This is a genomic window from Formosa agariphila KMM 3901 (assembly GCF_000723205.1).
GTDB lineage: Bacteria > Bacteroidota > Bacteroidia > Flavobacteriales > Flavobacteriaceae > Formosa > Formosa agariphila.
In genome coordinates this window covers 3,809,178-3,866,848 of sequence record NZ_HG315671.1, presented here as the reverse complement: position 1 = coordinate 3,866,848, position 57,671 = coordinate 3,809,178, and the positions used below count along the sequence as shown (strand labels likewise).

Below are 57,671 nucleotides of genomic sequence, written 5' to 3'. Positions count from 1 at the left end.
AGTAACTACTTCTTCAAAGTCTGCAGGTTTTTCAGAAAGAAATTCAATAGACATGTTTTCATAATCTCCTTCATAACCAAACGCGACTTTTCCTTTAGAAATTAATCGCGGTTTAAAAGATTTAAAATCTAAATCTTCCTTAAATAATTTTAAGCGATAAATGGTGTCTTTTGGTACAGTAATGTATTCCTTAATAAAAGCAATCTTATCTGATTTTTGTTGAAATTTAAAATCCTGATTTTCATCCTTCATGGCTGCCAAAAGATAAGTTCCTGCCTTAATATTTTCTAAAACAAAAGTGGTAATACTATCTAATGTACTAGTAACATATTTAGGTTTTTCTTTATAAATTATAGAATCTGAGAAGGTAGAATCAATTTCATATAAACCTATCGATACAAAATTTTCAGGATCTTTTAAAGTGGCATCTTGAATAATTCCTGCTACAGATAAAGAATCGATATAATCGCCTGTAGATAACACATATTTAAAATACGGAAACGGATTTCCCTCGTTGTTATCCTCAATGCTATTCCCGAAATTAAAAGCATACGTGGTGTTAGGAGCAAGCGTGTCGAAAATTTTAATAGTAATGTACTTGCTCGCGCTTCCTAAAGGGGTAATCTCTGGTTGTGTTTCCATAGGAGGCGAAATAATAAGCTGCTTACTTAGATTTTTAATCTTAACGTATTCGTTAAAATAGATTCTAATTTCGTTCCCGCTAAAATTTGTTGTGTAGTTTTTAGGTACCGATTTTGTGATTTCCGGAGCTGTTACATCTTTTGGTCCTCCAGACGGATTTCCTCTATTGGCACAGTTGGCGATAAATAAACACAGTATACCTATAAACAAAAAATTTGAAAGCGTTTTACTCATTATTCAATTACAATTTACGCAAAGAAACAATTTATTTGGCAGTAACCGAAAACAGTTTAAGCAATTGCCATTGCAGCGATGCTTATTTTAACATTTTTAGCAGAAAGTAATAAGTTAGCACAGGCTTCCATGGTGGCTCCCGTGGTTATTATATCGTCTACTAGTAAAATGTGTTTGTTATCTATTTTTTCTAAATGCTGAACACTAAAAATGACTTCAGAATTTGTCCATCGACTTAATCTGTTTTTAGAAACTTGAGAGTTTACATTCGTTATTTTTATTAAAACATCGTCAATATACGCTGCATTTAAAGCTAAAGCCAATTGCTGACCAAATTTTGCCACCTGATTATAGCCACGTTTTTTAAGTTTGGTTTTATGTAGCGGAACGGGAATTACAACATCAATGGTTTTATAAGCATCTAAAGTTTGTAATTCGCCACCAAGCCAATCGCCTAAAAATGTGCCAATGGGTTCCTGACCTTTATATTTTAATTGATGTATGAGTTTTTGAGTTATTCCTTTTTTTTCGAATCGCAGTAGGGCAGTAGCATTTTCTACCTGAACTCTTCCGTAAAACACTTTAGAAACGCTGTCGTTATTGTTAAAATGAAATTGAGTAACAGGTAAATGGTGCCTACACGTTGTGCATAGCGTTGCCTCTCCATCGGCCAAAATAGTCATGCAGCTATAGCATACTTTTGGAAAGAAAATATTGAATAACGCTTTAAACATAGAACCTAAAAACATTAAATTACAAAATTTCGTAATACTTTAAAAAAAAGATACGTATAGTTTTCCGGCGTTTTATATTTTTGTAGCATGGCAAATCAAGATGATCAATTTAAGAAGGTAATTTCTCATGCAAAGGAATACGGTTATGTGTTTCAGAGCAGTGAAATTTACGACGGTTTAAGTGCAGTATACGATTATGCACAAAACGGTGTGGAGTTAAAGAAAAATATACGCGACTATTGGTGGAAAGCCATGGTACAAATGCATGAAAATATTGTGGGCTTAGACGCAGCAATCTTTATGCATCCAACCACTTGGAAAGCTTCTGGCCATGTCGATGCCTTTAACGATCCATTAATAGATAATAAAGACTCTAAAAAGCGCTATAGAGCCGATGTTTTAATTGAAGACTATTGCGCAAAAATAGAAGCTAAAATAGATAAAGAAGTAGCCAAAGCCGCAAAACGTTTTGGTGATGCATTTAATAAAGAAGAGTTTTTAAGTACTAACGGACGTGTTGTAGGATACCAGGAAAAAATTGACGGTATTTTAGCACGTATGGGGAAATCTCTAGGTGAAGAAAACTTAGCAGATGTAAAAGCTTTAATTGAAGAATTAGAAATAGCAGATCCTTTAACAGGTTCTAGAAACTGGACCGATGTTAAGCAATTTAACTTGATGTTTGGTACTAAATTAGGTGCATCTGCAGATTCTGCAATGGATTTATATTTACGTCCAGAAACAGCTCAAGGGATTTTTGTTAATTTCTTAAACGTTCAGAAAACGGGACGTATGAAGATTCCTTTTGGAATTGCACAAACAGGAAAAGCGTTTAGAAATGAAATTGTTGCAAGACAGTTTATTTTCCGTATGCGTGAGTTTGAACAAATGGAAATGCAATTCTTTGTAAAACCAGGAACTCAGAAAGAGTGGTACGAAGAGTGGAAGCAAACACGTTTAAAATGGCATTTATCGTTAGGGATGGGTGCAGATAATTATCGTTTCCACGATCACGATAAATTAGCACATTACGCAGATGCAGCAGCAGATATAGAATTTAAATTCCCGTTCGGATTTAAAGAATTAGAAGGAATTCATTCACGTACAGATTTCGATTTAAGTCAGCACGAAAAACATTCAGGAAAGAAATTACAATATTTCGATCACGAAGAAAACAAGAGCTATGTGCCTTACGTTGTAGAAACGTCTATTGGTTTAGATCGTATGTTCTTAGCTGTATTCTCAAACTCGTTAGTAGAAGAAGAATTAGAGAATAATACAACACGTACTGTTTTAAAATTACCAGCGGTTTTAGCTCCTGTTAAAGCAGCCATTTTACCACTGGTTAAAAAGGACGGTTTACCAGAAGTAGCTCGTAAAATTGTAGAAGAATTAAAATGGGACTTCAATGTGGTTTACGATGAAAAAGATGCTGTTGGAAGACGTTACCGTAGACAAGATGCAAACGGAACTCCGTTTTGTATTACTGTAGATCATGATACGTTAGAAGACAATATGGTTACAATTCGTCATAGAGATACGATGGAACAAACACGAGTAAAAATTGAAGATTTACACGATATTATTAAGCAAGAAGTAGATGTACGTACTTGGTTAATGAAAATGTAAGTTCATGTTGCTCTATTTTTTTTTAGCACTTTAGTGTTAAAAATCAATGATATAAAATAAAATCCTCAAGTTCTGCTTGGGGATTTTTTGTTGTTAAGAAGTAAAATCTTCAAGAAGTACGGTTTTCCCGTAATAGTTTATCAATTAAAAAGGATAAATTTGTATGAGATAACCAGTCCTTTTACATTATTTGAATTATGTTGTGGTTATTACAAGATTTCTCAAAATCTACAACACGCTTACATGAGCCTAAATAATTTATTATTTAGGCTCTTTTTTGTTGTTTTAGAGCATAGTAAAACTTAATTAAAAATAAGCTTTAAGTTGAACACTTCCTGTATGAATGCTTTTACTAGTTTCAGATTTTCTTCCAAAATAGGAGAGGTTTAAATCTAAAAATTTGGTTATTTTTTTCTGAACAAGCATGGTCCAAGTAAAGTTTTTTCCGGGCTGTAAACCTTCTAACATCTGGTAAGCTACTGGTGTATTTGCATTTCCTGAATAGGCGTTAGAAAAATAATTGAATTCTCCGCTAATAGCCGATTTCTGAACATTGGAAATAGAGAGCGAGGCACCATACTTTTGTTGTTCTAAAGTTTCAAAACTTCCTATGGTGTTTTCTTTATTAGTGAATTGGTAGAACACATCAAATCGTGTGTTTTCATTAAGTAAATAGGTGAGTTTAGGATTGAATTGTGTTTCATCGATATTAAAATTCTTACTCACATAATTTTCACTAATACTCTCGGCTTCACTTAAACTACTTAATAAAGTTATCAGCCAGCTTTCTCCAAATTTATGATTAAAATTAAGTTGGTGACTTTGTACGTTGTTTTCTATAAAACCTATGGTTAAAATACTTCTTGCTCGGTTTTTTAAAAACGTATAAGAGGTTGTGTAATGTTGTTTGCCGCGATTAAAAAATAGTACATTTCTAACATTTAAAACTAAACCAAGCTGATTTTCTTCATCAGCTTTAAACGGATTGATCTGAAAATTATTTCCATCGCGATACGTTTTTCTATCTATTAAATAGGCTGTCTGATTATAAAACTGAGATAGGAACGATTTAAATTTAATACCTGAATTAACCCATTGCTGCGGATTTAAAGTTAATGTTTGGCTAAATCTATTCTGATGTGTCTTTATATACACTTGATTTGGCAGTAGAACTCGAATGTATTTTCCTTCATCTTGAAATTGTGCCAATTCAAATTCTTCTAACTCCTGAATGCCGTTTTCGTTATAATCAATCCAAGTATACCCACCTTGGCCTGGTTCAACCTCTACATACGTGAAATCTTGTTGAGGTAAAGTTCCCGAATTGGTCTCGAAAATAGTATTCCATTGTACGATTTGTTTAAAGAAATTCTGATTGTAAATTAATCGTGAATTCAAAGATTGTTCATGGTCTTCAAAAACATTATCTAAGGTGCGGTAGTTTACATAAAGCGATAAATTTGTGTTGGTATTTTGTACCAGTCTCGAATCTAGATAATAGGTTTTAGAGGTGTTTACGTGTTGCAATTCGTTATTTCTAATACTATCGTTTATACGGTATTTAAATCCAACTTCGGCAAAGATTTTTGTGCTGTCTCCAATTCCTGTAAAGGCTTCATAACTTTTAAATTTCTGACTTGTCGGAAGATAACGTTCTGTTATTTTTTCTTGTTGCTGATTGTCTTCAATAGCAAATTTTGCTCCAACCCAAGGTTTACCAAAACTGTAGGTTGCTGTATTCGATGATCGTAAAAATGTTGAGGTATTGCTATCCGATTCAGAATTTAAAAAACTAGAAACCGTATAAAAATTAAAACGATTTAAATGAAGAACCCCATTGGCAACATGTCGGTTTCCATTAAAATTATTATGATAACTTAGATGTTCGAACTGATAATTAAAAAATACCTTTTCGGGTAACTGAAGCTGTAATCCGCCAACTAATAATTTCTGATTTCCAACCGTGTTCTCTATGTTCCAGTCGCGATTAAATTCGGTGTTGTAAAGCACTTCAATGGTCCTGAAATTTTCTTCAATATAATCGAAATCTGCAAATGCATTTAGTGTCCAAAGACTATCTTGATTAATGATATTCTGATTAATTTTTAATTTTCCTGCAAAGCCATCATTATTGGCATCGTCTAAATCTGAAAATAAATTAAGGTCGTTTTTACTTCCTGCACCTTCAAAGTAAATATTAGTTTTTTTCGAAGGTTTAAAAGTTCCGTTAACCACGGCAATTTGAAGTTTGGTTGGCGCGATAAGTTGCGTTACAGGTGCATAGTTTCCTTGTGGAATACCGTTTACAGGCGATATATATTCGTAAATATTATTAATAGCATTAATATCGCTTAAAATATAATGCCCTTGATTATCACCAACAGTACTAAATGTAACGCTGTAAAGTTCATCGTCAGGGTTATTCGAAAACACATAAATGGTTTCAGAATTAAACGTTTCTTTTTTATATAAAATACGATTTTCGTTAAAGGCTTCAGGAGTTTCCGATGCTGAAATCATTTTAGAAGAATCGTCACCTGCATTGGCTAATATGTCAACTTGCTCGGTCGATAAATTTTGCTGAAGCGGATTGTTTTTCGAATCGTTTTCAGAATAAACAGACGCTCCAATATTAAATTTTTTGCTTTCGTGTTGTCCGCCTCCGTAAGCAATTATTCTAGAGTAATTACGCTCGCTGTATTGAAAATCGACAGTGATACGCATTTCTGAAGTAACAGGAAAAGTGGAATTAAAAATAATTTCGCCGGCATTATAATCTATAATATAATCGTTGTTTTCGCCACGTTCTAAAGCAATACCATTAACGTAAACAGTTTCGCTACCAGACACGATAAGTACAAAAAGCTCGTCGTTAGGACCTTTTAATTTATACGGCCCTTGGTTTCCTTCTTGGGCTGTAAATTGGCTTCTTGTAAATTGTCCGCGTACAATAGCACCTGCGGCAAAAAGATTGGTGGTAGACTGTTCGTGATTTAAAGTTGCGTTTAACGATAACCCTTGTACACGTTTACTGAAATTGGCAAAAAAGGTATTCGTCTTTTGTAAATCGACATCTCCCGCACGGATATTCCAAGTGTCGCTAAAAATTTCGATAAACACTTGGTCAAATTCATCTAACCGTTGCGAATAGCCACTTTCTTGTAACGGGATGTTGGCATCCTGAATTGAGGCTCGTAACGAAATTTTATCGTTTAATTTTCCTGTAATCTGTAAATCGAGTTCGCTGTTTAAAACGGAATTCTGATTGTTTCCTACGGTTACCCCTCTAGAAATACTTCCAGAGGTAGATAAACCATCAAAAGGAATGTATTTTTTTGTACCCGTAGGTTGCGAGAGTTTATAAAGTTTTTGCTGATTATTTATATCCGATAAGATAATGCTCTCATCTAATTGACGATACGTTTTGGTTAAAAAATCAGGAAATTTTAAATACGAAATTAAAATAGAATCTGTTTCAATGGGTTGTTTAAACGTTAGTGTCGCTTTAGGAAAATCGATAGTATACAAACTGCTATCAATAGCTGTTCCGGTAGTGGTTTTTAGCGTAAACCAATTGGGGTTAATGCTTACACTATCGATTACAATAGTATCTTTAACCGCCACTTTTTTTGTTTTGTAATTCGTGTTTTGCTCTTGCGAAAACACGCAAAGGCTAAAAGAAAAACAAAGAAAGACGATTATAAATTTCATGTAATATTTAAAAAGCCTAAGGTTTAAAAAACAATTCGGTAATATATCCGAATAAGTTTAACCCAGTTTTATAAAAATACTTCATACGTTTAGTAAGAAGTGGTTGGTTGTAATTTGTGTTAAAAGGGCACTAAATTAATAGTGTAAAAGTAATGCATTATTTATTTTAGCTGAAATTCTATAAAAAATAAGCCTACCGAAATTAATAAACGCATATTGTGTGTAAATATTGATTCAATAGCGCGAAAAAACAGCAAAAATGAAGATAATTTCTTATAATGTTAACGGTATTCGTGCCGCCCTTAAAAAAGGATTCTTAGATTGGTTAATAAGTGCAAATCCAGATGTTATTTGTTTACAGGAAATTAAAGCCAATGAAGACCAGTTAGATTTAGACATTTTTGCAGAAGCAGGATATCCATATAACTATTGGTTTAGCGCACAAAAAAAAGGTTATAGTGGTGTTGCTATTTTAAGTAAAATTAAACCAAATCATGTAGAATTTGGCACAGGAATTGAATCAATGGATTTTGAAGGACGTAACATTCGTGCCGATTTCGACGACGTGTCTGTAATGAGTTTATACTTGCCTTCTGGGACAAACTTGGCGAGGTTAGAACATAAATTTGAGTATATGGCGATGTTTCAAGATTATGTTACCGAATTGAAAAAGGAAATTCCTAATTTAATTATTTGTGGTGATTATAATATTTGTCACGAAGCTATAGATATTCATGATCCTGTGAGAAATAAAAATGTCTCAGGATTTTTACCTGTAGAACGCGAATGGATTGGTACGTTTATGGATAGCGGATTTATAGATTCGTTTAGACATTTTAACAAAGAACCAGACCATTATAGCTGGTGGAGTTATCGTGCTAATGCTAGAAATAATAATAAAGGTTGGCGAATAGATTATTGTTTGGTAGCTAATCATTTAGAATCGCGATTAAAGCGTGCTGTTATTTTACCTGAAGCCAAGCATAGTGACCATTGTCCTATTTTAGTTGAAGTAGATTAATTATATTATAACCTTGAAGCTTTATCTTATGAATTACAAATTAATAGTATCGGTATTATCTATAATGGTTGCAACCACATCGTGTGTAGCGCCTAGAGTTTATAAAGATTTAGAAACGAGGCATGACGCTTTAAAGCAAGAAAATCAATCGTTGATGGATGAGAATGCTGAATTATCTGCTGCTAAAACGCAATTAGAAGGAGATTTGGCAGAACTTCAGACAAATTACGATAAAACATTGGCGCAACGCGACCGACTTCAAAATGATTTTGATGCGTTAAAATCTAACCATCAACATTTACAAGATTCTTATGAGGCTTTAGAAAAAAATAGCTCAGAATCTATTGCTAAAAACGTACAGCAAAACAGAGAGTTATTAGCGCAGTTAGAAGCAAAAGAGCAAGCTCTAGCTGCAGAAAATAACAGATTAGAAGAATTAAAAAAAGAACTACAATCCCGTTCAAATCGCGTGGCGGAATTAGAACGTGTTATTGCAGAAAAAGACGCGACTATGCTTGCGTTAAAAGATGCGATTTCTAGAGCCTTAACCGATTTTGAAGGCCAAGGGTTAACTGTAGAGCAACGTGATGGAAAAGTCTATATTTCTATGGAAAACAAACTCTTGTTTAGTTCGGGAAGTTGGGCTGTAGGTACAGAGGGGCGTAGAGCAGTAGAGCAATTAGGAAGTGTGTTATCTGTAAACCCAGATATTGCGGTACTTATAGAAGGCCATACAGACGATGTGCCTTATAAAGGTAACGGACAATTATCTGGAAACTGGGATTTATCGACCAAACGCGCCACGGCTATCGTGAATATTTTAAGAGAAAATAAAGGGATAAATCCAGAGAATTTAACGGCAGCAGGTCGCGGAGAATATGCGCCAATAGCCTCAAATTCAACTGCTGAAGGGCGTGCTAAAAACCGTAGAATAGAAGTGATTTTAACTCCTAAGTTAGATGAAATATCTAAACTTTTAAATGAGATTTAGACGATTTATTTTACGAGGTACTCGCTTGGAGGGGCCTAAAAGAACATAATGTGGATGCTTATAAAGATATTGACTCTAATAAAATAGCACAGTTGGAGGCTGTTGATATGGATATTGATTTTTTAACTAAAGACTGTAAAGATGCTCAATAGAAAGATTTTTTTACTTGTACTTTTTGTGTTTAGCTTTAGTTTTGCAGTTAGTTCACAAATAGATATACATAAGAAGGATACCCTAAACTTAAAATATGATAGAAAACTTTTAGTTAAAAAGAAACACAACTATGAAAACTATACTTATTATTATTTAAAAAATAGTGGGAATAATGGTTTTTTTTATTTTAAACAAAATAAAAAGAAACTCTTGAAAAATAAAATTAACCCAATTTGTGTTAAAGATATTTTGAAAAGCAGACAATTTTATAGTGGGAAAAATAATACTAGCGTTATTGACGATTGGGAGTTGTATATGTATTTTAAGGAAAAATCAATTTATCTAATTAAAGGAGATTCTATAATAGAATTGGAGCCAAGTTATTTAATAGAATAAATACTACTGAAATTGAGTAGGTAACCCGCTAGTGCGCGATTGCATCGTGTATCTACAATAAAATTATGTTTGTTATAGTATTAATGGAATTTTGGTTTTAATTGAGAATGTAGTTTGTATTTCAGGATTTAAATTAGAATAAACCACACGAAAGGATTAGCTACGCTGAATCTGCGATTTCGTGCGGTAGCGTGGTTTATGGGACAGTATGTTGATGCAATTGCTATGTCTTTGTTAACATGGGATATTGAATATGGAACAGGTGGTGATTTGGGGTGGGATTATTATAGAAGCATGGCTTTAGGAGGGTTATTTCAAGTGGATTCTAATGGTAATATTGTTACTGAAACGGATGCTTTTAAAGCTTTGGTTCCTGAATTAATCGATAGACAAAATATCTCAAAAACATTAACAAACGAGCAAAATGGAAATAGCAATGCGAAAGGAACGAAGTGTGATTAAGTCTGTTTTTATAATATTCATTTTATGTTCATTTAGTCAGTTTTATGGACAAAAAAGTATTGAAGGAAGATATAGTAATTTAATGCCTAATCAAGAGCATTATAATTTCTTTGATTTTAAGAAAAATGGAATTTTTGAGTACCATTCAGGAGCGAGTTTGGGTGATGATAAATATGGTAAAGGTCATTATCAAATAAAAAACGATTCATTAATTTTGAATTACGATTTAACAGAACCAATAAAAATAGGATATCATATCTCCAAAATTTGGAGAAATAATAAAGATTCAATTTGCATAAAATTTGTTTTGTTCGATTTAAATCATAAAGTGCTAGATCCTCCCGCAGCAAGTGTAATGTATAAGGATAGTTTGTCAAAATATGGTTATAGTGGTGTTGCTGCTAATAATAGCGGTGTAGCTGTTTTTAGGCTTAAAAAAGAAAAAAATAATCTACAATTTATGTTGTCCAATTTAGGGTATAAACCATATAACCTCATAGTTGATAGAAATTATAATTATGAGATTTCTGTTTTTATGCAAAATCAAGGTGAGGGATTACCAATATTGAATCAAACAGATACTTTAGAAATTGTAAAACAAGGGCGTAAATATCTAGAAGTAAAAAATAAAAATGGTACTACTGTACGGTTGCAACGTGTGGTGGATGAGTAGTTTTAGATTAGGGTTATGCAGGGGAATAAGGTTTAATTGACAATATGGTTGTATTTTAGGATTTAAATTAGAATAAACCACACGAAAGGGTTCGTGCGGTAGCGGGGGTTACCGATTTAATAATATATTTATGGCACGGACTATAAGACCGCGTTATCGGGCTCAAATTCAACTGCTGAAGGTCGCGCTAAAAATAGAAGAATTGAAGTGGTGTTAACACCTAAATTAGATGAGATTTCTAAACTTTTAAATGAGATTTAGGAGTAGATTTTGGTTTTGTTTATTTGAGTTCACTTTTTCTGGTTGTATCGGAATTAGTGAACTCAGTTTGTTTTTAGTCTATAAAAAGTAAAAAAAAGCTATGGTAAACGTATTCTTTATGGTTTTTTATCACAAGATGTAGATTAATTAAATCTAATATTTAATTTAATTTTTAATTAATTTATTGTTTTAATGGTTAATTTATTTTTGTTTCTCATTTTTTTTTTTTTTTGGAAAAGTGTTATTCCTATTCTACTAGTTGTATTTAGTTTGTTAACGAATAGAGCCATTTAGTGACCATCCAACTTATGGAAATAAAAAAGTAAATAGGTATTCTAAAAGTAGATGGATAAATTGACTAGGAAAAATGAATAACTAATTTATTTTTTAACCATCTAATTTTATTTAAAATGAAAAATGTAATTTTAACATTAGTATTTGTCTTAGGTGCTGCCATTAGTTTTGCAAATAATAGTACTGTAGATGCAGCAGAAGAAGATTATAATTGCGTGCCTACAACGCTTTCTTGTGGTATAGAGGGCTGGTCTTGTGGAGAGTCAACCACAGAAATTATTGAAAAGGCTTTGGCGGCAGATGAAGCGCTATGCCCTTAATTAATTATTCGGTTACCTGCTTGTTTTTATAGGCGGATAACTTTAAAACTAACAGTTTACATAATATGTTTTATAAATTCATGTTCTTTATTATTTTTTTGACCTCTCTAAGTATACAGACTCAAAATAAATATGTTATACAGCATACATTCACTTATAGGCTAACATATCAATCAGATTCTACAGATGTTTATGCCAAACAAAGTGAAGACATGTTGCTCTTAACTAATGATGAGGTTTCAATATTTCTAAGTGAAAACACTTATTTAAAAGATTCAATACTTCTTGATATAAAAAATAAGCCTGCCGCAGAAATTGGTATGCTAGATATTTCAAGATTTCCAAAAACTCAATTTCATTTTAAAATATTAAAAGAAAAGAAAGAAGATAGCATAACTGTTTATGATAAAATATATACAGATAATTTTGAGTATAAAGAACAGAAGAATGGAATGAAATGGAGTATAACCACCGATACGTTATCAATAAATGGTCTTAAATGTCAGAAGGCTACGACCTATTATGGGGGTAGAAATTATGAAGCTTGGTTTTCTAATGAAATCCCAATCTCTGATGGACCGTACAAGTTTAGTGGTTTACCTGGTCTCATTGTTAAGATTTCGGATTTAAAAAATCATTATGTATTTGAATTAATTGCTAAATCTGATATGAACTTAATTTATTCAAATTTAAAACCAGGAAAAGACCTTTTTATTACAACCAAACCCATCTATTTTGAAAAGTTAAAAGATTACAAGAAAAATATAATAGAAAGAATAGCACAATCGGGTTTTACAATAAAGGATGACTATAAAGAAGGGGTGAAACAGAAATTGAAAAAAAGGAATAACCCAATTGAATTATAAACTGGCTAGTAAAATAGGAGTTTATTAGTTTGATCTTTTTTTTTTTTTTTGATAAATGTATTATTCTTATTTACTGTTAGTTAATCATCAATTCCTTGAAAAATAAAGCAAGAACAAGTAATTACTGTTTATTAATGCATCAAGCTATTTTTTGTTTAACTATCGTTTTATTTAGTATTTGTGACATGTTTTCGCAATCTAATATTAATGGCTTGTTGTTAACTAAAAATGGTAAGCCTGTTTCTGGTGCAAGTATTACTATTACACCGTTACATTCAGACCAAATTTTAAATTATGCCATTTCTAACAGTAAAGGTTATTATTCAATTCCTGTAAACGGTTATGCTGAAAATATACAGCTAAACATTAAGTCTATGGGCTATAAATCGGTTGTTAAAACTATTTTAAACAAAAGCCAAACACTAGATTTTATTTTAGTAGAAGCACCTACGGAGTTAAATGAGATTGTTATAAAAAATAGTCCTATTACGAAGCATGGAGACACTATAAATTATGCGGTTAATGCCTTTACAAAACAAGAAGATAGAACCATAGCCGATGTTCTAAAAAATATGCCAGGAATTGAGGTTCTTAGTGACGGTAAAATACTCTACCAAGGTAAACCTATTAACAAATATTATATTGAGGGCTTAGATTTACTTGAAGGGAAATATAATCTTGCAAATGAAAACTTGCCGCATAAAGAAGTTAGCAAGGTACAAGTTTTAGAAAATCATCAGCCTATTAAAGTTCTGGATAGTTTGGTGTATTCGGATCAAGCAGCTTTAAATATTAAGCTTAAAAACAAGTATACCTTTACAGGGCAAGCCGAATTAGGTGCAGGCTCGGAGCCATTACTCTGGGATACGAATATTACCCCAATGCTATTTTCTAAAAAACGACAAATGCTTAGTTCTTATCAATCTAATAACATCGGTGATAATGTTGCATCACAATTAAAAACCTTAACTATTGAAGATTTATTAGATCAATTTGAACGCAATAACGAAAAGCAAGATTGGTTAGCAATTCAAAAAATTGGTGTTCCAAATTTTCCGGAGCAACGTTGGTTAGATAATAATATTAATTTACTAAGCGCTAATTATTTACAGAAGTTAAAAAAGGATTTAGAGCTACGTCTAAATGTGTCCTATCTTAATGATTATCAGCAACAAAACGGTTTTACAAATACGCAGTTTTTCACTGCAAACGATACCATTTCGTTGTTTGAAAATAAATATAATCAGTTTTATAAAAATTCATTAGAAACTAATTTAACCATCCAAAGAAATAGTAATAAAAACTACTTTAAAAATAGTTTAGTTGTTCAAGGGTTTTGGGATAGTGAGCGTGGTAGTATTCAACAGTACAATGAAAATATTAGTCAAAGTTTAAGTAATCGCTACTTCAAATTATCTAACAATTTAAAAACCTTATTTCCTTTAGGGAAACAAATTGCAACTTTAAAATCTTATATTGGTGTTAATAGAACGCCACAGACATTAACTGTAAACCCAGGACAGTTTGAAGATTTATTAAACGGTGGTTTACCGTATAATGAAGTAATTCAAAATTTGGAGCTTAATACATTCTATACAAATAACTCTATAGGCTTTACAAAAGGTTACAAAAAATTTAGTTTGTCGCCAAAACTAGGTGTGCTGTTTGAAAAGCAACGTTTGGAAAGTGGAATTTTTACTTCAAACATAGTTAATAACGAAATATTTAAAAATAATTTAGCTTGGATACGTTCAAAATTCTATGCGCTTTTACAAACACAATACAAATCGGAAAAGTGGCGCATAGAATTACATACACCTATTAATATCCACACTTATCAATTAGAAGATGAATCGTTGAGTAGAAATCAAAACCTAAGCCGTATAACTTTTGATCCACGAATTTCTTTAACTTTCGATTTAACCTCGAACTGGAGTTTGTCAACATCAGCACATTTAAATAATGATTTTGGCACAATTAATCAGGTTTACTACAATTATATATTACAGAATTACCGTAGTATTCAACGTATAGACGCTCCCTTGCCTGAAAATCGAAATTGGGGTTATTCTACCTCGTTTAGTTATAGAAATCCAATTAAATCCTTTTTCTTTAGTTCGGTTTACAGCCATACTAAAACAAATACTAATCTTTTGTTCAACAATAATATACTAGAGAATGGGGCAACAGAACTACAGGCTATAGAACAAGATAATACACGTTTAAATCATAATTTTATGACAAGGGCAAGCAAGTATTTTAGTAAATTAAACACTAACTTAACCTTAGGTGTTAATTTTAATTTACAGGATTTTCAACAAATATTGAATTCAGAAATAACAGATATCTCTAATGAAAATTGGCGATTAAACGGTAAAATAGATACAGATGTTACCGATTGGTTAAATACAGAATTAGTAAGTGTGTTTCAGTTTGCGAACAATCACATTCAGAATCAAGACAATCAAACTATAGTTCAACAATTTCATGAATTTAATGTCAATGTCTATCCAGAAGAACATCATTATTTTGGTATAAAAACCGAATATGTGAAAAGTAATTTAGGTAACAGGCGGGCAGAAAATATTTTTGCCGATGTGGTATATAGATACACTTGGAAAAAGAAAAAAATTGATTTTGAGTTTCAGATTAATAATCTATTTAATGATAAAAATTATCTAACCGCAATAGTAGATAGCTTTAGTTATATAGAATCTAATTTTGCTTTAAGACCAAGACAAGGGTTAGTGAAAGTTAGATTTTCGTTGTAAGAAACTTGGGTATTGCTTATCGATTCGGTTATAATTTATCTTATAAACGAAATTAAAAACAGAAGAATAGAAGTTATTTTAACGCCTAAATTAGATGAAATTTCTAAACTTCTAAATGAAATTTAGACGATTTATTTCTAAAAAAAATATTTAATTCTAAACGCTAAATGTGTCTTGTAATTTATAATAATTATAAGGGATATTTAGCGTTTGTTTTTTCTTCATAGTTGAAATAAGTTTTAACTTAGTAGCTTAAGTTAATTCTACATTTAAATTAAATATGAAGCATGTTTTTTGGGTTGTCTGTTTGGTCGTACTGTCGGCTTGTAATTCCAAAACGAAACAGTCAGATTATGTTGCCATAGAGGATCTAAAACTACAACATAAAGATGGTTTTATTGGAGATTCTCAATGTATGGAATGCCATAAAGGGGTGTATGATGATTGGAGAGGTTCAGATCACGATTTAGCCATGCAAGTTGCTAATGATTCTACAATTTTAGGCGATTTTAATAATGTAAAAACTATTATTGATGGCGTGTCTTATCATTTTACAAGATCGGAAGATGATAAATTTATGGTTCATGTTAAAGAAATAGACGGCAGTGAGGTTGATTATGAAATTAGTTATGCGTTTGGAGTAAGACCGCTTCAGCAATATTTAATAGATTTTGATCGCGGAAGAAAACAAGTGCTTCGTGTTACTTGGGATACCGAAAAAGGAGTATGGTTTCACCAATATAAAGGCGATGAAATAGATCCGCACGATTGGTTGCATTGGACAGAGACCGCTCAAAACTGGAATACCATGTGTGCCGAGTGTCACTCAACAAACTTAGAAAAGGATTATAATGTTGAAACCGATAGTTACGATACTAAATATTCTATAATTAATGTGAGTTGCGAAAGTTGCCATGGTCCTGCAGAGCGTCATGTGTATTGGGCAAATAATATTCAAGATAGTACACATACCGAAAACACGTATATCATTCCAGGAAACTCTCAGTTTAGCCAGATGAATATGTGTGCACCTTGTCATGCCAGACGTGCGCGTTTAACAGAAAAAATGATTCCTGGAACTCATTTTGAAGACCAATATCTACTTCAAAATATAACCAACGATTTATATCATGGCGATGGACAAATTGAAGATGAAGATTATGTATATGGGTCTTTTCTTCAAAGTAAAATGTATCATGAAGGCGTGACCTGTTCCGATTGTCACGATCCACACACTTTAAAAACAAAGTATACAGACAATAGATTATGTTTACAATGTCATACTCCTAACTATAACGAACCTTCTCATCATTTTCATGAAGCAGAAACAGATGGTGCACAATGTGTAAATTGCCACATGACGGGAGCTGTTTATATGGGGAACGATTTTAGACGTGATCATAGTTTTAGAGTGCCAAGACCAGACCAAAGTGTAGAATATGGAACACCAAATGCGTGTACGCAATGTCATCAAGATAAATCTGATGAATGGGCAGCAAAGCAGGTAGTAGAATGGTATGGTCCAGACCGATTAGATCATTATTCAGATCAATTGTTAATTAGTAATAAATCTAATATTAGTGTACAAGAACGCATGGGGTTAGATACATTTATTAATAATCTAGATTATCCAGCAATTGCAAGAGCTACAGTAATTGAGAATATAGATATTACAAATAACGAACAGTTTGAGGTTATTCTAAAAAGTCTGGAAGATCCTTCTCCAATGGTTCGCTTTAATGCGCTTCAGAAATTTAGAAATATAAGTCCACAGGACCGTGTATTTATCGCGTCTAAGCATTTAAGCGATACCACACGTTTGGTTAGAATAGGAGCCATGCAATTGTTAACAGGAATTGATGCTCAAACTTTAGCAACAATTAATCAGTCAGAACTTAGTAAAGCGAGACATGAGCTAGAAACCATGATGTTTACCAATGCAGATTTCTCTACAGGACGTTTACAATTGGGCGATTATTATCTTCAGAATAATGATCCTGATAATGCTATAAAAAATTACGAATTAGCGTTAAAGAAAGACAGTTTATTGCTACCAGTGTATTCTAATTTAGCAACAGCATATAGTTTAAAAGGGAATTCAGAATTGGCATTAAGTACGTTAAATACATGGTTAAGAAAAGAACCAAATGCTGGACGAGCTTATTATTTAAGAGCCCTTTTAAATTTTGAAATCAAAGCGAACGAACAGGCTGTTTCCGATTTAAATCAAGCCATAAAAATAGATTCTACAGATACGCGATCTATGTATAATTTGGCAACATTTTATTATCAGAATAAAAAGTTTACCGAAGCAGAACACGTGATATTAAAAGCTGTAAAACTATTGCCAGACAATCAGGATTACCAGTATTTATTAGCCTTAATTTACCAAGGTCAGGGTAAAACTGAACAAAGTAATCGCATCATGCAAAATTTACAGAACAATCAAAATAATTCTTAAAAACTCAGTTTAAATGAAATATACAACGTTGCCACATTCAGATATTAAAGTGAGTAAACTCTGTTTGGGAACAATGACTTGGGGAAATCAAAACACCCAAGAAGAAGGATTTAGTCAAATGGATTATGCGGTAGATCAAGGTATTAATTTCTTTGATACTGCAGAATTATATCCAGTACCGGCGCAAGAAGAAACCTATGCAGAAACCGAACGCATTATAGGAAAATGGCTTAAAAAAACAGGAAAACGTAGCGACATTGTTTTGGGGTCTAAAATTGCAGGAACTGGAGATTATACTGCACATATTAGAACAAACGGATTTGCTCCAAAAGCTATTGAAGATGCCATTAATCAGAGTTTAAAACGTTTGCAAACAGATTACCTAGATTTATATCAATTGCATTGGCCAGAACGTCAGTCTAATTTTTTTGGAACGCGAGATTATAAACATAATCCAAATGATCCGTGGGAAGATAATTTTAATGAAGTTTTAAATAGTTTAGACAAAGCTATACAAGCCGGTAAAATTAGAAATATAGGAATCTCTAACGAAAAAGCTTGGGGTGCCATGCGATATTTAGAAGAAGCTAAATACAATGGAAAACCTAGAATGAAAACGATTCAGAATTCGTATTCTTTAATAAATAGAGGGTTTGAAAATGATTTGGCTGAAATAGCCATGCGTGAAGGTTTAGGCCTGTTAGCGTATTCCCCAATGGCCTTTGGTGTATTGTCGGGGAAGTATGTGGAAGGTCTTGCAGACGAACATTCAAGATTAAATTTATATCCTCGTTTTTCGAGATATAGTAGTGTAAATTGTACTAAAGCAACTACAGAATATTTAAAAATTGCTAAGCAAAACGGATTAAGTTTAGCACAAATGTCTTTGGCTTTTGTAACTCAGCAACCTTTTGTAACGAGTAATATTATAGGAGCTTCAACCATGGAGCAACTAAAAGAAAATATTGAAAGTATACATGTGGAGTTAAGTGAAGAGATTATTACTGAGATAAATAAAATTCACGAAGAAATTCCAAATCCAGCCACATAAAATTATCACCTAAAAATTAAGCATAAAAAAAGCCTTACTTGAATAAAGTAAGGCTTTTTTATTAGTTGATTTGATTACCATCTTTATCAAAAAAGTGGTATTCTAGATATGTGTAAGCATCTCTGGGCATAATTTTTACCCATTTTTTGTGTTCAACAAACCATTTTGAACGAATTGATGGAAAGCCTTTTGTTAAGAAGGCTGCTATAAAAGGATGTGTGTTTAAAACCAGCTTTTTATAGTCTTTTTTTAATAGTCGCTCAAGTTCTTGAGTTATTTTTTGTACCAATACTATTGGTGCTTCAACTTCTTCGCCTTTAACTCCGTTCGGGTTATCTTCACGGGTTTTTATGTTCATTTCTGGGCGAACACGTTGTCTTGTAATTTGTATCAATCCAAATTTACTTGGAGGTAATATTTTGTGTTTCGCTCTATCATCCTTCATTTCATCACGAAGGTAGTTGTAGAGCGTTTTTCTGTTTTCAGCATTAGTCATGTCGATGAAGTCGACAACTATAATACCTCCCATGTCGCGTAAACGAAGTTGTCTCGCTATTTCCTGGGCGGCAATCATATTTACTTCTAATGCGGTGTCTTCTTGAGAATTGGCTTTGTTAGAGCGATTACCACTGTTAACATCTACAACGTGAAGGGCTTCGGTATGTTCTACTACCAAGTAAGCGCCTTTTGCCATAGAAACCGTTTTTCCAAAGGACGTTTTAATTTGTCTTTCTACTCCAAATTTCTCAAAAATAGGAACATTAGACTGATACAATTTAACGATTGATTCTTTGTTAGGTGCAATAAGTTGCACATAATCTTTAATTTGGTGATAAAGTTCTTCATCATCAACTTGTATGCTTGTAAAAGTATCATTAAAGATATCTCGCAAAATAGACGAGGCTTTGTTTAATTCTCCTAAAACTTTACTAGGGTGATGTGCTTTGTTAAGTTTCTTACACATTGCAGTCCAACGACCAAGCAAATTTTGTAAATCTTTATCTAATTCGGCAACTTTCTTGCCTTCTGCTACTGTACGAACAATAATACCAAAACCTGGAGGCGTAATGCTTTTAACCAATCGTTTTAGGCGGTCTTTTTCGGCTTTGTCTTCAATTTTTTGTGAAATTGAAATACGGTCGGAAAAAGGAACAAGAACAATATAACGTCCAGCAATAGAAAGCTCAGAGCTTATTCTAGGGCCTTTGGTAGAGATTGGTTCTTTTACAATTTGTACGAGTAGGGATTGATTAGACTTTAAAACATCGATGATGCTTCCGTTTTTGTCAATCTCTTTTTCATTTGGGAAATCTTTTAAAAAGAAATCGTTTAGTTTACCTGTGCTTACACGTTTTGTGAATTTTAAAAGGGAAGGAAGTTTTGGTCCTAAATCGTGGTAATGTAAAAAGGCATCTTTTTCGTAGCCTACATTTACAAAAGCAGCATTTAGCCCAGGAACAGTTTTTCTTATTTTGGCGATAAACACGTCACCAACGGAAAAATTGTTACCTCCTTCGTCTTTATGTAATTCAATAAGTTTTCCATCTTTTAATAAGGCAAAATCAACATGTTGGGGACTAGATCTTACGATCAATTCTTTATCCATTTCGTTAATTTTTATCCATACTATTTGGTGTAAAGTAAATAGTAATGTGTTGACATATAAATTTATAGCAACCCAAAACTAATAACTAATAACCGAACTGTACAGATGGATTATACATTATTTTTTCACAGGATTTAATCTGTGGAGTTTCCTTTTTTTGCGAAAGGTATATCGCGGGGAAACTCATGTCAAAGAACAATTTGATAAAAACCAAAAAAGTAGTTATAAAACTACTTTTTGGGATTATTTTTTCTTTTTGTGACGGTTAGCACGAGCACGTTTCTTACGCTTATGCGTTGCTACCTTATGTCTTTTACGTTTCTTACCACTTGGCATAGATCTGTCTTTTTTAGGTTAATATTTAGTTTTTTGTTATTCTTTAACGTCTACATTAGTTTTTACACCTTCTACAAATACTTTTGCAGGTTTAAATGCAGGAATGTTGTGTGCAGGAATTTTAATAGTAGTGTTTTTAGAGATGTTTCTACCAGTTTTTTCCGCTCGAGTTTTGATTATAAAACTACCAAAACCTCTTAAATATACGTTATCACCAGCTTCTAAAGATGTTTTTACTTCTTCCATGAATGTTTCCACAGTTGCTTGAACATCACCTTTCTCGATTCCTAATTTCTCAGAAATTTTCGCTACTAAATCAGCCTTAGTCATTATTTATTTTTTTAAAAGTTATCAATTAATTATAAAGGGATGCAAATATAGTCATTTAAAATTCAATATTTCAAACCTAATTCATTAAAATTTAAGATTATAAACGATTATGTTTGCCACTTCTAATTTTAATATATGTCTTTTAGTAAAACTTTAACACATTGGTACTCAATTAATAAGCGTCAACTTCCTTGGAGACAGACAACTAATCCATATTATATCTGGTTGTCTGAAATAATTTTACAGCAGACTCAAATTAAGCAAGGGTTACCTTATTATGAAGATTTTGTGACCACATTTCCTACAGTTTTTCATTTAGCGAAGGCAAATGAAGCAGAAGTTTTAAAACTTTGGCAAGGTTTAGGGTATTATTCTAGGGCCAGAAACTTGCATGCTGCGGCAAAATATGTGGTCGATGAACTGCAAGGTGTTTTTCCTACTAATTATAAAGACTTATTAAAACTAAAAGGGGTAGGCGACTATACCGCTAGTGCTATTGCTTCTATATGTTATAACGAAGTCGCGGCCGTTGTAGATGGTAATGTGTATAGAGTTTTATCTCGTTATTTCGGAATTTATACACCTATTAATTCATCTAAAGGTGCAAAAGAATTTAAAACTTTGGCTCAAGAGTTAATTGATGTTAAGGATCCTGCTACGTTTAACCAGGCGGTTATGGAATTTGGAGCAATACAGTGTAAACCTAAAAGTCCAGATTGTACAATTTGCCCTTTTAATAACAGTTGTTATGCCTATAGTAATGCTGTAATTGGTGAATTACCAGTAAAGATAAAAGCAGCAAAAGTGTCTAAAAAGTATTTTAATTTTTTAGTATTTCTAACCCCAAATCAAACTACTGTTTTAGAGCAACGTCAGGGTAAAGGCATTTGGCAAAATTTGTATCAATTTCCTTTAATTGAGTCAGAAAAAGGATTGACACATAGGCAACTTCAGAAGGAGTTAGAAACCTTAGATGTTTTAAAAGGTAAAAATTTCGAAGTGTCGTTATATAATAAAGACGAAATTGTACATAAATTATCGCATCAACATCTATATACACAGTTTTGGATTATAGAAGTCGATTTTAATATAGAGGGCGCTATTTCTGTGTCTGAAGTTGAGGATTTTCCAGTTCCGATTCTAATAGGAAACTTCATTGAAAATTTCAATTTTTAACATTAGAAATTTATATCTCATAATTTTTTTATTAATTTTAAAAAAGTTGAACTACAAAGTGTAATTTTGCAGTTCGTAAAACAATAATTTATGGCTGGTACGTTAAATAAAGTAATGCTTATAGGACATTTAGGAGACGATGTTAAAATGCACTATTTCGAAGGAGGTGGTTGCGTGGGCCGTTTTCCCTTGGCAACAAATGAAACCTATGTAAGTAAGCAAACTAACGAACGGGTTACAAATACAGAGTGGCATAATATTGTTGTAAGAAATAAAGGTGCAGAAATTTGTGAAAAGTATTTAAGTAAAGGTGATAAAATTTATGTTGAAGGTCGTCTTAAAACCAGAAAGTGGCAAGACGAATCTGGACAAGATCGTTACTCTACAGAAATACAGTGTACAGATTTTACTTTTTTAACGACGAAAAAAGAAAGCGGAGCAAATGCAGACCAATCACCGCAAGTTGCTAAAACCGCAGAAAATAAACCGGCCCCAAGTCAGAGTGCTACAAATGAAGCCGACGACGATTTGCCATTTTAAATGTTTAACTAATTTTATTTCAATTGGATCCTGACCCCTCGAGTATTTTAGCTTTAATTCTCTCATTTAATTTTCCATTAATTTTTGGAGTAGTACTTTTATGTGTATTACTAATTTGCTCGGCTCTTATTTCTGGAGCAGAAGTAGCTCTGTTTTCTTTAACTGTTACCGACATAAATGAAGGCATAGAAAAAGACTCTAAAGCTATTCAGCTAATAGCAAAATTATTAGAACGCCCTAAAAAGTTATTGGCCACAATATTAGTTGCTAATAATTTTATAAATATCGCAATTGTAATACTTTTTGCTTATTTAAGCGATTTTATGTTTGGCGGAGTAACATCAGAAGTGGTACGTTTTATTCTAGAAGTTGTTTTAGTTACTTTTTTAATTTTATTATTTGGTGAAATATTACCAAAGATTTACGCCAGCAGAAATAAAATGAAATTTGCCACATTTATGGCTGTTCCACTTCAGGTTATGGATGTTTTATTTTCGCCATTAAGTTTACCTATGCGTAGTATTACATTGGCTATTCACGATAAATTAGGAAAGCAAAAATCTAACTTAAGTATCGATCAATTATCGCAAGCTTTAGAGTTAACTAGTGAAGACGATACTTCTAAAGAAGAACAAAAAATTCTTCAAGGTATTGTGTCTTTTGGTAATACAGATACCAAACAAGTTATGCGCCCTCGAATAGATATTTTTGCATTAAATCAGGACTTAAAATACCCGGAAATTATTCCAGAAATTATAGCTAATGGATATTCTAGAATTCCAGTTTACGAAGATAATATCGATAATATTAAAGGGATTCTTTACGTTAAAGATTTGTTGCCTTATGTAGATCGCAAGCAGTTTGATTGGAAAGCTTTAATTCGTGAGCCTTTTTTCGTTCCGGAAAATAAAAAGCTAGATGATTTAATGGCCGATTTCCAAGAGAAAAAAGTGCATTTAGCAGTTGTAGTAGATGAATATGGAGGAACGTCCGGATTAATTTCTTTAGAAGATATTATTGAAGAAATTGTTGGAGAAATTAGCGATGAATACGACGATGAAGATTTGATATATTCTAAACTAGACGACCATAATTTTGTGTTTGAAGGCAAAACACCTTTAAAAGATTTTTATAAAATTATTAAAATTGAAGACGATTCTGTTTTCGAACAAAAAAAAGGTGAAGCAGAAACTATTGCCGGTTTTGTTTTGGAGAACTCAGGGAATTTCCCAATTTTGAATGCTAAAATAAATTTCGAAAATTATCTTTTCACAATAGAAGCTATAGACAAAAAACGCATTAAACGTGTAAAAGTTACCATCTTATAATATGTTAAAACACACATTAAAAATCATTGTATTTTTTGTATTTATCCTAGTTGTATCCTGCGGAGACGCCCCTGTCCCTAAACCGAATGCTTACTTGAGATTAAGTTATCCTGAGGCGAGTTATAGCAAATCCGATTTAGATGTGCCGTTTACCTTTAACAAAAATTCTTTTGCAACTAATGTTGGATTAAAAAAGATGGCTGGTCAAGATAATTATGGTGTAAACATAGAATACTCCAATTTAAAAGGGACTATATTTCTTACCTATAAAAATATAGATGGAGATTCAATAAGCTTGATGAAGTTTATTAAAGATGCTCAAAATTTCACCCAAAAGCATACCATTAAGGCAGATGAAATTGTAGAACAAGTGTATATTAACGATGAGCGTAAAGTGTACGGTATGTTTTATGAAGTAGGAGGAAATGCGGCTTCTCAATCTCAGTTTTATGTCACCGATAGTGTAAATCATTTTTTAACAGGGTCTCTATATTTTTACACGAAACCTAATTACGATTCTATTTTTCCTGCAGCTAAGTATTTAGAAAAAGATATAAAACAGATTATGGAATCTGTAACTTGGAAATAAATTCAAGGCTTTAATATCTTGTGCTTCATTAAATTGATTTCTTAAAATTTTTATAAGTTTAAAATTGTTTTCAAAAAAAAGACTAATTTAAGGCTATGAAAAAACTAAAGAAAGAAGATATAAATCAGGAGGTTTTTGATTTATATGACGATTATGTACACAGTAAAATAGAAAGGCGTCAATTCTTAAAGAAACTTTCGTTGTATGCAGTGGGAGGGATTACCGTGTCGTCCTTGCTTAGCTTTATTTCTCCTAATTATATAGATTCCATTTTAGTTAGTAAAGACGATTCGCGATTAGATTCTAATTATATTACTTACAATTCTCCTAGAGGTGGCGGCGGTATTAAAGCATTACTTTCAAAACCTGAATCGCGTACAGGGAAACTTCCTGGAATTATTGTTGTTCATGAAAATAGAGGGCTTAATCCGTATATAGAAGATGTTGGAAGGCGTGCAGCCCTAGAAGGCTTTATCTCTATTGCTCCAGATGCATTAACGCCATTAGGTGGCTATCCAGGAAACGACGACGAAGGACGAGAGATGCAAAAGAAACGCGATAAAAATGAAATGCTAGAAGACTTTATTGCAGCGTTTAATTACTTGAAAAATCATGAAGATTGTACAGGTGAGATTGGCGTAGTTGGATTTTGTTTTGGTGGTTGGATTTCCAATATGATGGCTGTTCGTGTACCAGATTTAGGTGCTGCAGTACCGTATTATGGCGGTCAACCGAGTGCCGAAGAGGTTGTAGAAATTAATGCTCCACTAATGTTGCATTTTGCAGAATTAGATAAACGTGTTAATGCCGGTTGGCCTGATTATGAAGCGGCTCTTCAAGCGAATAATAAGCAATATGAGGCGTTTGTGTATGCAGATGTTAATCATGGTTTTCATAATAATACAACACCAAGGTATGATGAAGCGGCAGCAAGTTTATCATGGAATAGAACAATGGCTTTCTTTAAAGAGCATTTAACGTAGTTAAATTATAGATAAATACAGAATATATAGGCATTTCGAAAGAGATGCTTTTTTTAGTTCAATACTAGTCTCTAGTGCTTTTTATGTAACTTAAAAATGAGTATCTGTTTAAAGCTTCTGTTTTATTGTGGTTTAATCAGATTTATGCTGCAATTAAAACAAATTAGCGAATACATTTTGACTAATAATCCTTTATATTTAATAGTTATCAATTTTTGATGATGAAAATTGTTTTTTATAGAATTCGCTTATGTGGTTACGTGTTAGTTGTGATTTGGCATTCGATGTAGAAACTCCAACGCCTTTTATTTTAATGTTACGCCCTCGTAGCGGTGCTGAGCAGTGGATTGAACGCGATGAATTTAAAATAGCGCCCAATATGTCTATTATTGAATTTACAGATGGCTACGGGAATCTGTGTCAAAGATTCGTTGCTCCAAAAGGTGAGTTAACTATTTATACGACTTCAGATGTAAAAACTTCAGAATTTGTTGATGTAGATTTTGGTGCTCCTTTTGTAGAAATACAACATTTGCCAAACGACGTCCTCTGTTATTTGTTGCCTAGTCGATACTGTGAGTCCGATCGCTTTAATGAGTTGGCTAATTCAATTATAGCTAATAAAATGCCGGGGTATCAGCAAGTGCAGGCTATAGAAGATTGGTTGCGCCATACAATTAGTTATATTCCGGGAAGTAGTGTTTATCCAACTTCGGCTATAGAAGTAAATCAGAAAGGGTCGGGAGTTTGTAGAGATTTAGCTCATTTAGGAATCGCATTATGTAGAAGTTTAAGTATTCCTGCGCGTATGGTAGTGGGCTATTTGCATAATTTAAAACCCATGGATATGCATGCTTGGTTTGAAGCTTATGTTGGTGGACGTTGGTATGTTTTCGATGCTACTCAAACAGGAATAAAAGGAGGTTATGTGTCTGTAGGTTATGGGTTAGATGCTGCCGATGTCGCTATTTTTAATCAGTTTGGGCCTGCGGTTCATACATTAAAACAACGTGTAACTGTAACTCAAATTAAAAATTAAGAAAGCTTTTATTTTATTAAACGTCTAGTTAAATATATTGATGCGATAAAATGGCATGTAAACTATAAAAGCATCTCTTTCGAGATGCTTTTATATTAATTTATATCATGTTAGGGTTTATGCTTTTTTACTAGCACAACATCCTTCTTTTCCGTCTGCAGAACATGCCATTGCAACATCTTCAGATTTCTTTTTGCAGTCTCCATCACATGTGCCTTCACAGTCGCCTTTGCAAGTCATTTGCTTCGAAGTTTCTGTCTCATTTGTCGTTGTTGTGTCAAAAGTATCTACAGTTTTCATGTCTGTTACACTATACATCTCTCCAGCTTTAGTTACAGTTTCTTCAAGAGTAGTTGCATTTACTTTAGCCACATCATATTCTACCATAGCTAATTTTTTGTCGAAACTTACTGTTGCAGATTTAATACCATCAAGTTTAGATAATTTTTTCTCTATGGTATTAGCGCATCCAATTTGGCAAGTCATTCCTTCGATAGTGAATTCTGCTTTAGCATAAGTTGCATTTGGATCTATAGTTTTAGCGACAGCTTCTGTTGGGGCAGCTGTTTCTACTGTTTTTATTTCTGGTTCGGCTGATTTGTTTTTACACGAAAATGATACTGCTGAAAGTAATAATACCGCAAAAAGAATTTTAAAGTGTTTCATAGGATCTAAAATTTATAAGGTGAACAAATTTAATAATTTAAGTGATTTTTCGTGTTAAAAGTTCCATTTTTGTAGCGTTAGAATATATTGTATGAGCGAAAATACTTCAAAATGGGTCTATCTTTTTGTGTTATCATTAATATGGGGAAGCTCCTTTATTTTAATGAAAAAAGCGCTTATTGGAGTGACACCTTTTCAGTTGGGTGCTTTAAGAAATATATTTACAGCGTTTATCTTATTTACTGTTGGATTAAAATATATTAAAACTATAGATAAAGCAGCTTGGAAATGGATTGCATTATCTGGAGTGTTTGGGTCGTTTATTCCTGCGTTTCTATTTGCTATAGCCGAAACAGAAATAGATAGTGCTATTGCCTCTATTTTAAATTCATTAGTGCCGCTACAAACCATATTGGTTGGTTTTGCAGTGTTTCAAATAGCTTCAACAAAACGTCAGGTTTTTGGTGTTGTTTTAGGGTTTATAGGTACTGCTTTATTGGTTATGGAAGGTTCCGATTTAAATCCGCATCAGAATTATTTGTACGCAGGTTATATTGTGTTGGCAACTGTAATGTATGCCTTTAATGTAAATATTATAAAACGTCATTTGCAGCATTTAAAACCACTAACTATAGCGACGGGTAATTACGTGGTGGTTGTAATTCCGGCCTGTATAATATTGTTTTTTACAGGTTTTTTTGAACGCTCTAATTTGCATCAACCAACACTTAAAATGGCTTTGGTTTATATTTTTATTTTATCCTTTTTTGGAACCGCATTAGCGAAAGTGTTGTTTAATAAATTAATTAAAATATCGACTCCTGTATTTGCGTCTTCTGTCACTTATGTAATGCCTATTGTAGCATTAACTTGGGGATTTTTAGATGGCGAAGGGTTTAGCGTATTGCAAGGTTTTGCTTCTTTAATTATTTTGTCTGGAGTGTATTTGGCAAATAAGAGGGCATAAAAAAACCGAAGCTTGAACTTCGGTTTTAAAATTTTAAAAATTATTTTATTATTGAAAATCGGCATCAGTCACTCCAGAATTTATAAGAACTTCTTGTAGGTTAGCGTGTATTGGCTGACCCATTTGTGAACTTTCTTTTATAGAAGGGAATAAAATTCCTTCGAAAGCTTTATAGTCTTTAAGAAACGAATCTTGAACTTGAGATTGCCCGCCCATATTGATTACTTGAGTTTCTTTAACTTTTAAGCTCGTTTCTACATCGTAGAATAAATTGTAAGATACTGTTGTTCCAGGAACTTCAATTTTGTAGGCTTTTTGTCCTTTAACATCTTCGATACCTGCTAATTTGGCTGTACCTAAAGCTAGAATAGTTTGTTCCATAAATAAACCAGAAGAGACTCTCATATCTTTAGCCATTTCTGCAGGAATCGGGTTTTTAGCACCGCCTTGTTTTACAAAAACGTCCTCAGGAGTTACAATCATAGCCACCGCTAAATTATCATTCACAAAAAGATTTTGAGCTAATTTTCCGATTGCACGTTTTTCTTCAGAAATTATTTTAGAGCCATTTGCTTCTGCTTCATATTTAATAACAAGGGTGTTTACTTTATCTAACATTTCTTTTCCGCCAATTGCGGTAATGTAGTTTTGTAAAACACTTTCTGCAGTTACACCTTCAGGTATAGCAACTTCGTATACAGGCTTGTCTATTGGTTTAGCGTAAGTATCGTAATATTTAACTGGGATTCCTGTTTTTTCAAGATTAGTTAAAACGTCACTTCCTTTACCTGTAATTATGATACGTGAATTTTTAGATTGAAAATATTTGTTTGCTGCTTTCTGAATATCTGCAGGTGTTAAAGCATTAATTTTCTCCAAATAGGTTTCGTAAAAGTCACTTGGAAGATTATTTAATTTAATATTAAGTGCATATTCTGCAACAGTTTCGGGTTTTTCTAAAGCCATTACAAAACTACCTATATATTTAGCTTTAGCACTTTCTAAATCTTTAGGGTCTACAGGTTCTGTTTTAATTCTGTTGATTTCATTTAAAATCTGAACTGCAGCACTATCTGTTACAGCATTTCTTACTTGAGAGCTAGCAGTAAAACGACCACCGTTGTAGCGGCTATCTCTAAGAGATGAATAAGCACCGTAAGTATAGGCATGTTCTTCACGAAGGTTTTTAAATAAATAACCTTCACCACCACCACCTAAAATGTAGTTTGCAATTTGTGCAGAAAAATAATCTGGGTGATTCATTTTTAAATCAACATTGTTAGTTACAACAATATTAGATTGTACAGCGTTAGACATGTCTACAAAGTCTATTTGAGTAGTTGCTACGTTTGGAGTAACCTCAGGAAGTGTGGTTTTTATTTCAGCCCCTTTTTTCCATTTTCCAAAATCTTTTGTGATTGCTTTTTTAGCTGTTTTAAAATCGATATCTCCAACAACTATTAAATAGGCATTGTTAGGTATAAAGTATGTGTTGTAGAAATCTTTAACATCTTGAAGTGTGATGTTGTTCACGGTTTCTTCGGTAACAAATTCTCCGTAAGCTGTGTGTTTTCCAAAAGATAATGCAGATCCTACTCTAGAAGCAATTGCATCGACACTTTTTTCTTGAGATTTTAAACCTTCAATTAATTGGTCTTTACTTTTCTGAAATTCTTCTTCTGTAAATAATGGGTTTATAGCGGCATCGGCCATTAATTCTAAAATACGACCAGTGTATTTTGTTAAAGAAGAGGCATAAGCGCTTTGAGATCCAAATCCTAATCGAGCACCTAAGAAGTCGATTTCATCATTAAATTCATCTTTAGGGATAGAAGTCGTTCCGTTACCTAACATGTCTGAAAGTAAACTTGAAACTCCAGCTTTATCACCTTCAGTAATGGGTTTGTTGTCTAACGTTAATGAGTACGTTACTTTAGGTAATTTATGATTTTCTACAACAAGTACTTTTATTCCGTTTTTTAATTGGAATTCTTGAGGTGTTTCTAGTGAAATTTTTGGAGCTGGTCCTGGTTCAGGTTGTTTAGATCTGTCTATTTGTGCGTGAACGCCAACAGACATTAAAAACAATGCTAATAATACTGATATTTTTGTTTTCATTTTTGTGTACGTCTTTTTATTATTGCTTCTTTTCTTCTGGTAAGTACTCTAATAATAACCTTTGGTTAGGGTTTAAATACTTTTTAGCAACGGCTTGAATATCTTCTCTTGTTATAGATCTGTATATATTAATTTCGTCATTAATTAAATTCACATCGTCGTAAAGTAAATAGTAAGTCGCTAAAGAGCTAGCAATACCTTCGACACTAGAATTTGAATTAACAAAATTATTTTCGAATTGATTAAGTAATTTTTGATGATCTCTTTCTGAAATTAAATTTGTTTGAAGTTTTACAATTTCTTCGTCAATTTCTTTAGTTAAATCGGCAAGTGAAGTGTCTCCTAATGGTAAACCATAAACAATATATGCACTATAATCTTCTAGACTCATACTCATAGCTCCGACTTGTAAAGCCATCTTTTTTTCATCTACCAGTTTTTTGTATAGTTTAGATGATTTTCCACCACTTAAGTATTCAGAAATCATATTTAAAACATAAGAATCCTTCTCTTTATAGGATGGTGTTCTATAGGCTTCAACGATAGCAGGAATTTTAATATTTCCGTCATAAGCTTTGGCTTTAATCTCCGTTGTAATAGGAGCTTCTTGAGGTAGGTCTCTTACTACTGGAGTTCCTTTTGGAATTGGTCCGAAATAATCTTGGATCATTTTTTTAACTTGTGCTTTATCGATATCACCAGCAACAACTAAAACGGCATTATTTGGGATGTAAAACTTTTTATTGAAGTCTTTAAACTCTTGTAATGTTGCAGCATCTAAGTGTTCCATTTCTCCAATAGTAGTCCAGCGGTATGGATGCTTTATAAAAAGATTTTTTTGTACATTAATAATAAGACTTCCATATGGACTGTTATCATAGCGCATACGTTTTTCTTCTTTTACAACCTCATTTTGTGTATCTACACCAATTTGGTTGATTACCGGGTGCATTAAACGTTCAGACTCTAGCCATAAACCAAGTTCTACTTTGTTAGAAGGAAAGACTTCGTAATAGTATGTTCTATCATTTGTGGTGTTTGCATTAAATTTTCCGCCGTTAGCAGGAATAATTTTCATGAATTCTCCACGTTCTATGTTTTCGGTACCTTCAAATAAGAGGTGTTCAAAAAAGTGAGCAAATCCAGTACGCTCTGGGTTTTCATCTTTTGCTCCTACATGGTACATTACAGAGGTTGTAACAACTGGCGCAGTGTTGTCTTGGTGAAGAATAACATGCAATCCGTTGTCCAAATCGTACTCTTCAAATTCAACTTTTTGAGCTGTTGCCAAATGGCCAACAAGCAACAAAGAAGCTAAAGAAAATAAGCGTTTTTTCATTGTGAGTTTGTGTTTAAGTTGATTTTTAATTTATTGATATGTCTACTTGTACATATAATAGTTACATAATTAAGCTAAAATAAGTAATGATAATTTTTTAGAAGTATAATCTGTTATAAAAAACATGAGTTTTTTTGAATTGGTAAATTTAAGAAGAGGTATGTATTAATTCTGTAAAGAGAACTGAGTTAGAGGGGCATTTGTCTGTAATGTGACAAATTAAAATATTGATTTTGAGAAACTTGTTTTATTTTTGAAGCAGAAGATTTGAAAAGAGCACATTTTTTATTTCAATTTGCATAAAACGTTTGTAGTTTAATTAATTAGATGTATATTTGCACTCATTTTTGAACAAAATTAATAAATAAAACGTTACGCTATGTACGCAATTGTAGAGATAGCAGGGCAACAATTTAAAGTTGTAAAAGACCAAAAAGTGTTTGTTCACCGTTTAGCTTCTGAAGAAGGAGATGCAGTATCTTTTGATAATGTACTTCTTATAGGAGATGGTGACAATATTACTTTAGGCGCCCCGGCTATAGATGGAGCACAAGTAAGTGCAAAAATCTTAAAACACCTTAAAGGTGATAAAGTTATTGTTTTCAAGAAAAAGAGACGTAAAGGATACCGTGTTAAAAACGGTCACCGTCAAGCTCTTACTGAAATCGTAATTGAAAGCATTGCTGCTTCTGGAGCTAAAAAAGCTGCACCAGCAACAAAAGCTAAAAAAGCAACTGCTACTAAAGCAGATGATTTAAAGAAAATCGAAGGTGCTGGACCTAAAGCTGCTGAAGCTTTAGTAAATGCTGGAATCGATACTTTCGCTAAAGTCGCAAATACACCAGCTGAGAAATTAAGCGAAGTGTTAACTGCTGCTAGCTCAAGATTATCTCACATCGTTACAGAAACTTGGCCAAAACAAGCTCAGTTAGCTGCAGATGGTAAATGGGATGAATTAAAAGTATTACAAGACAAATTAGACGGTGGAATTGAAAAGTAATTTTTCAAATTCATTATTATTAACAATATAAAACCTTAAGACAATGGCTCACAAAAAAGGGGTAGGTAGTTCTAAGAACGGTAGAGAATCAGAATCAAAACGCTTAGGTGTAAAGATTTTTGGTGGTCAAGCTGCAATTGCTGGAAATATCATCATAAGACAAAGAGGTAATACACATCACCCAGGTGAAAATGTATATGCTGGTAAAGACCACACATTACACGCTAGAGTAGATGGTGTTGTGAAATTTACAAAGAAAAAAGACAACAAGTCTTACGTTTCTATAGTTCCTTTCGAGGCTTAAGAAATAGTTTCTTATACAATACAAAAGTCCTTGCAATTTATTTGCAAGGACTTTTCTTGTTACTATTAGTTTTCTATATTTAATTAAATATTTTTGGAGGAATTCGGGTTTATTTTAGTACGTGGCCAGTGCTTAATTAGTAGGTTCTTAAAAATTGGTCCGGGAGTTAGGCGCCTTTGTTAAATTGAATTTCTCATAATATTCCGAACTATTTAAAACACTTTTTAATTCATCTTTAGAATCTTTATTTCTTATTAGTATTTCAAAATTGTATCGATTTCCAGACTTATCGGTGATTATAATATGGTTTTTATTACCATAAATAGAGTGTGTTGTCCAGCTTCCATAATCCATATAATTCAAGTATACATTTTCAAGTTCATTAAGTGGAATATTTTTAGTTTCGCCATTTTCTTCAAATTCAATTTTTTCAGTTGATAATTTTAAAACACCAATTTTCTTAGGTTTAATAAAGGATTTACCAAATAAGAAGTAGATTCCAGAAAGGTATACTGCTAAAGCTAAGTACTTTAAATATATGTTTTGACTGTCTTTATCGTATAGAAAAACATAGAAGATAGAAATCACGTATAAAATAAGAAATACAATCGTAACGACTTTATTGACTTTATTTGAACTTACTATTTCTGTTTTAAATTCTGTAATCATTTTTAGAAATTAAGGTTGATTAAATTCGTAATTCGATTTGGAGCTATTTTTAAACTAAATTTAATATGGCTACTGTCTCTTAATGCTTTTTGCATGGCAGTATTTGTTGTTGCTTTAATAAAGCTAGGCATTTTTTTAATTAAGACTAATATTAGATGCAAAAAAATCCCAAACAAATACATGCTCGGGATTTTTAATAGTTATAAAACAGTTACTAATACATTAGCAACATATGTCTATTTAGTATCTATAGTACTCAGGTTTGTAAGGACCTTCAACCGTTACACCAATATATTCTGCTTGGTCAGGTTTTAACTCAGTAAGTTCAACACCAATTTTAGCTAAGTGTAATTTAGCTACTTTTTCATCTAAATGCTTAGGTAACATGTATACTTCGTTTTTGTAAGCATCTCTGTTAGTCCACAATTCGATTTGAGCTAATGTTTGGTTTGTAAATGAGTTACTCATTACAAAACTTGGGTGTCCAGTTGCACAACCTAAGTTTACTAAACGTCCTTCAGCTAATAAAATAATATCTTTTCCGTCTATAGTATATTTATCTACTTGAGGCTTAATTGTATCTTTAGTATCTCCGTAGTTGTCGTTTAGCCATCCTACTTGAATTTCGTTATCGAAGTGACCAATGTTACATACTATGGTTTTATCTTTCATAGCCTTGAAATGCTCTGCACGAACGATATCTTTGTTTCCTGTAGTTGTAATTACGATATCGGCAGTTGGAACTACAGATTCTAATTTCTTAACTTCAAAACCATCCATTGCAGCTTGTAATGCGCAAATAGGGTCTATTTCTGTAACGGTAACAATACTACCAGCTCCTTTAAAAGAAGCAGCTGTACCTTTACCAACATCACCATAACCACAAACAATAACACGTTTACCAGCTAACATAACATCTGTTGCACGACGAATAGCGTCTACAGCACTTTCTCTACATCCGTATTTGTTATCGAATTTAGATTTTGTAACCGAGTCGTTAATGTTAATTGCAGGCATTGGTAACGTTCCGTTTTTCATACGTTCGTATAAACGGTGAACTCCAGTTGTAGTTTCTTCAGATAAACCGTTAATACCATCAACTAGTTCTGGGTATTTATCTAAAACCATATTTGTTAAATCTCCACCATCATCAAGAATCATGTTTAATGGTTTTCTGTCTTCACCAAAAAATAAAGTCTGCTCTATACACCATTCAAATTCTTCTTCTGTTAAACCTTTCCAAGCATAAACAGCAGTACCACCATCTGCAATTGCAGCAGCAGCTTGATCTTGCGTAGAGAAAATATTGCAAGAACTCCAGGTTACTTCAGCACCTAAAGCTTTTAAAGTTTCAATTAATACAGCAGTCTGAATCGTCATATGTAAACATCCAGCAATTCTAGCACCTTTTAAAGGTTGACTGTCTTTGTACTCTTCACGAAGGCTCATTAGACCTGGCATCTCTGCTTCGGCTAATTCAATTTCTTTTCTTCCCCAAGCCGCAAGCGACATATCTTTTACTTTATAAGGTACGTAAGGAATCGTTTTTGTATTCATAATTGTATATTTGTCTCTTAATTTAAGAGTGCAAAGTTACATAATAAGTACGAGAAATATAAATGCCAGTATATAAAACCCTACAGCCTAATTCACAAACTACTGTTAAGATTTGGAAAATTACAGAGTCTTATGATGAATTGTTTCAAGCTGTTAAGTTAAAACCAGAAAGTTTAACTCGCGTTTTGGGCATGAAAAGTGAATTGCACCAACGCGGATTCTTAAGTGTAAGATGCTTGTTAGCCGAATTGGGATACTCAGATTTCGATTTATATTACGATCAAAATGGGAAGCCACATTTAAAAGATGGCAGGCATATATCTATAACGCATTCGTTTACGTTTTCGGGAGTTGTTATTAGTGATAAAAAAACAGGAATAGATATTGAGAAAAATCGAGAAAAAGTGAAATTAATCGCCCATAAATTCTCAAATTATGAATTCTGCTATTTATCTGAAGATGAAATTGATTATGTTAAAAAACTTACCGTTATTTGGGGGGCAAAAGAAGCATTATATAAATTATATGCAACACCCGGATTAAGTTTTTATAACCACATCTTGGTGATTCCTTTTGATTTAAATGAAGGCCAAACTACAGCTTGGATAGATTATAAAGATAGCAAGAACCGATTCGATATCTATTTTTTAGAATTCGAAGATTTTACTTGCGTTTACACAGTTACATAGATAATGAACGTATTAAATCATATTTTAAATAACATTTTTAACACAAAAAAACAATTAGCAATTCTAATTGATCCTGAAAAAATTAGACTCGCTGATGTTGAGGGATTTGTTAAAAAAATTAATCAATCTGTAGCCAATTATATTTTTGTAGGTGGTAGTACCGTTCCTGTGGATCTTACAGAACCTTTAGTGTTAGAAATTAAAAAGCATACTAATCTTCCAGTTGTTTTATTTCCTGGAGATGTTGTGCAGATTACAGATAAAGCTAATGCATTATTGTTTTTATCGTTATTATCTGGTAGAAATCCAGCTTATTTAATAGGTAAACATGTAGAGGCTATTCCACGTTTAAAAGAAACCAGTTTAGAAATTATTCCAACAGGTTACCTTTTAATTGAAAATGGAGAAACAAGCACTGTACAAAAGGTTACTGATACAGAACCAATGCCTTCTAAACATATAGAAAATATAGTACATACTGCTTTAGCTGGTGAGTTATTGGGTATGCGCCTTATGTACTTAGAAGCAGGTAGTGGTGCCAAAAGTCCAGTTGCTCCAGAAATTATTAAAGCCGTTAGCAACGATTTAAGTATTCCGCTAATTGTTGGTGGTGGTATTAAAAGTAGGGCCCAAATGGATCAAGCATTTAAAGCAGGTGCTAATTTGGTAGTTATAGGTACAGCTCTTGAAAAAAATGAAGCATTATTCAACAATCTTAAACGTTGGTAATGAACTAAATTACTTCTAAATTAATTCTTTAAAACTAAAATCCTTAGTACTTTTGGTTATTCGGAGGCAATATGTAAATGCGCCTTGAATAAATCATAGAAAAATTAATTATGAAAATATCTGTAGAGTTAACTCTAATGCCCTTGAATGCTGATTACGAACCGCCAATTCAAGAATTTATTAAAGATTTAAGAGCTTCAGAATTTACGATTTTAGAAAATCCATTAAGTACTCAAGTGTATGGTGATTTCGATAAGGTCATGCCGTTTTTAACGGATGCTTTACGAGCATCTTTCCAAAATTTAGACGGTGTAATAGCGAATATGAAAATTGTGAAGAGCGATAGAAGCGATTATGTCCCAAATTTTTAATTTTTTATTCGGACAATACGAAGGGTATCAAACCATAAATATAGTACTTGAAATAGTGGCTGTAATTTTTGGGTTCTTATCGGTGTGGTTTTCTAAGAAAAATAACATTTTAGTCTTTCCAACCGGAATGATTAGTACGCTTATTTTTGTCTATCTATTGTTACATTGGGGCTTGTTAGGAGATATGATGATTAATGCCTATTATTTTATAATGAGTGTTTATGGATGGTATATCTGGACCAGAAAAGTAGATGACGACCAATTAACCCCAATCTCTAGAACAACGGCTAAAGAACAAAAAGTAGGAGTGGCCATATTTGTTGCAACTATGGTTTTTGTATATATAATTTATACAGTTTTCGATAAGTTAACAAGCTGGGTGGCCTGGATAGATATACTTACAACAGGTTTGTTTTTTGTAGGGATGTGGCTTATGGCAAAACGCAAATTAGAGAACTGGACACTTTGGATTATTGCCGATATTATTTCAATTCCGCTTTATTTTTATAAAGGATTTACATTTACAAGCCTACAGTATTTAGGATTTACATTTATAGCAATTTCAGGATATTACGCATGGAAGAAGACCTTAGACAAAGCCCCTCAAACAACTTAAAAATTGTATTGTTTGGGCCAGAGTCGACAGGAAAGACCGTGTTGGCAAAACAATTGGCAGAGCATTATAACACCATATATGTGCCAGAGTTTTCCAGAACTTATGCATTGGAGAAAAATAAAACGAATGACGTTTTAACTGAAGACGATGTTATACCTATAGCAAAAGGGCAAATGTTTTTAGAGAATGAGTTAACCAAAGCGGCTAAAAACTTATTAATTTGTGATACGAATTTGTTAGAAACAAAAGTCTATGCAGAAGTCTATTACAAAGGATTTTATAATGAGTCTTTGACAGCTTCGGCCATAGAAAATCATTATAATTTGTACTTTTTAACGTATATTGATATCCCTTGGGAAGCAGACGAGGTTAGAGACAAACCAAACGAACGAGAAACTATGTTTAATGCATTTAAAAAGGCTTTAAACGATTATAATAAACCATATGTTTTACTAAAAGGAACCTTTAAAGAACGTTTCGATTTGGCTGTTAAACATATAGATAAATTAATATTAGAACACGCATGAATTTTTCAGAACAAGATTTAAAACAAATAGAAGATAAAGGATTAACCTTACAAAAAATTTCTTCGCAAGTAGAGCAATTTAAAAACGGTATTCCATTTATAGATTTAGAATCGCCAGCTGTATTAGACCACGGACTTTTAAAGTTTGATGATGCCGAGCGCAAAGCTTATGTGGCAGCTTACGATGAAAAACGTAAAGATTTGTCAGTTTTAAAATTCGTTCCAGCATCTGGCGCCGCAACAAGAATGTTTAAAAACTTATTTAGTTTTGTTTCAAATTTTAATCCAGAAGGATCAGAGACTTTCGATGCTTATATTGAGAAAACTAACGATAAAAATCTAGCTTCTTTTTTTAAAGGCGTAGAAGATTTACCTTTTTATAATTTAGTTTTAGACGTAATAAATCATAATTATCCAGATTATTCGACGTATAGTGCCGATAAACAAAAATGGATTTTCGTTAATGTAATGTTAGACGAAAAATACTTAGATTATGGTTCGTTCCCAAAAGGATTACTCCCGTTTCATAAATACGATGATCATATTTCTACTGCGTTCGAAGAGCATTTATTTGAAGCGGCTTCTTATGCGTCTGCAAATGGAAAAGCAAATCTTCATTTTACAATTTCTGAAACACATAACGATAAGTTTGAATCCGAGTTTAAACAAATTAAACCTGTTGTAGAGAAAGTAACAAACTTAGATTATAATATTTCATTTTCATTTCAAAAACAATCTACAGATACAATTGCATTAACACCAGATAAAGAGCCATTTCGTGAAGACGACGGAACCTTATTATTTAGACCTTCGGGACACGGTGCTTTAATTGAAAATTTAAACGATTTAGATGCAGATGTTATCTTCATTAAAAATATAGATAATGTCGTGGTCTCTAAGTATAAAGACAATGTTGTAGAGTATAAAAAAGTACTCGCAGGTGTGTTGTTAGAGTTGCAAGAACAAGCCTTTGCCTATTTAAACGATTTAGATAAAGGTGAAGCTGATGAAGCAGAATTAGTAGAAATAGCTGAGTTTTTAAAACGGAAGTTAAATGTAGACATTGCAATTGATTTTGAAAAGTTTGCAAACACATATCAAACAGAGTATTTAAAAGAAAAACTTAATCGCCCAATTCGTATTTGTGGTATGGTTAAAAATGAAGGCGAACCTGGTGGTGGACCATTTTGGGTAGAAGATCATAATGGAAATTTATCGCTTCAAATTGTAGAGTCAGCTCAAATAGATCTTGATAATCAAACGCAGAACGCAGTATTACAAGGGTCAACTCATTTTAACCCTGTAGATTTAGTGTGCGGAACAAAAGATTATAAAGGAGAAGCATTCAATTTATTAAAGTATGTTGATCCAACTACCGGATTTATTACCCAAAAAACAAAAGAAGGAAAAGAGCTGTTAGCCTTAGAATTACCAGGATTATGGAATGGTGCTATGGCCAACTGGAATACTGTTTTTGTAGAGGTACCTTTAAATACCTTTAATCCAGTAAAAACTGTTGCCGATTTACTGAAACCTGCGCACCAAATGTAAATATGATTAATGAAGCGCTACTTATTTCAGAATTATCTTTTAAAGCCGTACGTAGTTCCGGGGCAGGAGGTCAGCATGTAAATAAAGTGTCTTCAAAAGTAGAATTAACTTTTAGTATTATAGATTCTTCGGCATTAACAGAAGCACAAAAAGAACGACTCATAACCAAACTTCAGCCTCGATTAACAAATAATCAGGTGTTATTATTGCAATGCGACGAAAGTCGTAGTCAGCATAAAAACAAGGAATTGGTTATCAGTCGTTTTTTACAAACCATCCATAACGGATTGAAAGTTGCTAAGAAGAGACGTCCTACGCGTGTGCCAAAATCTGCTATAAAAAAGCGCCTTAAAGGCAAAAAAGTAACTTCAGAAAAAAAGGCGTCTAGACGCAAACCAAACTTAGATTAGAATTTCATAGAAATAATTAGAAGAAATCAGAATTGTTTCTAACTTTGCAACGTTCTCATTAGAGGGGTGCCTAATATCGGCTGAGATCATACCCATTGAACCTAGAACAGGTAATGCTGTTTAGGAATGGAGCGTTAAAGAAATATCTAATAGATGTTTTTAACGAGTACGATAAAATCCAATGCTATTTAACTTCTAAATCTAATCGTGTTCGGTATGTTCATGTAACGATTTAAATAAGGAAAATATCAGATGTTACTATCGTGTTTGTTTAAACGCTCAAAAATAAAATCAATATAAAATATAGAATAAGGGCCTCTTTTTATTCGATTTAAATCAATACTATCGAATGAAACATTTTATTGTTTTTATCTGCTGTGTAATTATGAATTTTACAGCATTTTCTCAAGAGGAAAAACCTCAAGACTCTACTGCGGTTACTACCGAAACATTAGATGAAATTTTAGTTACAGCGGTGCGTGTTAATGCAACTTCGCCAATAACACACTCTAATGTAGATAAAGAAACTTTAGCAAAACGTAACCTTGGTCAAGATATTCCTATTTTATTAAATTATTTGCCTTCGGTGGTAACAACTAGCGATGCGGGAGCCGGAATAGGATATACTGGTATTCGTGTTCGTGGTGTAAGTGCTCAATCTACCAACGTTACAATTAATGGAATTCCATATAATGATGCTGAATCTTTAGGTACGTTTTGGGTGAATTTAGGAGATATTGCATCGTCTGTAGAAAGTTTACAATTACAACGTGGTGTTGGGACGTCTACAAATGGTTCTGGTGCTTTTGGTGCAAGTATTAATGTACTAACAGATGCAGTTTCTAATGAGGCAAACGCAGAAATTTCTAACAGTTTTGGAAGTTACAATACCAGAAAACATACGGCCAAATTCAGTACAGGATTATTAAATAATCATATTGAAATTGCAGGTCGTTTATCTGTAATTAATTCTGATGGTTACATAGATCGTGCCTCTACAGATTTAAAATCGTATTTCTTACAAGCGTCTTATGTTGACCATAATACCTTGATAAAAGCTATTACTTTTGGAGGTCATGAAAATACCTACCAATCTTGGAATGGAATAGAAGATTTAGATAAATTAAAGAACGACAGAACTTATAATTCGGCAGGATTGTATACCGATGAAGATGGGAATGAGCAATTCTACGACGAGGAAGTAGACGATTATCAGCAAGATCATTATCAATTACACTGGAACGAACGTTTTAATAATAATTGGTCTACAAACTTAGGATTAAACTATACCAAAGGAAGTGGATATTTTGAACAGTATAAAGAAGACGAGTCTTTTGAAGATTACGGATTAGATAATGTTACCATTGGAGGTGAAACAATTGAAACTACAGACATTATTCGTCGTCGTTGGTTAGATAACGATTTCTATGTAGTTAATGCTAATGTGAATTTTAAAAATGATAAAGTAAATGCCTTTTTAGGAGGGTCTTATAGTTATTATGATGGTGATCATTTTGGAGAAATAATTTGGGCGAACTATGCTAGTAATAGCGAAAAAGATGACCATTATTACGATGGTAACGGAAAGAAGCAAGATGTAAGTGTGTTTACGAAAGCAACGTATCGACTGAATGATAAGTGGAGTTTATATGGCGATTTACAATTGCGATTTATAGATTATAAAACAACCGGTATAGATTCAGATCGTTTACCGCTTAATATCGATGAGCAATACAGTTTTTTTAATCCAAAAGCGGGTGTGACTTACGAGTTAAATGAAAACAATAATATGTATTTCTCTTATGCACGTGCAAACAGAGAACCAAATCGAGATGATTTTCAAAATAATCCAGATGTAAAGCCAGAGCAATTAAACGATTTTGAATTGGGATGGAGACACGAAAAGCAACGCTTTAAATTCAATGCCAATGTGTACTATATGCAATATAACGAGCAATTAATTTTGTCTGGAGAAATTGATGGAGTTGGAAATCCTATCCGAACAAATAGTGGGGAAAGTTACCGTTTAGGATTAGAAATTGAAGCTGCTATAGGAATATCAAAAGCATTTTCAATACAGCCTAATGTAACGTTTAGTACTAATAAAAATAAATCTATTTATCAGTCTTTCGATGGTGAGTTACAAGATTTTGGTTCTACTAATATTTCATTTTCACCAGATATTGTATTAGGTAATGCTATTGTTTTTCAGCCAAACGACGCCTTTCAGGTTTCGCTTCTAAGTAAATTTGTAGGCGAGCAGTATATGGGAAATACAGATGCTGAAAAATCTAAACTGGATAGTTATTTTGTTAATGATTTAAATATAATGTACGAGTTTAAAATGAAGTCAATTTTTAAATCCATTATATTGAGTGGTGTTGTAAACAATATTTTTAACGAGAAATATGTATCTAACGGATATTACTATACTTATGATGATACTTGGAGTAATCCAGATGCAATAACAACAATTGAAGGTGCAGGATATTATCCGCAAGCTACTACCAATTTCTTGGTTGGGCTAACTCTTAAATTCTAAAAAAATAAAACAGGCGATTCAAAATAATGAATCGCCTGTTTTATTAGTTATAAACACGTACTATACTTCCGCTAACTTCTACACGGTACGGTTGTAAGGTATAACCGCCAGTGGTTCCTGTTTCTGGAAGACCATTAATAATATTGTACGAATTACCATCGTCGCAACGACAACTAGCAATAAGTCCATTTACATCTAGTTTAGAGCATGTCGTAATTGGGTGGTTTGGATCGCTTAATTCGTATGCCACATATTGAGTGCCTCCTAAATAATACAGTACAAGCCCGTTTATCCCATATGGACTATCGAGTGTGATGTAATTTCCTGCAAAATTTAATTGATTGTATAAAGGTAAATTTGTATTAATTAAAGTGCCTGTGTCAAAAGAATAATCAGGTAAATTCGGATTATATAAGGCACTATCATCAGAAGTGCAATTCACCATCATTAAGACAGTTAAAGCAATAAAAAAAAGTTTTTTCATAGTTGAAATTTCGGTCTGCAATTTACAACAAAAAGTAGTTTGAGATAAATATTTTGTATATTTGTAAGACAATCTCGTACTGCGAGATTTTTTATGTTTTATAAACTGTGGTTTATGAAGCATATTTTTTTGAATTAAAACGATGAAGTTATGAGTAAAAAATCTTATTACACTGCAGAAGGACTAAAGAAGTTAAGAGACGAACTAAGACAATTAAAAGATATAGAGCGGCCACGTGCCTCTCAAGCAATAGCTGAAGCAAGAGACAAAGGGGATTTAAGTGAAAATGCCGAATACGATGCTGCTAAAGAAGCACAAGGTATGTTAGAAATGAAAATTTCTAAATTAGAAGAAGTACTATCTGGCGCACGCGTAATCGATGAGTCGCAATTAGATACATCTAAAATATTAGTGTTATCTAAAGTGAAAATTAAAAACCAAACCAACGGTATGGAAATGAATTACACTTTGGTAGCCGATGGTGAAGCCGACTTAAAATCTGGGAAAATATCTGTAAACTCTCCAATTGGGAAAGGTTTATTAGGTAAATCTGTTGGCGATGTTGCCGAAATTCAAGTGCCTAGCGGGATTATGAAATTCGATATTGTAGAAATTTCGAGATAATACGTTCAAGCAAAATTACAAAGAAGATTCCTAAAGTTTTAAACCGAAATTACACACGGTTTTAATTGAAACTCTAGGAATCTTTTTATATTTACATAACTAAACAACATATTATGGCTTCTATTTTTAGTAAAATCATCTCTGGAGAAATCCCTTGTTATAAAGTTGCAGAAACAGACGATTTCTTTGCTTTTCTAGATATCAATCCAAATGCTAAAGGACATACGCTTTGTATTCCGAAAAAAGAAGTGGATAAGATTTTCGATATGGATGATGAACTTTATTTGAGATTAATGAAGTTTTCTAAAGAAGTGGCTACTGCTATTGAAAAAGTTGTACCGTGTAAACGTGTAGGTATGACGGTTATTGGCTTAGAAGTACCTCATGCACATGTGCATTTAATTCCTTTAAATACGATGGAAGATGCTCGTTTTTTACAAAAAACAAACGTGTCTAAAGACGAATTTCAAGAGCTTGCAAAAGCCATAAATAGCGCCTTATAATTAAGCATCACGTTTAGTTTCCTTATCTATTTTTAAAGTAATTTGCATGGTAGTACCTTTTCCTATTTCGGAATGAGATACTTTTATTTTACCATCATGGAAATCTTCAATAATACGTCTAGCTAACGATAAACCTAGCCCCCAACCTCGTTTTTTAGTGGTAAAACCAGGTTCAAAAACACTATTATATTGGGCTTTTGTTAGCCCTTTTCCCGTATCTGTAACAAAAATTTTAACCTCCAGATTTGAAGCTGTTATCTGTACAGCCAATTTTCCTTTACCCTTCATAGCATCAATAGCATTCTTAACCAAGTTTTCAATAGTCCAACTATAAAGCTGTGAGTTTAGTTGCACAGGGATTTCGGTGTCTGGTACATCAATGCTAAACTCCACTAGTTTAGAAGAGCGGTATTTTAAGTAATCGTAAGACTCTATCGTTTCTTTTACAATATCGGCTTTAACCAACGTGGGTACAGAGCCTATTTTGCTAAAACGTTCGGTAATCGTTTCAAGACGACTAATATCTTTTTCAATTTCCTTTATATATTCTGGGTTAACGTTTTCAATTTTTAAAATTTCGGTCCAACCAATTAAGGACGATAAAGGTGTCCCTATTTGGTGTGCAGTTTCTTTGGCCATTCCAGACCATAATTTATTTTGCGTTGCAATTTTAGTGCTGCGGTAAAAACTATACACTAATCCTGCGAATAGCACCAGAATAAGCACAAACGCAATAGGATAATATTTTAATTTATTTAATAAAGGAGAATTTCCGTAATAAAGCGTATTTAAAATTTTACCATCGTAAATAATTTCAATGGGGGTATTTTCTTTTTCAAAATCTAAAATAAGATCTTTAACGTAAGCACTATTTTCTGCTTTCTTTGCGTCTAAGTTATTGTGTTCTACGTTACCATTTAAATCCACCATAATCATTGGTGTGGTTGTGTTACTTTGTAATATTTGAAGCGGAAGTTCGCCAATATCACCATCTAAATTGGTACTTTTAATTAAGTCACGTTGCGCTGCCGACCAATTTTCCATTTTTATACGTTCTTCAGCTTTAAAGCTTTGAAAAAACATATAAGTATTCCATAAAATAAGGGCAATTATAACAAATGAGAATCCGATGAATATCCAACGGATGAGGTTTTTATGTTTAGTAAATAGCATGAAAACTAATTTAATGGTAATATAATGCAAATCTGTTAATAATATTGTGCTATCAAGTGTTCAAATCATTTTTTGTTAATTGATAGAATAGTTACCTTTGTAAAATATTAAAATGGTAAACTAATGTAGTTTTTAGTCTAAGTAATTAATATTAGCGATATTAAATACTTGTATGTGGAATGATGACGTAGCGAAATGATAGAATATGTTGGTATTTATTTTTTTAATAAGAGTCGTAAAATCTACCAATTATGGTGTTTTAGACAAAAAACACATTCAGAATAATTCAGAAAAACATAGGGTTTAAAAAAAAATCTTTGAGAAGGTTGTAATTAATACTGTAAATTACGACTTAGTAAAGCAGATGCCTTTAAATTTGTACTGAATGTGAGAATGGCGTTAATGAATTGGATAGAAGAATACCTAAGTTTTCAAAGTTGTAATTGGAAATGGTTAAGGTGTTTTTTTTATCTTAAAGCATAAATATAAGAGAGTTTTTATAATAGAAAATTAAATGTAATGGAAGTACAAGGAAAAGTAAAAATGGTAGGTGAAACCCAAACTTTTGGGAGTAATGGATTTAGAAAAAGAGAGCTAGTAGTAACAACAGAAGAGCAGTATCCTCAACATATATTAGTAGAATTTGTTCAAGATAAAACAGATTTACTAAACAGCTATAGCGTAGGGCAAAACGTAAAAGTGAGTATTAATTTAAGAGGTAGAGAATGGGTTAATCCACAAGGAGAGACTAAATATTTTAACTCTATCCAAGGTTGGAGAATTGAAGCAGTACAAGAATCGGCTTCAGGAGCAGTTCCTCCAGTTCCACCAGCAGATGCATTCGAACCAGCATCAAGCTTAAATAAAGATGATCACGACGACTTACCTTTCTAGTAAAGGTATACTATGACTAATTCAAAGTGTGATTAACCTCAATATCTAACGATATTGGGGTTTTTTTTATTTATATCGATTCTTTTATTAATTTAGGGGTATGAAATTTTTAAAAACTAAAATAGAATTTCCAGACATTAAAGACGCAACTCAAGAAGGATTAATTGCGGTTGGCGGCGATTTATCTACAGACCGTTTGTTGTTCGCTTATAAGCGCGGAATCTTTCCTTGGTTTGAAGATGATAATTCTATTTTATGGTGGTCGCCAGATCCTCGGTTTGTGCTTTATCCAGACGAGTTAAAAGTTTCTAAAAGCATGAGGCAATTTCTTCGTAATTGCGATTTAACAGTAACTGTTAATAAAGCGTTTCCCGAAGTTATAGAAGCTTGTGCTAAAATTAAACGTAACGGACAAACAGGAACTTGGATTACCAAAAATATGACCCAAGCTTACATTGAGTTATATGAAATGGGATTTGCAAAATCAATCGAAGTTTGGCAAAACGATGAATTAGTTGGTGGGTTTTATGGCCTAGATTTAGGTAACGACGTATTTTGTGGAGAAAGTATGTTTTCTAAAGTAAGCAATGCTAGTAAGGCAGCTTTTATAACGTTTGTTCAAAATACAGATTATAAACTTATAGACTGCCAAATTCATACGCACCATTTAGAAAGTCTTGGTGCGCGTAATATTTCTAGAGCTAAATTCTTAGAATATTTATAATTACACTTCGTTATAGCGAAAACAATTTACTTCGTGGTCGTTAACCATGCCTGTAGCCTGCATATGTGCATAAATAACAGTAGAGCCTACAAATTTAAATCCGCGTTTTTTTAAATCTTTGCTTAAAGCATCACTTAAAGGCGTGTTAGCGGGCGCTTCTTTATAATGTTGCACTTTGTTTTTTATCGGATTACCATCAACAAAATTCCAAATGTAACTGCTAAAACTTCCAAATTCTTCTTGAATTTTAATAAACGCTTGTGCATTACTTACGGTGGCTTTTATTTTGAGTTTATTTCTAACAATTCCAGCATCTTGTGCCAATTCATCCATTTTAGATGATGAATATTTAGCTATTTTTTTATAATCGAAATTATCAAATGCTGTTCTAAAATTCTCGCGTTTTCTTAAAATTGTAATCCAACTTAAACCTGCTTGAAACGTTTCAAGAATTAAAAATTCGAATAGTGTAGCATCATCTTTAACCGGAACACCCCATTCTAGGTCATGATAGGCTTCATATAAATCATCGTTTTTACACCAACCACATCTGTGTTTTTCCATCTTGTAAGGTTTAAATTTTATTTCTACTAATGTAACAACAGTTACCTAAAAACACACATTTATAAAGTAATTTTGTGAAGTAAATTAAGCATCTTATGGAAATAACACATAGTAAAGTTAAGAATGAAATTATTCAAAAAGGTTTAGAACGCGCAATGTCTTATCAAGATTTTAGAGATTTGGTAAAAGCATTATCTAAAACAGGAGGCACAACAGGTGCAGCTCAGACAGAAGATTTTGTTGGGTATACCAAAGTGAACGAAAGCCGAATGAAGCGATGGGATAAAACGCTTAAAGTTTCTGAAACAGCTACAGAAGCCATTCAGAATTTTAAAGGAAACCAAACGTGGTTGGTAATTGCAGAAAGCTGGTGTGGAGATGCTGCACATGTTTTACCTATAATAAATAAGGTTTCAGAATTAAACGAAAATATTGAATTAAGAGTCGTGCTTCGCGACGAGAATGAGGCTTTAATGGATATGTTTTTAACTAACGGAGGAAAGTCTATTCCAAAAATGATTGTCATAGATAATACAACCGGAGAGGTTGTTAATACATTTGGACCGCGACCAAAAGTTGCAACAAAATTTGTGGCCGATTATAAAGCTGAACACGGGGTATTAACTCCAGAATTTAAAGAGTCTTTACAAACTTGGTATAATTTAGATAAAGGGCAAAGTACCATTACCGATTTATTAGAATTATTAGGCGTTTAATTTTTGCCTTCAAAATAAAAAGTAATCGAACCTATTTGAGATGGTTTCGATGCATCTGAACTAAAACGTGCTTTTTTGGCGTACTCTAGGGCACTGTCAATTAAGCAATCGTTTTTAGTTGTGGATGATGTGTTAACGTAAGTGTCTACAACATCTCCTTCGGTATTTACGGTTATGTTAATAACAACTTTACCACCAGCTTCGCATAAGTAAATTGGTGTTGGTAGGTAAATATCTGTGCGGTCTTTTAGAGAATAATGCATGCTGCTATTAGTATTTGCAGAAGCATTCATAGCCGTTTTAGTACTTGAGTTATCTCCGTTAGAAGCGTTAGATGTATTGTTTTTTGGTGTCCTTTTTTTTAAAAAACTATTGACGCTATTGAAGGAGGAAATTTCGTTTGCCTCTAAATGTCTATTTTCCGAAGGCGTATTAATATCGCTAGTCTCGTCTTGAATATCTTTAATCTCTTCAGTTTGTGTTAGCCTAGAATTCTCGTATGCTTTAGGTGGAGCAATAGGGTTATACGCTTTCGCAAATCGTTTGTTATTCTGTGTTTCGTTAAATGCTTTATTCGTCTCGGCTTTATCTTGTGGAGATTGTTCGGCGAGTAGTTTCTCTTTTAATTCCTGCTGCATGTCTTCTGGTTGCATGTCGTAAAACGTTTCAGAAACTAATGCATCTTGTTTAGTAAGATGCATATTATACATAATAAGTAATACCGTTCCAGCAATAAGTGCTGTAATAAAGGCTGCTTTATATGTGTCTTTTACAATCAAAAAAATATTGTATTTGGGGTGAAATCAAAACTAATATACGAATGTTTTGAAGGTTTAGCCTTTCAATTGTGCTATAAATTGCTCTGGACTTAAAGCGTTGTCTACATTAAAATCGCCAATTTTAGTACGACGTAAAACAGATAAATGTCCGCCTGAACCTAGAGCCTTACCAAAATCGTTTGCTAAAGAGCGTATGTAAGTTCCTTTACTGCAAACTACTCTAAACTCGACGTTATTTTCAATAATGTTAGTGATTTCAAATGCCGCAATATGGATGGTTCTTGGTTTTATTTCAACGTCTTCACCAGCACGAGCAAATTCATACAAGCGCTTACCATCTTTCTTTATAGCCGAAAACACCGGTGGATATTGCTCAATGTCTCCAATAAACTGTTTAGTGGTTTCGTGGATTAATTCCGGAGTAATATGAGCTGTAGGATATGTTTCATTAATTTCGGTTTCTAAATCGAAAGACGGTGTAGTACCCCCTAAAACAATGGTTCCAGTGTATTCTTTAATCTGCCCCTGGAAAGTATCTATTTGCTTGGTCATTTTACCGGTACAAATCACTAAAAGGCCAGTAGCTAAAGGATCGAGCGTTCCGGCATGACCCACTTTTATTTTCTTTATATTAAAGGCTTGTCGTATTTCCCAACGCAGTTTGTTTACGGCCTGAAAAGAGGTCCAATGCAAAGGTTTGTCAATCAATAGGACTTGTCCGGCTTGGTAATCTTCTAATGTTTTCATATTAATTTAAAACCGTATAACCAATGGCAATACATCCTACAATAGCACAATAGATGGCGAAATAAGATAATTTACTTTTCTTCACTAAAGATATCATCCAAGTACAGGCGAAAAGACCACATATAAAAGCTGCGATAAATCCTGCCGAAAGCGCAGTGATGTTTGTGCTGTCGAAATTTAATTCGCCTCCTAAAATGTCTTTAGCTATTTTTCCGAAAATTAAAGGAACAACCATTAAAAATGAAAAACGAGCCGCTTTAGTTTTGTCATTTCCTAATAAAACCGATGTTGAAATTGTGGCTCCAGACCTTGAAATTCCTGGCAACATGGCAATGGCTTGAGAGATTCCAATAATAAAAGCATTTTTAAACGTTACCGGTTTTCCTGTGTCTTTTGCTTTATCTGCAAGGAAAAGTAGTACAGCTGTTACAATAAGCATAGCACCTACTAATAGTAAGTTGCCTCCAAAAAGTGATTCTAATTGTTCTTCAAAAAACAATCCTACAATTACTGCAGGAATCATTGAAAGCGCTATTTTAGAAATGAATTGTAAATCTTCATTCCATTCAAATTTTAAAGCCCCTTTTATAAGGTCTAAAATATCTTTTCTAAAAATAACCATGGTACTTAATGCTGTTGCAAAGTGAAGTACTACGGTAAATAATAAACTTTCTTCTGGTACAGAATGGTCTCCTAAAATAGCTTTTCCTATTTCTAAATGCCCACTTGACGATACTGGTAAAAATTCGGTAAGACCTTGAATAACTCCAAGGATAATTGCATCAATAGTTTCCATTATTTTTTATTCGGATTTAAAAGTATAGCATAAATCTGAATTCCAAATCCTATTAAAACTAAGGTTGGAGCCAATCGAATTCTTCTGAAACTAAAAATATCTGGACTAAATACATTCGGGTCGTTGCTACCGCCACCAGACATTAATATAAAACCTAACGCAATTACGCCAAGTCCGATAAGCATAAACTTATAATTTTTTTTTCCGAAGATAAACTCCCCTTTACTTAGGTCTTTATTTTTTTGTTCTCCCATGTTTATTTTAATAATGCATTAGCTTTGAAAGCACTGCAAATTAACGGTTTTATTTAAAAAGAATCCTTAAAGCTTACTTAAAATTACTCTAAGTCTATCGAGTCTATAATCTCGTGCAGCACTGCTTTTTCTTCTTCGTTGGTGTACGATAATATAAACGATAAGCTGAAACCATAACGCACGATGCTGTAAAATTCTTGGTTCACTGGATAGCCACCAAAAGTTGCTTTAGCACGCATTACATCAAAAGTTTTACCTCCTAATGTTTTAGTGTCAAAGTCTTCTTCAAATTCAAAACCAGCAGGCGTTTCTTTTAGTAACTCTTTAGAATTAAATAAATAATCGCGACCACGAGTAATTTTAGGGTTTCCACCTACATTTTCTGCAATCACACTTAAAGACGCATTGTAGCCTTGAGGTTCTTTTACCGGATATTTAAAAAGTGAAAATAAATAGGCCGTATTAATTTGTGAAGCCTTTAAAATAGACCCCATTTTGGTGTTTTCGCGTGCTAAATACTTTTCACCTTTATCGGTAATCGCTTTAATGTCGTGTTTAGATTGCTGATACCATGCTTCAGGATAATTAAAAGTCAATCCAAAATAAGCATTAGTATATGTGTTGTCTTTTGTATCACCAAAATCAAAATCTTCAGGTAAGTTTTTAACCTCTTTTTTACAGCTAATTACGAACAAAAAAAGCAGTGATAAGCAAATAGATTTTATCATAATATTAATAGTATAATTGGTCGGTTTTTAAATTTAGGAAGCGTTGCGTGGCAATAAATGTACTAATCCAGGTGATTAATATTCCTAAAATAAAGATGGTTACAAATAGGCCTCCAACTAAAATCGGATTGTTTAATAATTGTAAATCCGGGAATGTTTCATTTAAATAATAGAATACAATAGCCATTCCAATTAAAGCTATAATAGCACCAATAATACCTAATTTTACACTTTTCCAAACAAAAGGTCTTCTAATAAAGTGCTTGGTTGCGCCTACCATTTGCATGGTTTTTATCGTGAATCGTTTAGAATATACAGAAAGTCGGATTGAGCTATTTATAAGTAGCACGGCTATTAATGTAAATATACCGCTAATAACTAAAATCCAGAAGCTAATGCGCTTTACGTTTTCGTTCATGAGGTTTACCAAATCGTTGTCGTAACGCACTTCTTCCACAAACGTTTTTGCTAGAGCTTCGTCAGATATGGTTTTTAAATGTTCAGACGTTACAAAGTCTGCTTTTAAATGCACATCGATAGAATTTTGAAGCGGATTAAAACCTAAGAAATTCATGAAATCTTCACCGTTTTCAGCCTTCATAAATTCGGCTGCCTGTTCCTTAGAAACATACTCGGTTGTCTTTACGTATTCGGCCATCGATAAGCTTTTTTCAAGTTGTTTGGTTTCAACTTCTTTTGCCGAATCTTTTAAATAGATAGTAACCACCACTTGTTCTTTAAAATGGTCGGCAACTTTCTTGGTGTTAAGCACGAGCATGCCTAGTAAACCAAGTAAGAATAATACTAAAGCAATACTCAAGACCACAGAGAAATAAGACGATATTAATCGGCGTTTTTGATAACTTTCAAAAGATGAGCTCATATAAGGCGTAAATTTGTTTGTAAAAATATAAAAGAAATCTATTTCCTTTAGGATAACAACGTTTAAACTTTCAACATTGTTATAATAACCTTAAATTTGCGCCTTTATTAAGCGGAATACGACAATATGCAATACCATTTTAACGACATAGAAGCCAAGTGGCAAAAATATTGGGCAGAACACAAAACGTTCGAGGCCAAAAATCAATCTGAAAAACCTAAATACTACATCCTCGATATGTTTCCTTATCCGTCTGGAGCAGGATTACACGTTGGGCATCCGTTAGGGTATATTGCTTCAGATATTTATGCACGTTACAAGCGCCATAAAGGATTTAATGTGTTGCATCCGCAAGGATACGATAGTTTTGGTTTGCCGGCAGAACAATATGCAATTCAAACGGGTCAGCATCCTGCTATTACTACCGAAACAAATATCGCCACCTACCGTCGTCAATTAGACCAAATCGGATTTTCTTTCGACTGGTCTCGTGAAGTACGTACTTCGAATCCGGAATATTACAAATGGACACAATGGATTTTTGTGCAATTGTTCAATTCTTGGTTTAATAACGATACCGCTAAAGCTGAAGATATTTCAACTTTAGAAGCCGTGTTTTCTAAAGAAGGAAACGCTTCTGTAAATGCGGTTTGCGACGATAATATCGTACCATTTACTGCTGAGGAATGGAACGGGTTTTCTTCAGAACAAAAACAAGCCGTTTTATTACAGTACCGTTTAACGTATTTGGCTGAAACCGAAGTAAACTGGTGTCCAGAATTAGGAACTGTTTTAGCAAACGACGAGATTGTTAACGGTGTATCCGAACGCGGTGGATATCCTGTAATTAGAAAAAAAATGACACAATGGAGTATGCGTATTTCTGCTTATGCAGAGCGTTTGCTTCAGGGCTTAAATGATATTGACTGGACCGATTCGTTGAAAGAAAGTCAGCGTAACTGGATTGGAAAATCTGTTGGTGCTAGTGTAACGTTCCCCATCCTATCCTTCCCCAAAGGGGAAGAGACTGCAGGTTCTGATAAGCGTGCTGGGTATATGACAGGTGGTAATAATTCTCATTTACTTCTTGAACGTGCAAAAGAAATGCGAGCAAATCCAACACAAGCTGAGGCTGCTTTATGGGAGAGTTTGAGAGGAAAAAAAATAGAACATAAATTCAGACAACAACATTTAATAGAAGATTTTATTGTTGATTTTGTTTGTCTTGATAAAAGATTAATTATTGAAGTTGATGGAGAAATTCATAATTCTCAATTAGAAGCTGATACCGAAAGAACTTTGGTTTTAGAATCTAAAGGATTTAAGGTGTTGCGATTTAAAAACGAAGAAGTTTTAGGTAATATTGAGAGTGTTTTAGAGGTTGTTAGTAAAGAATTAGCACAAAGAGCATCCGTTAAGAGTGAGCAAGCTACCCCTTCGGGGGCTGGGGGGATTGAAGTATTTACTACTCGTCCTGATACGATTTTCGGAGTAAGTTTCATGACATTGGCTCCGGAACACGAATTAGTATCGAAAATTACTACTGATGCTCAAAAAGCAGACGTTGAGGCATATATAGAAAAAACGGCAAAACGTAGTGAACGTGAGCGTATGGCCGATGTAAAAACCATTTCTGGTGTGTTTACAGGAGCCTATGCCGAGCATCCGTTTACCAAAGAACCTATTGCAATTTGGATTGGAGATTACGTATTGGCAAGCTACGGAACAGGAGCTGTTATGGCGGTGCCTTGTGGTGACCAACGTGATTACGATTTTGCAAAACATTTTGATATTGCTATTCCAAATATTTTTGAAGGTGTAGATGTTTCTGAAGAAGCGTTCGCTGAAAAAGGAAATACTAAACTTACAAATAGCGATTTCTTAAACGGTTTGTCTTATAAAGAAGCGACTTCAAAAGCCATTGAAGCCTTGGAAGCAATCGGACAAGGTGAAGGAAAAACAAATTACCGTTTACGCGATGCCGTATTTAGTCGTCAGCGGTATTGGGGAGAACCATTTCCGGTGTATTACGTAAATGGAAAACCACAAATGATTGCAACCGAACATTTACCAATTCGTTTGCCAGAAGTAGAAAAATATTTACCAACCGAAACCGGAGAGCCACCTTTAGGTCGTGCCGATGTTTGGGCTTGGTGTACAGAAACACATACCGTTGTTAGCAACGAAAAGATAAACCATACCACTGTATTTCCATTAGAATTAAATACCATGCCAGGTTGGGCGGGAAGCTCTTGGTATTTCTTCCGTTATATGGAAGAGGCTTCAAAACGAGGCGATGTCTTTGCTAGCGAAGATGCGCTAAACTATTGGGAAAGTGTCGATTTATATATTGGTGGTAGTGAACATGCAACAGGTCATTTATTATACTCTCGTTTTTGGGTGAAATTCTTAAAAGACCGCGGATTTGTAAACATTGAAGAACCTTTTAAAAAGCTGATTAACCAAGGGATGATTTTGGGAACTAGTGCTTTTGTGTATCGTGAAGAAGGAACAAATACTTATCTTTCTCATGGTTTGATTGAAGGTAAAAAGGTGACGCCTATTCACGTAAAAGTTCAGTATGTAAACGCTTCAGATGAATTAGATATTGAAGGATTAAAAACTGATGGTGAGTTTGGAGAAGATTTTAAAGATGCAGAATTTGTATTAGAGGATGGTATATTTAAAGTAGGTCGTGAGGTCGAAAAAATGTCAAAATCGAAGTACAACGTCGTTAATCCAGACCAGATTTGTGCAGAATATGGTGCAGACAGTTTGCGTTTATACGAAATGTTCTTAGGACCATTAGAGCAGGCAAAACCGTGGAATACTGCAGGAATTACAGGAGTACATGGTTTCCTTAAAAAGTTGTGGAAATTATATGTTGGTGAAGACGCTGTAAATGTTACAGATGCAGAACCAACGAAAGACAATTTAAAAACGCTTCATAAAACCATTAAAAAGGTCCAAGAAGATATTGAGAATTTCTCTTTCAATACTTCGGTATCTACCTTTATGATTGCTGTAAACGAATTCAACGCACAAAAATGTGTGAGTAAAGCGGTGTTAGAACCGTTCTTAGTTTTGTTATCGCCTTATGCACCGCATATTGCAGAAGAATTATGGAGCAAGTTAGGGAATTCAGAATCTATTTCTGAAGCACCGTTCCCAGAATTTGACGGGAGTCATTTAGTAGAAAGCAGTAAAGTGTATCCAATTTCTTTCAACGGAAAAACACGTTTTACTTTAGAGTTATCTCTAGACTTAAAAAAGGATGAAATCGAGGAGATAGTTATGGCTCACGAAAAAACGCAAGAGCAATTACAAGGACGCACACCTAAAAAGGTAATTGTTGTGCCAGGAAAGATTATTAACATTGTAGGATAAAAACAGTTGTAAAATTGTGAAAGTGCTATAGAAATCGAATTAAATTCTTATAGCCTATATTTTTTAAGGGGTTAGCGTGGTAAAAGTGTAATTTTTGCTATCTGACCCCTATTTTTTTACGGGGTGTAGTTAAAAAATACGAAATTTGACTGATAAAATATATTATCATGAAAATAGGTATTCCAAAAGAAATTAAGAATAATGAAAATCGTGTTGGTATGACGCCAGCCGGAGTTTACGAATTGGTTAATCTAGGGCACACGGTTTATGTGCAATCTACAGCAGGGGAAGGCAGTGGGTTTTTTGATGACATCTATCAAGAGGTTGGTGCTGTTATTTTGGAGACCATTCAAGAGGTTTACAAATCCAGCGATATGATTGTAAAAGTAAAGGAACCCATAGAGGAAGAATATGCTTTAATTCAGCCGCAACAGATTGTGTTTACTTATTTTCATTTTGCATCTAGCGAAGCATTAACCTTGGCGATGTTAAAAAGTAATGCGGTTTGTATTGCCTACGAAACCGTAGAGGATGCAGATGGAACCTTACCTTTATTAACACCAATGTCTGAGGTTGCTGGTAGAATGGCCATACAGCAAGGTGCAAAATATTTAGAAAAACCTATTAAAGGTAGAGGGATTCTTTTAGGTGGAGTTCCGGGAGTATCGCCAGGAAAAGTATTGATTTTAGGGGCAGGTGTTGTTGGAGTACAGGCAGCAAAAATGGCTGCAGGTTTAGGGGCGCATGTTACCATTATGGATGTGAATATGAAACGCTTACGCTATGTGAATGATATTATGCCTAGCCACGTTGTTACAGAATATTCTAGTGTTTATAATATTAGAAAACACATTCAAACACACGATTTAATTATTGGAGGTGTCTTATTAAAAGGAGGGAAAGCTCCAAAATTAATCACCCGAGATATGCTAAAATTAATGCGTCCGGGAACGGTATTGGTAGATGTAGCCGTAGATCAAGGTGGCTGTATAGAGACTACTAAAGCCACTACGCATGAAGACCCTACGTTTATTATTGATGATATTGTACACTATTGTGTTGCTAATATGCCAGGTGCAGTACCTTATACATCTACTTTAGCGTTAACAAATGTTACTTTGCCATATGTTTTAAAACTAGCAAACAAAGGTTGGGCCGAGGCTTGTGCTGAGGATACAGCGCTTCAAAAAGGATTAAACATTGTTGGTGGAGAGATTGTTTATAACGAAATAAACGATGCTTTTGACTGGGGAGTGAAACAGGTTTAATAGCTGACAAAATTTCTTAATATGTATTTGGCGCATTATTTGATATAATATATTAAATTTAACTTTTTAAAAATTAAGAAGATGTTCAATTATTATATACTTATTGGTGCCATTGCCTTAGTGAGCTGGTTGGTTAGTAACAAGCTTAAGTCTAAATTTAAGACCTATTCTAAAGTACATTTGCGTAATGGCATGACGGGGAAAGAAATTGCAGAAAAAATGTTAGCCGATAATGGTATTCGCGATGTAAAGGTGATATCAACTCCAGGACAATTAACAGATCATTACGATCCGAGAAACAAAACAGTCAATTTAAGTGAGTCTGTGTATTCACATGCTAATGCAGCGGCTGCGGCAGTTGCAGCACACGAATGTGGTCATGCGGTTCAGCATGCTCAAGCCTATAGTTGGTTAACGTTGCGTTCTCAGTTAGTTCCTGCTGTTAACGTGTCGTCTAAGATGTCGCAATGGTTAGTTATTGGTGGTTTAATGCTTG

At 33.4% G+C, this 57,671-nt stretch carries 55 protein-coding genes and 1 pseudogene (2 of these 56 cut by a window edge); 37 read left to right on the top strand and 19 right to left on the bottom strand.

Annotation, left to right across the window (positions count from 1 at the left end):
• Positions 1–876, bottom strand: the 5' portion of a protein-coding gene (locus tag BN863_RS16320; RefSeq protein ID WP_038532374.1) for an Ig-like domain-containing protein. Its footprint begins 732 nt before the window's first position; 876 of the gene's 1,608 nt are visible here — the first part of the coding sequence; the start codon lies at positions 874–876; the stop codon falls past the left edge of the window.
• Between the two features lie 56 nt (positions 877–932).
• Positions 933–1,625 carry a ComF family protein gene (locus BN863_RS16315; RefSeq protein ID WP_316930367.1) on the bottom strand — a complete coding sequence of 231 codons (693 nt, stop codon included), beginning with the start codon at positions 1,623–1,625 and terminating at the stop codon, positions 933–935.
• 72 nt (positions 1,626–1,697) lie between these two features.
• Between BN863_RS16315 and BN863_RS16310 the strand changes: the two genes are divergently transcribed.
• A complete protein-coding gene (locus BN863_RS16310; RefSeq protein ID WP_038532371.1) occupies positions 1,698–3,239 on the top strand; it encodes a glycine--tRNA ligase in 1,542 nt (513 codons plus the stop codon).
• A 306-nt stretch (positions 3,240–3,545) separates the two neighbouring features.
• On the opposite strand, the gene BN863_RS16305 is transcribed toward BN863_RS16310, so the two are convergent.
• Positions 3,546–6,950, bottom strand: coding sequence for a hypothetical protein (locus BN863_RS16305; protein WP_038532370.1), 3,405 nt, complete (start codon positions 6,948–6,950; stop codon positions 3,546–3,548).
• Positions 6,951–7,209: 259 nt separating this feature from the next.
• On the opposite strand from BN863_RS16305, the gene BN863_RS16300 reads away from it, so the two are divergent.
• The 11 genes and pseudogenes from BN863_RS16300 (at position 7,210) to BN863_RS16255 (ending at position 18,670) form a co-directional block, all read left to right on the top strand.
• Positions 7,210–7,971 carry an exodeoxyribonuclease III gene (locus BN863_RS16300; protein WP_038532368.1) on the top strand — a complete coding sequence of 254 codons (762 nt, stop codon included), beginning with the start codon at positions 7,210–7,212 and terminating at the stop codon, positions 7,969–7,971.
• A gap of 28 nt (positions 7,972–7,999) precedes the next feature.
• A complete protein-coding gene (locus tag BN863_RS16295; protein WP_038532365.1) occupies positions 8,000–8,962 on the top strand; it encodes an OmpA/MotB family protein in 963 nt (320 codons plus the stop codon).
• A gap of 141 nt (positions 8,963–9,103) precedes the next feature.
• On the top strand, positions 9,104–9,511 hold the full coding sequence (locus BN863_RS16290) for a hypothetical protein (protein WP_038532364.1): 408 nt from the start codon (positions 9,104–9,106) through the stop codon (positions 9,509–9,511).
• A gap of 198 nt (positions 9,512–9,709) precedes the next feature.
• Entirely contained in the window at positions 9,710–9,973 is a 264-nt protein-coding gene (locus BN863_RS16285) for a hypothetical protein (RefSeq protein WP_038532361.1), read from the top strand.
• On the top strand, positions 9,936–10,646 hold the full coding sequence (locus tag BN863_RS16280; protein ID WP_141675503.1) for a hypothetical protein: 711 nt from the start codon (positions 9,936–9,938) through the stop codon (positions 10,644–10,646). The genes BN863_RS16285 and BN863_RS16280 overlap by 38 nt, the downstream gene beginning before the upstream one ends.
• A 162-nt stretch (positions 10,647–10,808) precedes the next feature.
• A pseudogene (locus tag BN863_RS18875) lies at positions 10,809–10,907 on the top strand (cell envelope biogenesis protein OmpA); the annotation flags it as partial.
• Between the two features lie 410 nt (positions 10,908–11,317).
• Positions 11,318–11,521 (top strand): hypothetical protein, encoded by a 204-nt coding sequence (locus BN863_RS16275; protein ID WP_038532357.1) that lies wholly within the window; start codon positions 11,318–11,320, stop codon positions 11,519–11,521.
• 80 nt (positions 11,522–11,601) lie between these two features.
• A complete protein-coding gene (locus BN863_RS16270) occupies positions 11,602–12,387 on the top strand; it encodes a GLPGLI family protein (RefSeq protein ID WP_158409045.1) in 786 nt (261 codons plus the stop codon).
• Positions 12,388–12,482: 95 nt separating this feature from the next.
• Positions 12,483–15,158 carry a hypothetical protein gene (locus tag BN863_RS16265; protein ID WP_242404045.1) on the top strand — a complete coding sequence of 892 codons (2,676 nt, stop codon included), beginning with the start codon at positions 12,483–12,485 and terminating at the stop codon, positions 15,156–15,158.
• Between the two features lie 280 nt (positions 15,159–15,438).
• Positions 15,439–17,619 carry a tetratricopeptide repeat protein gene (locus BN863_RS16260; RefSeq protein WP_038532353.1) on the top strand — a complete coding sequence of 727 codons (2,181 nt, stop codon included), beginning with the start codon at positions 15,439–15,441 and terminating at the stop codon, positions 17,617–17,619.
• Between the two features lie 13 nt (positions 17,620–17,632).
• Entirely contained in the window at positions 17,633–18,670 is a 1,038-nt protein-coding gene (locus BN863_RS16255; protein ID WP_038532350.1) for an aldo/keto reductase, read from the top strand.
• Positions 18,671–18,731: 61 nt separating this feature from the next.
• Here BN863_RS16255 and BN863_RS16250 read toward each other — a convergent pair whose 3' ends face one another.
• Both BN863_RS16250 and BN863_RS16245 read right to left on the bottom strand, forming a co-directional pair.
• Entirely contained in the window at positions 18,732–20,276 is a 1,545-nt protein-coding gene (locus BN863_RS16250; RefSeq protein WP_038532348.1) for an Rne/Rng family ribonuclease, read from the bottom strand.
• Between the two features lie 372 nt (positions 20,277–20,648).
• Positions 20,649–20,942, bottom strand: a complete 294-nt coding sequence (locus BN863_RS16245; protein ID WP_038532346.1) for an HU family DNA-binding protein — start codon at positions 20,940–20,942, stop codon at positions 20,649–20,651.
• 135 nt (positions 20,943–21,077) lie between these two features.
• Between BN863_RS16245 and mutY the strand changes: the two genes are divergently transcribed.
• The 6 genes from mutY (at position 21,078) to BN863_RS16215 (ending at position 26,597) form a co-directional block, all read left to right on the top strand.
• Complete coding sequence (gene mutY / locus BN863_RS16240; protein WP_038532344.1) at positions 21,078–22,118, top strand: A/G-specific adenine glycosylase; 1,041 nt, start codon at positions 21,078–21,080, stop codon at positions 22,116–22,118.
• A 90-nt stretch (positions 22,119–22,208) separates the two neighbouring features.
• Entirely contained in the window at positions 22,209–22,658 is a 450-nt protein-coding gene (locus BN863_RS16235; protein WP_038532341.1) for a single-stranded DNA-binding protein, read from the top strand.
• Positions 22,659–22,681: 23 nt separating this feature from the next.
• Positions 22,682–23,986, top strand: a complete 1,305-nt coding sequence (locus BN863_RS16230; protein WP_038532339.1) for a gliding motility-associated protein GldE — start codon at positions 22,682–22,684, stop codon at positions 23,984–23,986.
• 1 nt (position 23,987) lies between these two features.
• A complete protein-coding gene (gene gldD, locus BN863_RS16225; protein WP_038532337.1) occupies positions 23,988–24,575 on the top strand; it encodes a gliding motility lipoprotein GldD in 588 nt (195 codons plus the stop codon).
• 95 nt (positions 24,576–24,670) lie between these two features.
• The gene (locus tag BN863_RS16220) at positions 24,671–25,558 is read left to right on the top strand and encodes a dienelactone hydrolase family protein (protein WP_038532335.1); all 888 of its coding nucleotides are present in this window, start codon (positions 24,671–24,673) and stop codon (positions 25,556–25,558) included.
• A gap of 250 nt (positions 25,559–25,808) precedes the next feature.
• Positions 25,809–26,597 carry a transglutaminase-like domain-containing protein gene (locus BN863_RS16215; RefSeq protein WP_038532333.1) on the top strand — a complete coding sequence of 263 codons (789 nt, stop codon included), beginning with the start codon at positions 25,809–25,811 and terminating at the stop codon, positions 26,595–26,597.
• Positions 26,598–26,714: 117 nt separating this feature from the next.
• Here the strand turns inward: BN863_RS16215 and BN863_RS16210 are convergent, their stop codons facing one another.
• A complete protein-coding gene (locus BN863_RS16210) occupies positions 26,715–27,263 on the bottom strand; it encodes a heavy-metal-associated domain-containing protein (protein ID WP_038532331.1) in 549 nt (182 codons plus the stop codon).
• Positions 27,264–27,354: 91 nt separating this feature from the next.
• On the opposite strand from BN863_RS16210, the gene BN863_RS16205 reads away from it, so the two are divergent.
• On the top strand, positions 27,355–28,230 hold the full coding sequence (locus BN863_RS16205; protein WP_038532329.1) for a DMT family transporter: 876 nt from the start codon (positions 27,355–27,357) through the stop codon (positions 28,228–28,230).
• 48 nt (positions 28,231–28,278) lie between these two features.
• On the opposite strand, the gene BN863_RS16200 is transcribed toward BN863_RS16205, so the two are convergent.
• Both BN863_RS16200 and BN863_RS16195 read right to left on the bottom strand, forming a co-directional pair.
• Positions 28,279–30,348 carry a M16 family metallopeptidase gene (locus BN863_RS16200; RefSeq protein ID WP_038532325.1) on the bottom strand — a complete coding sequence of 690 codons (2,070 nt, stop codon included), beginning with the start codon at positions 30,346–30,348 and terminating at the stop codon, positions 28,279–28,281.
• A 19-nt stretch (positions 30,349–30,367) separates the two neighbouring features.
• Positions 30,368–31,687 carry a M16 family metallopeptidase gene (locus BN863_RS16195; RefSeq protein ID WP_038532323.1) on the bottom strand — a complete coding sequence of 440 codons (1,320 nt, stop codon included), beginning with the start codon at positions 31,685–31,687 and terminating at the stop codon, positions 30,368–30,370.
• Between the two features lie 379 nt (positions 31,688–32,066).
• On the opposite strand from BN863_RS16195, the gene rplU reads away from it, so the two are divergent.
• Both rplU and rpmA read left to right on the top strand, forming a co-directional pair.
• Positions 32,067–32,687 carry a 50S ribosomal protein L21 gene (gene rplU / locus BN863_RS16190; RefSeq protein ID WP_038532320.1) on the top strand — a complete coding sequence of 207 codons (621 nt, stop codon included), beginning with the start codon at positions 32,067–32,069 and terminating at the stop codon, positions 32,685–32,687.
• Positions 32,688–32,730: 43 nt separating this feature from the next.
• Positions 32,731–32,991, top strand: a complete 261-nt coding sequence (gene rpmA, locus BN863_RS16185; RefSeq protein WP_038532318.1) for a 50S ribosomal protein L27 — start codon at positions 32,731–32,733, stop codon at positions 32,989–32,991.
• Between the two features lie 147 nt (positions 32,992–33,138).
• Here rpmA and BN863_RS16180 read toward each other — a convergent pair whose 3' ends face one another.
• Both BN863_RS16180 and ahcY read right to left on the bottom strand, forming a co-directional pair.
• Complete coding sequence (locus tag BN863_RS16180) at positions 33,139–33,660, bottom strand: hypothetical protein (RefSeq protein WP_038532316.1); 522 nt, start codon at positions 33,658–33,660, stop codon at positions 33,139–33,141.
• Between the two features lie 240 nt (positions 33,661–33,900).
• Positions 33,901–35,217: an adenosylhomocysteinase gene (ahcY, locus tag BN863_RS16175; protein ID WP_038532314.1), complete on the bottom strand. Its 1,317-nt coding sequence runs from the start codon at positions 35,215–35,217 to the stop codon at positions 33,901–33,903.
• Positions 35,218–35,279: 62 nt separating this feature from the next.
• Between ahcY and BN863_RS16170 the strand changes: the two genes are divergently transcribed.
• The 8 genes from BN863_RS16170 (at position 35,280) to BN863_RS16135 (ending at position 42,651) form a co-directional block, all read left to right on the top strand.
• Complete coding sequence (locus BN863_RS16170; protein ID WP_038532312.1) at positions 35,280–35,906, top strand: 4'-phosphopantetheinyl transferase family protein; 627 nt, start codon at positions 35,280–35,282, stop codon at positions 35,904–35,906.
• A gap of 3 nt (positions 35,907–35,909) precedes the next feature.
• Positions 35,910–36,635 (top strand): geranylgeranylglyceryl/heptaprenylglyceryl phosphate synthase, encoded by a 726-nt coding sequence (locus BN863_RS16165; protein WP_038532310.1) that lies wholly within the window; start codon positions 35,910–35,912, stop codon positions 36,633–36,635.
• Between the two features lie 110 nt (positions 36,636–36,745).
• Positions 36,746–37,006, top strand: a complete 261-nt coding sequence (locus tag BN863_RS16160; protein ID WP_038532308.1) for a thiamine-binding protein — start codon at positions 36,746–36,748, stop codon at positions 37,004–37,006.
• Positions 36,990–37,622 (top strand): nicotinamide riboside transporter PnuC, encoded by a 633-nt coding sequence (pnuC, locus tag BN863_RS16155; protein WP_038532307.1) that lies wholly within the window; start codon positions 36,990–36,992, stop codon positions 37,620–37,622. The genes BN863_RS16160 and pnuC overlap by 17 nt, the downstream gene beginning before the upstream one ends.
• Positions 37,583–38,149, top strand: coding sequence for an AAA family ATPase (locus BN863_RS16150; protein WP_038532305.1), 567 nt, complete (start codon positions 37,583–37,585; stop codon positions 38,147–38,149). The genes pnuC and BN863_RS16150 overlap by 40 nt, the downstream gene beginning before the upstream one ends.
• Complete coding sequence (locus BN863_RS16145) at positions 38,146–39,699, top strand: DUF4301 family protein (RefSeq protein WP_038532302.1); 1,554 nt, start codon at positions 38,146–38,148, stop codon at positions 39,697–39,699. Before BN863_RS16150 ends, BN863_RS16145 begins: the two co-directional genes overlap by 4 nt.
• 2 nt (positions 39,700–39,701) lie before the next feature.
• Positions 39,702–40,109 carry an alternative ribosome rescue aminoacyl-tRNA hydrolase ArfB gene (arfB, locus tag BN863_RS16140; RefSeq protein WP_038532300.1) on the top strand — a complete coding sequence of 136 codons (408 nt, stop codon included), beginning with the start codon at positions 39,702–39,704 and terminating at the stop codon, positions 40,107–40,109.
• Between the two features lie 349 nt (positions 40,110–40,458).
• Positions 40,459–42,651, top strand: coding sequence for a TonB-dependent receptor (locus tag BN863_RS16135; protein ID WP_038532298.1), 2,193 nt, complete (start codon positions 40,459–40,461; stop codon positions 42,649–42,651).
• A gap of 43 nt (positions 42,652–42,694) precedes the next feature.
• On the opposite strand, the gene BN863_RS16130 is transcribed toward BN863_RS16135, so the two are convergent.
• Complete coding sequence (locus BN863_RS16130; RefSeq protein WP_038532296.1) at positions 42,695–43,135, bottom strand: hypothetical protein; 441 nt, start codon at positions 43,133–43,135, stop codon at positions 42,695–42,697.
• A 150-nt stretch (positions 43,136–43,285) separates the two neighbouring features.
• Between BN863_RS16130 and greA the strand changes: the two genes are divergently transcribed.
• Positions 43,286–43,759: a transcription elongation factor GreA gene (gene greA / locus BN863_RS16125; RefSeq protein ID WP_038532293.1), complete on the top strand. Its 474-nt coding sequence runs from the start codon at positions 43,286–43,288 to the stop codon at positions 43,757–43,759.
• A 113-nt stretch (positions 43,760–43,872) separates the two neighbouring features.
• On the top strand, positions 43,873–44,262 hold the full coding sequence (locus BN863_RS16120) for an HIT family protein (RefSeq protein WP_038532292.1): 390 nt from the start codon (positions 43,873–43,875) through the stop codon (positions 44,260–44,262).
• Here BN863_RS16120 and BN863_RS16115 read toward each other — a convergent pair whose 3' ends face one another.
• A complete protein-coding gene (locus tag BN863_RS16115; RefSeq protein ID WP_038532291.1) occupies positions 44,263–45,435 on the bottom strand; it encodes a sensor histidine kinase in 1,173 nt (390 codons plus the stop codon).
• Between the two features lie 519 nt (positions 45,436–45,954).
• Here BN863_RS16115 and BN863_RS16110 point away from each other — a divergent pair.
• Together BN863_RS16110 and aat are read left to right on the top strand one after the other, a co-directional pair.
• Complete coding sequence (locus BN863_RS16110) at positions 45,955–46,329, top strand: DUF3127 domain-containing protein (protein WP_038532290.1); 375 nt, start codon at positions 45,955–45,957, stop codon at positions 46,327–46,329.
• A gap of 100 nt (positions 46,330–46,429) precedes the next feature.
• Complete coding sequence (gene aat, locus BN863_RS16105) at positions 46,430–47,053, top strand: leucyl/phenylalanyl-tRNA--protein transferase (protein ID WP_038532288.1); 624 nt, start codon at positions 46,430–46,432, stop codon at positions 47,051–47,053.
• Here the strand turns inward: aat and BN863_RS16100 are convergent, their stop codons facing one another.
• The gene (locus BN863_RS16100) at positions 47,054–47,617 is read right to left on the bottom strand and encodes a DNA-3-methyladenine glycosylase I (RefSeq protein ID WP_038532287.1); all 564 of its coding nucleotides are present in this window, start codon (positions 47,615–47,617) and stop codon (positions 47,054–47,056) included.
• Between the two features lie 95 nt (positions 47,618–47,712).
• On the opposite strand from BN863_RS16100, the gene BN863_RS16095 reads away from it, so the two are divergent.
• Positions 47,713–48,333, top strand: coding sequence for a thioredoxin family protein (locus BN863_RS16095; RefSeq protein WP_038532284.1), 621 nt, complete (start codon positions 47,713–47,715; stop codon positions 48,331–48,333).
• Here BN863_RS16095 and BN863_RS16090 read toward each other — a convergent pair.
• The 6 genes from BN863_RS16090 to BN863_RS16065 all read right to left on the bottom strand — a co-directional run bounded on the left by BN863_RS16090 (position 48,330) and on the right by BN863_RS16065 (position 52,520).
• Positions 48,330–49,112 carry an energy transducer TonB family protein gene (locus BN863_RS16090; protein ID WP_038532282.1) on the bottom strand — a complete coding sequence of 261 codons (783 nt, stop codon included), beginning with the start codon at positions 49,110–49,112 and terminating at the stop codon, positions 48,330–48,332. The two genes, BN863_RS16095 and BN863_RS16090, sit on opposite strands and share 4 nt — an antisense overlap.
• Positions 49,113–49,166: 54 nt before the next feature.
• On the bottom strand, positions 49,167–49,859 hold the full coding sequence (gene truB, locus BN863_RS16085; protein WP_038532281.1) for a tRNA pseudouridine(55) synthase TruB: 693 nt from the start codon (positions 49,857–49,859) through the stop codon (positions 49,167–49,169).
• Between the two features lies 1 nt (position 49,860).
• Complete coding sequence (locus BN863_RS16080; RefSeq protein ID WP_038532279.1) at positions 49,861–50,655, bottom strand: undecaprenyl-diphosphate phosphatase; 795 nt, start codon at positions 50,653–50,655, stop codon at positions 49,861–49,863.
• The gene (locus tag BN863_RS16075) at positions 50,655–50,909 is read right to left on the bottom strand and encodes a DUF3098 domain-containing protein (RefSeq protein WP_038532276.1); all 255 of its coding nucleotides are present in this window, start codon (positions 50,907–50,909) and stop codon (positions 50,655–50,657) included. Before BN863_RS16075 ends, BN863_RS16080 begins: the two co-directional genes overlap by 1 nt.
• A gap of 83 nt (positions 50,910–50,992) precedes the next feature.
• Positions 50,993–51,604, bottom strand: a complete 612-nt coding sequence (locus tag BN863_RS16070) for a hypothetical protein (RefSeq protein WP_038532274.1) — start codon at positions 51,602–51,604, stop codon at positions 50,993–50,995.
• Between the two features lie 37 nt (positions 51,605–51,641).
• Positions 51,642–52,520, bottom strand: a complete 879-nt coding sequence (locus BN863_RS16065) for a cell division protein FtsX (RefSeq protein ID WP_038532271.1) — start codon at positions 52,518–52,520, stop codon at positions 51,642–51,644.
• A gap of 126 nt (positions 52,521–52,646) precedes the next feature.
• Between BN863_RS16065 and leuS the strand changes: the two genes are divergently transcribed.
• From leuS to BN863_RS16050, 3 genes are all read left to right on the top strand, one after another.
• Positions 52,647–55,907 (top strand): leucine--tRNA ligase, encoded by a 3,261-nt coding sequence (leuS, locus tag BN863_RS16060; RefSeq protein WP_038532270.1) that lies wholly within the window; start codon positions 52,647–52,649, stop codon positions 55,905–55,907.
• Positions 55,908–56,074: 167 nt separating this feature from the next.
• Positions 56,075–57,175: an alanine dehydrogenase gene (gene ald, locus BN863_RS16055; protein WP_038532269.1), complete on the top strand. Its 1,101-nt coding sequence runs from the start codon at positions 56,075–56,077 to the stop codon at positions 57,173–57,175.
• A gap of 81 nt (positions 57,176–57,256) precedes the next feature.
• A protein-coding gene (locus BN863_RS16050; protein WP_038532268.1) for a zinc metallopeptidase crosses the window boundary here: on the top strand, positions 57,257–57,671 show its 5' portion. Its footprint extends 281 nt past the window's final position; 415 of the gene's 696 nt are visible here — the first part of the coding sequence; its start codon is at positions 57,257–57,259; its stop codon lies beyond the right edge, outside the window.

Excerpts from the sequence above, each read along its gene's own strand:
- BN863_RS16065 (WP_038532271.1), bottom strand. The coding sequence starts at position 52,520 with ATGAGCTCATCTTTTGAAAGTTATCAAAAACGCCGATTAATATCGTCT.
- BN863_RS16305 (WP_038532370.1), bottom strand. The coding sequence starts at position 6,950 with ATGAAATTTATAATCGTCTTTCTTTGTTTTTCTTTTAGCCTTTGCGTG.
- BN863_RS16120 (WP_038532292.1), top strand. The coding sequence starts at position 43,873 with ATGGCTTCTATTTTTAGTAAAATCATCTCTGGAGAAATCCCTTGTTAT.
- BN863_RS16245 (WP_038532346.1), bottom strand. The coding sequence starts at position 20,942 with ATGACTAAGGCTGATTTAGTAGCGAAAATTTCTGAGAAATTAGGAATC.
- BN863_RS16100 (WP_038532287.1), bottom strand. The coding sequence starts at position 47,617 with ATGGAAAAACACAGATGTGGTTGGTGTAAAAACGATGATTTATATGAA.
- BN863_RS16260 (WP_038532353.1), top strand. The coding sequence starts at position 15,439 with ATGAAGCATGTTTTTTGGGTTGTCTGTTTGGTCGTACTGTCGGCTTGT.
- BN863_RS16250 (WP_038532348.1), bottom strand. The coding sequence starts at position 20,276 with ATGGATAAAGAATTGATCGTAAGATCTAGTCCCCAACATGTTGATTTT.
- BN863_RS16110 (WP_038532290.1), top strand. The coding sequence starts at position 45,955 with ATGGAAGTACAAGGAAAAGTAAAAATGGTAGGTGAAACCCAAACTTTT.
- mutY (WP_038532344.1), top strand. The coding sequence starts at position 21,078 with ATGTCTTTTAGTAAAACTTTAACACATTGGTACTCAATTAATAAGCGT.
- BN863_RS16255 (WP_038532350.1), top strand. The coding sequence starts at position 17,633 with ATGAAATATACAACGTTGCCACATTCAGATATTAAAGTGAGTAAACTC.
- BN863_RS16275 (WP_038532357.1), top strand. The coding sequence starts at position 11,318 with ATGAAAAATGTAATTTTAACATTAGTATTTGTCTTAGGTGCTGCCATT.
- BN863_RS16170 (WP_038532312.1), top strand. The coding sequence starts at position 35,280 with ATGCCAGTATATAAAACCCTACAGCCTAATTCACAAACTACTGTTAAG.
- BN863_RS16310 (WP_038532371.1), top strand. The coding sequence starts at position 1,698 with ATGGCAAATCAAGATGATCAATTTAAGAAGGTAATTTCTCATGCAAAG.
- BN863_RS16220 (WP_038532335.1), top strand. The coding sequence starts at position 24,671 with ATGAAAAAACTAAAGAAAGAAGATATAAATCAGGAGGTTTTTGATTTA.
- BN863_RS16135 (WP_038532298.1), top strand. The coding sequence starts at position 40,459 with ATGAAACATTTTATTGTTTTTATCTGCTGTGTAATTATGAATTTTACA.
- BN863_RS16075 (WP_038532276.1), bottom strand. The coding sequence starts at position 50,909 with ATGGGAGAACAAAAAAATAAAGACCTAAGTAAAGGGGAGTTTATCTTC.
- pnuC (WP_038532307.1), top strand. The coding sequence starts at position 36,990 with ATGTCCCAAATTTTTAATTTTTTATTCGGACAATACGAAGGGTATCAA.
- leuS (WP_038532270.1), top strand. The coding sequence starts at position 52,647 with ATGCAATACCATTTTAACGACATAGAAGCCAAGTGGCAAAAATATTGG.
- BN863_RS16115 (WP_038532291.1), bottom strand. The coding sequence starts at position 45,435 with ATGCTATTTACTAAACATAAAAACCTCATCCGTTGGATATTCATCGGA.
- BN863_RS16270 (WP_158409045.1), top strand. The coding sequence starts at position 11,602 with ATGTTCTTTATTATTTTTTTGACCTCTCTAAGTATACAGACTCAAAAT.
- BN863_RS16165 (WP_038532310.1), top strand. The coding sequence starts at position 35,910 with ATGAACGTATTAAATCATATTTTAAATAACATTTTTAACACAAAAAAA.
- BN863_RS16215 (WP_038532333.1), top strand. The coding sequence starts at position 25,809 with ATGTGGTTACGTGTTAGTTGTGATTTGGCATTCGATGTAGAAACTCCA.
- BN863_RS16195 (WP_038532323.1), bottom strand. The coding sequence starts at position 31,687 with ATGAAAAAACGCTTATTTTCTTTAGCTTCTTTGTTGCTTGTTGGCCAT.
- gldD (WP_038532337.1), top strand. The coding sequence starts at position 23,988 with ATGTTAAAACACACATTAAAAATCATTGTATTTTTTGTATTTATCCTA.
- BN863_RS16295 (WP_038532365.1), top strand. The coding sequence starts at position 8,000 with ATGAATTACAAATTAATAGTATCGGTATTATCTATAATGGTTGCAACC.
- BN863_RS16200 (WP_038532325.1), bottom strand. The coding sequence starts at position 30,348 with ATGAAAACAAAAATATCAGTATTATTAGCATTGTTTTTAATGTCTGTT.
- BN863_RS16205 (WP_038532329.1), top strand. The coding sequence starts at position 27,355 with ATGAGCGAAAATACTTCAAAATGGGTCTATCTTTTTGTGTTATCATTA.
- BN863_RS16280 (WP_141675503.1), top strand. The coding sequence starts at position 9,936 with ATGGAAATAGCAATGCGAAAGGAACGAAGTGTGATTAAGTCTGTTTTT.
- BN863_RS16285 (WP_038532361.1), top strand. The coding sequence starts at position 9,710 with ATGGGACAGTATGTTGATGCAATTGCTATGTCTTTGTTAACATGGGAT.
- BN863_RS16095 (WP_038532284.1), top strand. The coding sequence starts at position 47,713 with ATGGAAATAACACATAGTAAAGTTAAGAATGAAATTATTCAAAAAGGT.
- BN863_RS16130 (WP_038532296.1), bottom strand. The coding sequence starts at position 43,135 with ATGAAAAAACTTTTTTTTATTGCTTTAACTGTCTTAATGATGGTGAAT.
- arfB (WP_038532300.1), top strand. The coding sequence starts at position 39,702 with ATGATTAATGAAGCGCTACTTATTTCAGAATTATCTTTTAAAGCCGTA.
- rpmA (WP_038532318.1), top strand. The coding sequence starts at position 32,731 with ATGGCTCACAAAAAAGGGGTAGGTAGTTCTAAGAACGGTAGAGAATCA.
- BN863_RS16150 (WP_038532305.1), top strand. The coding sequence starts at position 37,583 with ATGGAAGAAGACCTTAGACAAAGCCCCTCAAACAACTTAAAAATTGTA.
- BN863_RS16145 (WP_038532302.1), top strand. The coding sequence starts at position 38,146 with ATGAATTTTTCAGAACAAGATTTAAAACAAATAGAAGATAAAGGATTA.
- BN863_RS16315 (WP_316930367.1), bottom strand. The coding sequence starts at position 1,625 with ATGTTTTTAGGTTCTATGTTTAAAGCGTTATTCAATATTTTCTTTCCA.
- BN863_RS16290 (WP_038532364.1), top strand. The coding sequence starts at position 9,104 with ATGCTCAATAGAAAGATTTTTTTACTTGTACTTTTTGTGTTTAGCTTT.
- BN863_RS16080 (WP_038532279.1), bottom strand. The coding sequence starts at position 50,655 with ATGGAAACTATTGATGCAATTATCCTTGGAGTTATTCAAGGTCTTACC.
- greA (WP_038532293.1), top strand. The coding sequence starts at position 43,286 with ATGAGTAAAAAATCTTATTACACTGCAGAAGGACTAAAGAAGTTAAGA.
- ald (WP_038532269.1), top strand. The coding sequence starts at position 56,075 with ATGAAAATAGGTATTCCAAAAGAAATTAAGAATAATGAAAATCGTGTT.
- ahcY (WP_038532314.1), bottom strand. The coding sequence starts at position 35,217 with ATGAATACAAAAACGATTCCTTACGTACCTTATAAAGTAAAAGATATG.
- BN863_RS16300 (WP_038532368.1), top strand. The coding sequence starts at position 7,210 with ATGAAGATAATTTCTTATAATGTTAACGGTATTCGTGCCGCCCTTAAA.
- BN863_RS16180 (WP_038532316.1), bottom strand. The coding sequence starts at position 33,660 with ATGATTACAGAATTTAAAACAGAAATAGTAAGTTCAAATAAAGTCAAT.
- aat (WP_038532288.1), top strand. The coding sequence starts at position 46,430 with ATGAAATTTTTAAAAACTAAAATAGAATTTCCAGACATTAAAGACGCA.
- truB (WP_038532281.1), bottom strand. The coding sequence starts at position 49,859 with ATGAAAACATTAGAAGATTACCAAGCCGGACAAGTCCTATTGATTGAC.
- BN863_RS16235 (WP_038532341.1), top strand. The coding sequence starts at position 22,209 with ATGGCTGGTACGTTAAATAAAGTAATGCTTATAGGACATTTAGGAGAC.
- BN863_RS16160 (WP_038532308.1), top strand. The coding sequence starts at position 36,746 with ATGAAAATATCTGTAGAGTTAACTCTAATGCCCTTGAATGCTGATTAC.
- rplU (WP_038532320.1), top strand. The coding sequence starts at position 32,067 with ATGTACGCAATTGTAGAGATAGCAGGGCAACAATTTAAAGTTGTAAAA.
- BN863_RS16210 (WP_038532331.1), bottom strand. The coding sequence starts at position 27,263 with ATGAAACACTTTAAAATTCTTTTTGCGGTATTATTACTTTCAGCAGTA.